The 48,250-nt window shown below is 60.7% G+C and carries 45 protein-coding genes and 1 pseudogene (1 of these 46 only partly in view); 28 read left to right on the top strand and 18 right to left on the bottom strand.

Features of this window, described 5'->3' with window-relative positions; genetic code table 11:
* Positions 1 to 419 precede the first annotated feature (419 nt).
* The gene (locus tag AC30D7_RS08315; RefSeq protein ID WP_490133701.1) at positions 420 to 1,913 is read right to left on the bottom strand and encodes a CoA-acylating methylmalonate-semialdehyde dehydrogenase; all 1,494 of its coding nucleotides are present in this window, start codon (positions 1,911 to 1,913) and stop codon (positions 420 to 422) included.
* Positions 1,914 to 1,976: 63 nt separating this feature from the next.
* Complete coding sequence (aptA, locus tag AC30D7_RS08310; protein ID WP_490133700.1) at positions 1,977 to 3,326, bottom strand: omega-aminotransferase AptA; 1,350 nt, start codon at positions 3,324 to 3,326, stop codon at positions 1,977 to 1,979.
* A gap of 125 nt (positions 3,327 to 3,451) precedes the next feature.
* On the opposite strand from aptA, the gene AC30D7_RS08305 reads away from it, so the two are divergent.
* The 3 genes from AC30D7_RS08305 (at position 3,452) to AC30D7_RS08295 (ending at position 5,723) form a co-directional block, all read left to right on the top strand.
* Positions 3,452 to 4,372 (top strand): LysR family transcriptional regulator, encoded by a 921-nt coding sequence (locus AC30D7_RS08305; protein WP_007940170.1) that lies wholly within the window; start codon positions 3,452 to 3,454, stop codon positions 4,370 to 4,372.
* A 110-nt stretch (positions 4,373 to 4,482) separates the two neighbouring features.
* Positions 4,483 to 5,133, top strand: a complete 651-nt coding sequence (locus AC30D7_RS08300) for a TetR/AcrR family transcriptional regulator (protein WP_490133699.1) — start codon at positions 4,483 to 4,485, stop codon at positions 5,131 to 5,133.
* Positions 5,134 to 5,141: 8 nt separating this feature from the next.
* Complete coding sequence (locus tag AC30D7_RS08295; protein ID WP_490133698.1) at positions 5,142 to 5,723, top strand: IMPACT family protein; 582 nt, start codon at positions 5,142 to 5,144, stop codon at positions 5,721 to 5,723.
* Positions 5,724 to 6,093: 370 nt separating this feature from the next.
* On the opposite strand, the gene AC30D7_RS08290 is transcribed toward AC30D7_RS08295, so the two are convergent.
* Entirely contained in the window at positions 6,094 to 6,270 is a 177-nt protein-coding gene (locus AC30D7_RS08290; RefSeq protein ID WP_155944815.1) for a hypothetical protein, read from the bottom strand.
* 30 nt (positions 6,271 to 6,300) lie between these two features.
* Between AC30D7_RS08290 and AC30D7_RS08285 the strand changes: the two genes are divergently transcribed.
* Genes AC30D7_RS08285 through AC30D7_RS08275 form a run of 3 tightly spaced genes read left to right on the top strand, consistent with a single transcriptional unit; the run spans position 6,301 to position 9,910 of the window.
* Positions 6,301 to 7,866 (top strand): ABC transporter ATP-binding protein, encoded by a 1,566-nt coding sequence (locus AC30D7_RS08285; RefSeq protein WP_490133697.1) that lies wholly within the window; start codon positions 6,301 to 6,303, stop codon positions 7,864 to 7,866.
* 11 nt (positions 7,867 to 7,877) lie between these two features.
* Positions 7,878 to 8,984 carry an ABC transporter permease gene (locus tag AC30D7_RS08280; protein ID WP_490133696.1) on the top strand — a complete coding sequence of 369 codons (1,107 nt, stop codon included), beginning with the start codon at positions 7,878 to 7,880 and terminating at the stop codon, positions 8,982 to 8,984.
* The gene (locus AC30D7_RS08275) at positions 8,984 to 9,910 is read left to right on the top strand and encodes an ABC transporter permease (protein ID WP_490133695.1); all 927 of its coding nucleotides are present in this window, start codon (positions 8,984 to 8,986) and stop codon (positions 9,908 to 9,910) included. Before AC30D7_RS08280 ends, AC30D7_RS08275 begins: the two co-directional genes overlap by 1 nt.
* Here the strand turns inward: AC30D7_RS08275 and AC30D7_RS08270 are convergent.
* A complete protein-coding gene (locus AC30D7_RS08270) occupies positions 9,907 to 10,320 on the bottom strand; it encodes a hypothetical protein (RefSeq protein ID WP_258613061.1) in 414 nt (137 codons plus the stop codon). The two genes, AC30D7_RS08275 and AC30D7_RS08270, sit on opposite strands and share 4 nt — an antisense overlap.
* A 92-nt stretch (positions 10,321 to 10,412) precedes the next feature.
* Here AC30D7_RS08270 and AC30D7_RS08265 point away from each other — a divergent pair, with 92 nt between their 5' ends.
* The 5 genes from AC30D7_RS08265 (at position 10,413) to AC30D7_RS08245 (ending at position 16,158) form a co-directional block, all read left to right on the top strand.
* Positions 10,413 to 11,099, top strand: a complete 687-nt coding sequence (locus tag AC30D7_RS08265) for an SDR family oxidoreductase (protein ID WP_490133694.1) — start codon at positions 10,413 to 10,415, stop codon at positions 11,097 to 11,099.
* 197 nt (positions 11,100 to 11,296) lie between these two features.
* A complete protein-coding gene (locus AC30D7_RS08260; protein ID WP_490133693.1) occupies positions 11,297 to 12,655 on the top strand; it encodes an 8-oxoguanine deaminase in 1,359 nt (452 codons plus the stop codon).
* Positions 12,656 to 12,932: 277 nt separating this feature from the next.
* Positions 12,933 to 14,015, top strand: coding sequence for a BMP family ABC transporter substrate-binding protein (locus tag AC30D7_RS08255; RefSeq protein WP_477812970.1), 1,083 nt, complete (start codon positions 12,933 to 12,935; stop codon positions 14,013 to 14,015).
* A 142-nt stretch (positions 14,016 to 14,157) separates the two neighbouring features.
* Positions 14,158 to 15,123 (top strand): isopenicillin N synthase family dioxygenase, encoded by a 966-nt coding sequence (locus AC30D7_RS08250; protein WP_490133692.1) that lies wholly within the window; start codon positions 14,158 to 14,160, stop codon positions 15,121 to 15,123.
* Between the two features lie 81 nt (positions 15,124 to 15,204).
* Positions 15,205 to 16,158, top strand: a complete 954-nt coding sequence (locus AC30D7_RS08245) for an adenosine deaminase (RefSeq protein WP_018928377.1) — start codon at positions 15,205 to 15,207, stop codon at positions 16,156 to 16,158.
* A gap of 121 nt (positions 16,159 to 16,279) precedes the next feature.
* Here AC30D7_RS08245 and AC30D7_RS08240 read toward each other — a convergent pair whose 3' ends face one another.
* The 3 genes from AC30D7_RS08240 to AC30D7_RS08230 all read right to left on the bottom strand — a co-directional run bounded on the left by AC30D7_RS08240 (position 16,280) and on the right by AC30D7_RS08230 (position 19,779).
* Complete coding sequence (locus AC30D7_RS08240; protein ID WP_490133691.1) at positions 16,280 to 17,662, bottom strand: MFS transporter; 1,383 nt, start codon at positions 17,660 to 17,662, stop codon at positions 16,280 to 16,282.
* Between the two features lie 136 nt (positions 17,663 to 17,798).
* On the bottom strand, positions 17,799 to 18,533 hold the full coding sequence (locus tag AC30D7_RS08235) for an ArsR/SmtB family transcription factor (RefSeq protein ID WP_490133690.1): 735 nt from the start codon (positions 18,531 to 18,533) through the stop codon (positions 17,799 to 17,801).
* A gap of 316 nt (positions 18,534 to 18,849) precedes the next feature.
* The gene (locus AC30D7_RS08230; RefSeq protein ID WP_490133689.1) at positions 18,850 to 19,779 is read right to left on the bottom strand and encodes a LysR family transcriptional regulator; all 930 of its coding nucleotides are present in this window, start codon (positions 19,777 to 19,779) and stop codon (positions 18,850 to 18,852) included.
* Positions 19,780 to 19,897: 118 nt separating this feature from the next.
* Here AC30D7_RS08230 and AC30D7_RS08225 point away from each other — a divergent pair, with 118 nt between their 5' ends.
* Positions 19,898 to 20,911: a zinc-binding alcohol dehydrogenase family protein gene (locus AC30D7_RS08225; protein WP_490133688.1), complete on the top strand. Its 1,014-nt coding sequence runs from the start codon at positions 19,898 to 19,900 to the stop codon at positions 20,909 to 20,911.
* A gap of 163 nt (positions 20,912 to 21,074) precedes the next feature.
* A complete protein-coding gene (locus AC30D7_RS08220; RefSeq protein ID WP_490133687.1) occupies positions 21,075 to 21,242 on the top strand; it encodes a hypothetical protein in 168 nt (55 codons plus the stop codon).
* A gap of 8 nt (positions 21,243 to 21,250) precedes the next feature.
* On the opposite strand, the gene AC30D7_RS08215 is transcribed toward AC30D7_RS08220, so the two are convergent.
* Positions 21,251 to 22,447 (bottom strand): multidrug effflux MFS transporter, encoded by a 1,197-nt coding sequence (locus AC30D7_RS08215; protein ID WP_490133686.1) that lies wholly within the window; start codon positions 22,445 to 22,447, stop codon positions 21,251 to 21,253.
* Positions 22,448 to 22,556: 109 nt separating this feature from the next.
* Complete coding sequence (locus AC30D7_RS08210) at positions 22,557 to 22,754, bottom strand: heavy-metal-associated domain-containing protein (protein ID WP_490133685.1); 198 nt, start codon at positions 22,752 to 22,754, stop codon at positions 22,557 to 22,559.
* 174 nt (positions 22,755 to 22,928) lie between these two features.
* Between AC30D7_RS08210 and AC30D7_RS08205 the strand changes: the two genes are divergently transcribed.
* From AC30D7_RS08205 to cueR, 3 genes are all read left to right on the top strand, one after another.
* Positions 22,929 to 23,312, top strand: a complete 384-nt coding sequence (locus AC30D7_RS08205; protein WP_018928385.1) for a hypothetical protein — start codon at positions 22,929 to 22,931, stop codon at positions 23,310 to 23,312.
* Between the two features lie 94 nt (positions 23,313 to 23,406).
* Positions 23,407 to 25,800: a heavy metal translocating P-type ATPase gene (locus AC30D7_RS08200; RefSeq protein WP_490133684.1), complete on the top strand. Its 2,394-nt coding sequence runs from the start codon at positions 23,407 to 23,409 to the stop codon at positions 25,798 to 25,800.
* Positions 25,797 to 26,210 carry a Cu(I)-responsive transcriptional regulator gene (gene cueR, locus AC30D7_RS08195; protein WP_007940146.1) on the top strand — a complete coding sequence of 138 codons (414 nt, stop codon included), beginning with the start codon at positions 25,797 to 25,799 and terminating at the stop codon, positions 26,208 to 26,210. The genes AC30D7_RS08200 and cueR overlap by 4 nt, the downstream gene beginning before the upstream one ends.
* Here the strand turns inward: cueR and AC30D7_RS08190 are convergent.
* Both AC30D7_RS08190 and AC30D7_RS08185 read right to left on the bottom strand, forming a co-directional pair.
* On the bottom strand, positions 26,164 to 27,381 hold the full coding sequence (locus tag AC30D7_RS08190) for an MFS transporter (protein WP_490133683.1): 1,218 nt from the start codon (positions 27,379 to 27,381) through the stop codon (positions 26,164 to 26,166). The two genes, cueR and AC30D7_RS08190, sit on opposite strands and share 47 nt — an antisense overlap.
* Before the next feature lie 72 nt (positions 27,382 to 27,453).
* Positions 27,454 to 28,347 (bottom strand): PA4780 family RIO1-like protein kinase, encoded by an 894-nt coding sequence (locus AC30D7_RS08185; RefSeq protein WP_086944028.1) that lies wholly within the window; start codon positions 28,345 to 28,347, stop codon positions 27,454 to 27,456.
* A gap of 444 nt (positions 28,348 to 28,791) precedes the next feature.
* On the opposite strand from AC30D7_RS08185, the pseudogene AC30D7_RS08180 reads away from it, so the two are divergent.
* Together AC30D7_RS08180 and AC30D7_RS08175 are read left to right on the top strand one after the other, a co-directional pair.
* Positions 28,792 to 29,880: pseudogene (locus AC30D7_RS08180) on the top strand (cache domain-containing protein); the annotation flags it as partial.
* A gap of 90 nt (positions 29,881 to 29,970) precedes the next feature.
* A complete protein-coding gene (locus AC30D7_RS08175) occupies positions 29,971 to 30,738 on the top strand; it encodes a methyl-accepting chemotaxis protein (protein WP_370694472.1) in 768 nt (255 codons plus the stop codon).
* A gap of 99 nt (positions 30,739 to 30,837) precedes the next feature.
* On the opposite strand, the gene AC30D7_RS08170 is transcribed toward AC30D7_RS08175, so the two are convergent.
* Complete coding sequence (locus AC30D7_RS08170) at positions 30,838 to 31,629, bottom strand: AraC family transcriptional regulator (protein WP_305423747.1); 792 nt, start codon at positions 31,627 to 31,629, stop codon at positions 30,838 to 30,840.
* A gap of 84 nt (positions 31,630 to 31,713) precedes the next feature.
* On the opposite strand from AC30D7_RS08170, the gene AC30D7_RS08165 reads away from it, so the two are divergent.
* The gene (locus tag AC30D7_RS08165; RefSeq protein ID WP_490133682.1) at positions 31,714 to 32,742 is read left to right on the top strand and encodes a bile acid:sodium symporter family protein; all 1,029 of its coding nucleotides are present in this window, start codon (positions 31,714 to 31,716) and stop codon (positions 32,740 to 32,742) included.
* Here the strand turns inward: AC30D7_RS08165 and AC30D7_RS08160 are convergent, their stop codons facing one another.
* On the bottom strand, positions 32,743 to 34,020 hold the full coding sequence (locus AC30D7_RS08160) for an acetyl-CoA C-acetyltransferase (protein ID WP_230175457.1): 1,278 nt from the start codon (positions 34,018 to 34,020) through the stop codon (positions 32,743 to 32,745).
* A gap of 192 nt (positions 34,021 to 34,212) precedes the next feature.
* On the opposite strand from AC30D7_RS08160, the gene AC30D7_RS08155 reads away from it, so the two are divergent.
* Together AC30D7_RS08155 and AC30D7_RS08150 are read left to right on the top strand one after the other, a co-directional pair.
* Complete coding sequence (locus AC30D7_RS08155; RefSeq protein ID WP_490133681.1) at positions 34,213 to 35,565, top strand: 3-oxoacyl-ACP reductase; 1,353 nt, start codon at positions 34,213 to 34,215, stop codon at positions 35,563 to 35,565.
* A gap of 2 nt (positions 35,566 to 35,567) precedes the next feature.
* Positions 35,568 to 36,422, top strand: coding sequence for a MaoC family dehydratase (locus AC30D7_RS08150; protein ID WP_490133680.1), 855 nt, complete (start codon positions 35,568 to 35,570; stop codon positions 36,420 to 36,422).
* Positions 36,423 to 36,617: 195 nt separating this feature from the next.
* Here AC30D7_RS08150 and AC30D7_RS08145 read toward each other — a convergent pair whose 3' ends face one another.
* Positions 36,618 to 37,004 (bottom strand): response regulator, encoded by a 387-nt coding sequence (locus AC30D7_RS08145; protein ID WP_490133679.1) that lies wholly within the window; start codon positions 37,002 to 37,004, stop codon positions 36,618 to 36,620.
* Positions 37,005 to 37,088: 84 nt separating this feature from the next.
* Positions 37,089 to 37,286 carry a Flp family type IVb pilin gene (locus AC30D7_RS08140; protein WP_490133678.1) on the bottom strand — a complete coding sequence of 66 codons (198 nt, stop codon included), beginning with the start codon at positions 37,284 to 37,286 and terminating at the stop codon, positions 37,089 to 37,091.
* Positions 37,287 to 37,606: 320 nt separating this feature from the next.
* Here AC30D7_RS08140 and cpaB point away from each other — a divergent pair, with 320 nt between their 5' ends.
* The 5 genes from cpaB to AC30D7_RS08115 all read left to right on the top strand — a co-directional run bounded on the left by cpaB (position 37,607) and on the right by AC30D7_RS08115 (position 42,893).
* Positions 37,607 to 38,539: a Flp pilus assembly protein CpaB gene (gene cpaB / locus AC30D7_RS08135; protein WP_490133677.1), complete on the top strand. Its 933-nt coding sequence runs from the start codon at positions 37,607 to 37,609 to the stop codon at positions 38,537 to 38,539.
* 89 nt (positions 38,540 to 38,628) lie between these two features.
* Positions 38,629 to 39,834, top strand: a complete 1,206-nt coding sequence (locus AC30D7_RS08130) for a CpaE/TadZ family protein (RefSeq protein WP_490133676.1) — start codon at positions 38,629 to 38,631, stop codon at positions 39,832 to 39,834.
* Positions 39,831 to 41,111 carry a TadA family conjugal transfer-associated ATPase gene (locus AC30D7_RS08125; RefSeq protein ID WP_490133675.1) on the top strand — a complete coding sequence of 427 codons (1,281 nt, stop codon included), beginning with the start codon at positions 39,831 to 39,833 and terminating at the stop codon, positions 41,109 to 41,111. Before AC30D7_RS08130 ends, AC30D7_RS08125 begins: the two co-directional genes overlap by 4 nt.
* Positions 41,112 to 41,121: 10 nt before the next feature.
* A complete protein-coding gene (locus AC30D7_RS08120; RefSeq protein WP_490133674.1) occupies positions 41,122 to 42,006 on the top strand; it encodes a type II secretion system F family protein in 885 nt (294 codons plus the stop codon).
* Positions 42,003 to 42,893, top strand: a complete 891-nt coding sequence (locus tag AC30D7_RS08115; RefSeq protein ID WP_490133673.1) for a type II secretion system F family protein — start codon at positions 42,003 to 42,005, stop codon at positions 42,891 to 42,893. Before AC30D7_RS08120 ends, AC30D7_RS08115 begins: the two co-directional genes overlap by 4 nt.
* A 202-nt stretch (positions 42,894 to 43,095) precedes the next feature.
* Here AC30D7_RS08115 and AC30D7_RS08110 read toward each other — a convergent pair whose 3' ends face one another.
* The 3 genes from AC30D7_RS08110 to AC30D7_RS08100 form a co-directional block, all read right to left on the bottom strand.
* Positions 43,096 to 43,470 (bottom strand): DUF6124 family protein, encoded by a 375-nt coding sequence (locus AC30D7_RS08110; protein WP_490133672.1) that lies wholly within the window; start codon positions 43,468 to 43,470, stop codon positions 43,096 to 43,098.
* Between the two features lie 841 nt (positions 43,471 to 44,311).
* Positions 44,312 to 45,112, bottom strand: a complete 801-nt coding sequence (locus tag AC30D7_RS08105; RefSeq protein ID WP_490133704.1) for a response regulator — start codon at positions 45,110 to 45,112, stop codon at positions 44,312 to 44,314.
* Positions 45,113 to 45,221: 109 nt separating this feature from the next.
* On the bottom strand, positions 45,222 to 45,692 hold the full coding sequence (locus AC30D7_RS08100; protein WP_490133671.1) for a prepilin peptidase: 471 nt from the start codon (positions 45,690 to 45,692) through the stop codon (positions 45,222 to 45,224).
* A 75-nt stretch (positions 45,693 to 45,767) separates the two neighbouring features.
* On the opposite strand from AC30D7_RS08100, the gene AC30D7_RS08095 reads away from it, so the two are divergent.
* Positions 45,768 to 46,208, top strand: a complete 441-nt coding sequence (locus tag AC30D7_RS08095) for a TadE/TadG family type IV pilus assembly protein (protein WP_490133670.1) — start codon at positions 45,768 to 45,770, stop codon at positions 46,206 to 46,208.
* Positions 46,205 to 48,250, top strand: partial view of a PAS domain-containing sensor histidine kinase gene (locus AC30D7_RS08090; protein ID WP_490133669.1) — the 5' portion only. The gene runs 723 nt beyond the window's last position; the window shows 2,046 of its 2,769 coding nt (coding positions 1-2,046); the start codon lies at positions 46,205 to 46,207; the stop codon falls past the right edge of the window. Before AC30D7_RS08095 ends, AC30D7_RS08090 begins: the two co-directional genes overlap by 4 nt.

Below are 48,250 nucleotides of genomic sequence, written 5' to 3'. Positions count from 1 at the left end.
ACTGTCAAGCGGTTATTTTCAGAAGTTTTCAAAGTTTCCCGTAAGAAACATCAGCAACTTCAACCACTTGCGCTTCCGATCTCTCGTTAGCGGGAGGCGAATTCTACAGCGTTAGTCGCTGCTGTCAACACCTCTTTTTCTCCGCTTTCGATCGAGAAGATCGAACCGTCAATAAGGCGACTACACCCTGCCTTACCAACTCCTTCTGGCTTCGATGAACTGAAGCATAACCGCTGTCGAAAACCGCGTAACTCGTTGTTTATCAAGGAGTTTTCCGTTTCGACTGCGCCGGAAGTGGGGCGAATTATAGACGTCCAGAATCTGCCGTCAACCTCTAATTTCACATTTCTGTCATATCGGTCAAAACAACCCGAAAACACAAAGGCCGACCTCAAGAGGTCGGCCTTCTGCCCTTCTACTTACAAGCTAGGGAATGCGAATTGCGAAGCTTCATGGCTTGCCCGTTGCGGCCAGCGCTGGGTAATAGCCTTGCGACGGGTATAGAACCGCACGCCATCCGGACCATAAGCATGCAGATCGCCGAACAGCGAACGCTTCCAGCCGCCAAAGCTGTGATACGCCACTGGCACCGGCAACGGTACGTTGACGCCGACCATACCCACTTCGATCTCATCGCAGAACAACCGCGCCGCTTCCCCATCACGGGTAAAGATGCAGGTGCCATTGCCATACTCGTGATCATTGATCAGTTGCATCGCCTCTTCCAGGCTGTTGACCCGGACGACGCACAGCACCGGCCCGAAGATCTCTTCTTTATAGATGCGCATCTCTGGCGTGACGTTATCGAACAGGCAGCCACCCAGGAAGAAGCCGTCCTCATGACCGGCCACGCTCAGACCACGACCGTCCACCACCAGCGTCGCACCGGCGGCTACGCCGTCTTCAACATAACCGCTGACTTTGTCCCGCGCCTGACCGGTGACCAGCGGCCCCATGTCCAGGCCACAAGTTGTACCAGCGCCGATTTTCAGTGCCTTGATCTGCGGTGTCAGTTTGGCCACCAACGCATCCGCCACCTGGTCACCGACACACACGGCCACCGAAATCGCCATGCAGCGCTCACCGCACGAACCGTAAGCGGCGCCCATCAACGCGCTGACTGCGTTATCCAGATCCGCATCCGGCATCAATACCGCATGGTTCTTCGCCCCGCCCAGCGCTTGGACACGCTTGCCGCGCTTGGTGCCTTCGGCGTAGATGTATTCGGCAATAGGCGTCGAACCGACGAAGCTCAACGCTTTGACTTCCGGCGCTTCAATCAGCGCGTCCACTGCGGCCTTGTCGCCATGCACCACACTCAGCACGCCTTTCGGCAGGCCGGCTTCCAGTAATAATTGAGCGATCAGCAGCGTCGAGCTTGGATCGCGCTCCGACGGTTTGAGAATGAAGCAGTTGCCGCAGACGATCGCCAACGGATACATCCACAGCGGCACCATGGCCGGGAAGTTGAACGGGGTAATGCCAGCCACCACGCCCAATGGCTGGAAATCCGACCAGGCATCGATGTTCGGCCCGACATTACGGCTGTACTCACCCTTGAGGATTTCTGGTGCCGCGCACGCGAACTCAACGTTCTCGATCCCGCGTTTCAATTCACCTGCTGCATCTTCCAGGGTCTTGCCGTGTTCTTCGCTGATCAATTGCGCGATACGGGCTTCGTTCTGTTCCAGCAGTTGCTTGAAACGGAACATCACCTGAGCGCGCTTGGCCGCTGGCGTATTACGCCAGGCCGGGAACGCAGCCTTGGCCGAATCAATGGCTTTCTGAATGGTTTCGCGGCTGGCCAATGGCAGCTTGTGGATAACCTGACCGGTGGACGGGTTGAACACATCGGCCGTGCGACCGTCTTCGGTCACCAGTTCGCCATTGATCAAATGCGGGATGAGGCTCATGCGGGGCTCCTGAAATTGTCCACAGGCGTCCTTTGAAAGGACGCCTTTATATAGAAGAGGGAATCAGTCGATCTTGTTCAGCACTTCACCGACCGCATCGAACAGACGATCAAGGTCTTGCGGCTTGCTGTTGAAGGTTGGGCCGAACTGCAGGGTGTCGCCGCCGAAGCGCACGTAGAACCCGGCTTTCCACAGCGCCATGCCAGCTTCGAACGGACGCACGATGGCATCGCCGTCGCGAGGTGCAATCTGGATCGCACCGGCCAACCCGTAGTTGCGAATGTCGATGACGTTCTTGCTGCCCTTCACACCGTGCAGCGCGTTTTCGAAATGTGGCGCGACTTCGGCCACGCTCTGCACCAAGTTTTCCTTTTGCAGCAGGTCGAGTGCCGCCAGGCCTGCGGCGCAAGCCACCGGGTGCGCGGAGTAGGTGTAGCCGTGCGGGAATTCCACCGCGTACTCAGGCGTCGCCTGGTTCATGAAGGTCTGGTAGATCTCGGAGCTGGCAATCACCGCGCCCATCGGGATCGCGCCGTTGGTAACTTGCTTGGCAATGCACATCAGGTCCGGAGTGACACCAAAGCTGTCGGCACCGAACATCGAACCGGTACGACCGAAACCGGTGATCACTTCGTCGAACACCAGCAGGATGTTGTGCTGATCGCAGATCTCGCGCAGACGCTTGAGGTAACCCTGCGGCGGAACCAGCACGCCAGCGGAACCGGCCAATGGCTCGACGAATACCGCTGCGATGTTCGAGGCATCGTGCAGCTCGATCAGCTTGAGCAATTCATCCGCCAGCGCGATACCACCCTGCTCCGGCATGCCACGAGTGAAAGCATTGCTCGCCAACAAGGTGTGCGGCAGATGATCGACGTCCATCATTGCCTGACCGAACAGCTTGCGGTTGCCGTTCACGCCGCCGAGGCTGGTGCCGGCGATGTTCACGCCGTGATAACCACGAGCGCGGCCGATCATCTTGGTCTTGGTCGCCTGGCCCTTCAGGCGCCAGTAGGCACGCACCATCTTCACCGCCGTGTCCGCACACTCGGAACCCGAGTCGGTGAAGAACACGTGATTCAGATTGCCCGGAGTCAGGTCGGTGATTTTCTCCGCCAGTTGGAACGACAGCGGGTGACCGTACTGGAAGCCCGGCGAGTAATCGAGGGTGCTCAATTGCTTGGCTACCGCCTCCTGGATTTCCTTGCGGGTGTGCCCGGCGCCGCAGGTCCACAGACCCGAGAGCGAATCGTAGATCTTGCGCCCCTTGTCGTCTGTCAGCCAACTGCCCTCGGCCGCCACGATCAGGCGCGGGTCACGCTGGAAATTGCGGTTCGCGGTGTAGGGCATCCAGTGAGCGTCAAGCTTGAGCTGGCTGGCCAGGGAAGTCGGGGCGTTTTCAGGCACGTTCATGGGCAAAACCTCGCAGAGCAAATAAGCGGCGTGGAGATCAAAAGCGTTCTTGCAGCTAAATTGCCACGGGGATAAAGTCGGTGAAATCCAACTTTTCTAACCTTCAGTCAGGTCAAGACTAAACTATGAGTACCCGTCGCCCCGATCCACTGGCGCAAGTCAGCGACTTTGATATCCGCCTGTTGCGGATTTTTCGAAGCGTGGTGGAGTGCGGGGGATTCTCCGCGGCGGAATCGGTGCTGGGTATCGGTCGCTCGGCCATCAGCCAGCAGATGAGCGATCTTGAGCAGCGCCTGGGCTTGCGCCTGTGCCAACGCGGTCGCGCAGGGTTTTCCCTGACCGAAGAAGGCCGCGAGGTCTACCAATCAGCGTTGCAGCTATTAAGTGCGCTGGAAAGTTTCCGCACCGAAGTCAACGGCCTGCACCAACACTTGCGCGGCGAATTAACCATCGGTCTGACCGACAACCTGGTCACCCTGCCCCACATGCGCATCACCCACGCCCTGGCCCAACTGAAGGAACGCGGCCCCGACGTGCAGATCCAGATCCGCATGATCGCACCCAATGAAGTCGAACAAGGCGTGCTCGACGGTCGCTTGCATGTCGGCGTGGTGCCGCAAGCCAGCGCGTTGTCGGGGCTGGAGTATCAGCCGCTCTACAGCGAACGCTCGCTGCTGTATTGCGCGGTCGGCCATCCGCTGTTCTACGTCGACGACAAACAACTGGACGATGAGCGCCTCAACAGCCAGGACGCCATCGCCCCGACCTTCCGTCTGCCCGCCGAGATTCAGGCTCATTACCAGGCGCTCAATTGCACCGCCAGCGCGTCGGATCGCGAGGGCATGGCCTTTCTGATCCTGACCGGGCGCTACATTGGTTACCTGCCGGATCACTACGCCAGCCTCTGGGTCCAGCAAGGCCGTTTGCGTGCACTGAAACCCAAGGCACGTTTCTATGACCTGAGCCTGGCATCGGTTACACGCAAGGGCCGTCGCCCGCATCTGGTTCTGGAGAGTTTTTTGGAGAGTCTGGCGGCGACGCGCTGAAAACTTGTGGGAGTGGTGGCCAAGGTTTTATCGCAACAGGACTTGTCTGAGGCCCGCGTGTGCGCTATCAACGCATCTGGTTGCACCCATCTACCTGTTCGGAAGTGCCTATGACCTTTGAAGTCCCAGCCCACGGCGGCAAACCCGCCAGCCGCATTCGTCAGAAGAACGAAGAGACCATCATCAAAGCCGCCGAAGACGAGTTCGCCCGTCACGGGTTCAAAGGCACCAGCATGAACACCATCGCGCAGAAAGCCGGGTTGCCCAAAGCGAATCTGCATTACTACTTCACCAACAAACTCGGTTTGTACGTGGCAGTGCTGAGTAACATTCTTGAGTTGTGGGACAGCACCTTCAATACCCTGACCGTCGAGGACGATCCGGCTGAAGCCCTGACCCGATACATCCGCGCCAAGATGGAATTCTCCCGGCGTCAGCCACAAGCTTCACGGGTCTTCGCCATGGAGGTCATCAGCGGCGGTGAATGCCTGACCGAGCATTTCAACCAGGACTACCGCAACTGGTTTCAGGGGCGGGCGGCGGTGTTTCAGGCGTGGATCGACGCCGGCAAAATGGACCCGATCGACCCGGTGCACCTGATCTTCCTGCTGTGGGGCAGCACCCAGCATTACGCCGACTTTGCCACGCAGATCTGCCGTGTCACCGGGCGCACCAAGTTGACCAAGCAAGACATGGAAGACGCCGGCAGCAACCTGATTCGCATCATTCTCAAAGGCTGCGGCCTGACGCCGGCTATTTAAGACACCCCATGCCTTTTACCCTCAGCGGTTTATGCGAATACCGCGAAGAGATTCGCAAAAGCCGCTTCATCGCTCTCGCCGCGCCGATCACCATCGCAGCCGATGCCCAGGCGTTCATTGAGCAGCACAGTGATTTGAATGCCTCGCACAATTGCTGGGCCTGGAAGATCGGCGATCAATACCGCAGCAGTGACGATGGCGAACCCGGTGGCACCGCTGGCCGGCCGATCCTGGCGGCGATTGAAGCGCAGGATTGCGATCAGGTCGCGGTCGTGGTGATCCGCTGGTATGGCGGCATCCAGTTGGGCACCGGCGGCCTCGCCCGAGCGTATGGCGGCAGTGCCAACAAATGCCTGCAAGGGGCACCGAAAGTCGAGTTGATCAGTCGGGTGCCGGTCAGTTGTGCCTGTGCATTTGGCGAGCTCGCGCTGGTGAAGCTTCGGGTGGCGGAGCTGGGTGGTTTGGTGGTGGAGGAAACCTTCACGGCCAATGGTGTGGAACTGCAATTGGCGATTGGCGACGGGCAGATAAGTACGCTGCAAACGCAGCTGGCGGACTTAAGTCGCGGGCGTATTTTGTTGCAGCGTTAAGATCAAAAGATCGCAATCTTCGGCAGCTCTACGCGCCTATGGGCGCTGCGATCTTTTGGGGCACCCCGATTTTCTTTGCTCTCGACACTTGCCCACATCTGCTGTGCACCCGGCTGTGGATAACCTGAGCACATTCTGCTGTAACCCTTCTGTCATGCGGCTTTGCGGGCTTTGCTCATTTTTCGTCCAACTCGCCATCCGCGACGTTTATTCCACGTAAAAACAATCAGTTAGAGTGGTTTATCGCCATTAGAAGAAAGCCCCTCGGTGCTTATGCCCACACGGTCGGCTTGCGCACAGATACTGTGGAACAAGCTGTGGATAACCCGTTCATGGCTGGCGCAGCCCCATGCCTGACAATGCCTGCAGCTTATTGCTCGTTTTTTGACCAATTGATCGCGCGCAAAACCGGAGCCTGATCCAAAACCTTGCCCTCAAGTGGTGCCTCTCCAGGAGTTGGTAGAGGTCGAGGCAGCGTCCGCAACGGCTGCGCCAACAGGCTTTTGCCGATTTCCTGACTCAATGGCCAGGAAATTGCTTTATCCATAGGCATATCCTTTTGCGACCCGAGCCTGTCATGTCCAACCCTGCGCCTCCCCCCGATCAAACACCCCGCCTGCAATTGCGCAGAATCAGCAAACGTTACCCCGGTTGCCTGGCCAACGATGCCATCGACTTGAGCATTGCGCCCGGTGAAATCCACGCCCTGCTCGGCGAAAACGGTGCGGGCAAAAGTACCCTGATGAAGATCATCTACGGCGTCACACACGCCGACTCAGGGGAGATGATCTGGCAGGGCCAGCGCGTGACCATGCGCAATCCGGCCCAGGCCCGCAGCCTCGGGATCGGCATGGTGTTCCAGCATTTCTCGCTGTTCGAAACCCTGAGCGTGGCGCAGAACATCGCCTTGGCGATGGGCGCTGCGGCCGGTACGCCGAAGCAGCTTGAACCGAAAATCCGCGAGGTGTCCCAACGCTATGGCATGGCGCTGGAACCGGAGCGACTGGTCCACAGCCTGTCCATCGGCGAGCGTCAGCGGGTGGAAATCATTCGCTGCCTGATGCAGGACATCCGCCTGCTGATTCTCGATGAACCGACGTCGGTACTGACCCCGCAAGAGGCCGACGAATTGTTCATCACGTTGCGTCGACTGGCCGCCGAGGGCTGCAGCATTCTGTTCATCAGCCACAAGCTCGGCGAAGTGCGCGCGCTGTGCCACAGCGCCACGGTGTTGCGCGGCGGACGAGTGGCCGGGCATTGCGTGCCGGCCGAGTGTTCGGACCGGCAACTGGCACAGTTGATGGTCGGTGAAGCCGCCGAGTTGATTACCGACTATCCGAAGGTCACGGGTGCCGATGCTTTTCTGAACGTGACCGGATTGTCCTGGCACAACCCGGACCCGTTCGGCTGCTCGCTCAAGGGCGTTGATCTCGAGGTGCGCAGCGGCGAAATCGTCGGTGTCGCCGGGGTGGCCGGCAATGGCCAGGATGAGTTGCTGGCCTTGCTTAGCGGTGAAGAACGGCTGCCGGGAAATGACAGGGCGAAAATCAGTTTCGGCGGGCAACCGGTGGCGCACCTGCGGCCGGATGCACGACGCAAACTCGGCCTGGCCTTCGTCCCCGCCGAGCGTCTGGGCCATGGCGCGGTACCGGAACTGAGCCTGGCGGATAACGCCCTGCTCACCGCCTTTCAACAGGGGCTGGTCGGCAACGGGCTGATCCAGCGCGGCAAGGTCGAGGCACTGGCCGAAGAGATCATCCGCCGCTTCGGGGTCAAGACACCCGATGCCCAGGCACCGGCTCGCAGCCTGTCCGGCGGCAACTTGCAGAAATTCATCCTCGGCCGAGAAATCCTGCAGCAGCCAAGACTGTTAGTGGCCGCGCACCCGACCTGGGGCGTGGACGTCGGCGCCGCCGCGACCATTCACCGGGCGCTGATCGCCTTGCGCGACGCTGGGGCGGCGATCCTGGTGATCTCCGAAGACCTCGACGAACTGTTCCAGATCAGCGATCGCCTCGGCGCCCTGTGCGGCGGCCGGCTGTCGGCACTGCAAGCCACCGTCGACACCCGCCTGATCGATGTCGGTGGCTGGATGGCCGGCCAGTTCGATGCAGCTCAATCACCTGCACCCGTAACGCTTTAACGGAGTTTCACATGCTGCTTTCTCTCGAACCCCGTGGCCAGCAATCGCGCCTGATGTTGTGGTGCTCGCCGTTGCTGGCGGCTGTGTTGACCCTGGGCTGTGGCTCATTGTTGTTTATCGCGCTGGGCCACGACCCGTTGCTGACTTTGCACACCTTGCTGATCGCACCAATCAGCGACCTGTACGGCGTCTCCGAACTGTTGGTCAAAGCGTTGCCGATTCTGCTCTGTGCGTTGGGCCTGGCAGTGGCGTATCAGGCACGGATCTGGAACATCGGCGCCGAAGGTCAGTTGCTGCTCGGCGCCCTGGCCGGCAGTGCGTTGGCGGTGAACATCATCGGCCTGCAAAGCCGTTGGGCGCTGGTGCTGATCCTGCTCACCGGCACCCTGGCCGGTGCCGCGTGGGCCGGGCTGACCGCATGGTTGCGCACACGCTTCAACGCCAATGAAATCCTGACCAGCATCATGCTCAATTACATCGCTTTGAACCTGCTGCTGTTCTGTGTCCACGGACCGCTGAAGGACCCGGCCGGGTTCAACTTTCCGGAGTCGGCGATGTTTGGCGATGCCAGTCGTTTGCCGTTGTTGATGGAGGACGGTCGGGTTCATGCGGGCGTGTATTTCGCCTTGCTCGCGCTGGTCGCGGTATGGGTGTTGTTGCAAAAGAGCTTTGTCGGTTTCCAGATCAAAGTGCTCGGGCTGGACAAGCGCGCGGCGGGTTTCGTCGGCTTTCGCGAGAAGCGGTTGATCTGGCTGGCGCTGTTGATCAGCGGTGGCCTGGCGGGGCTGGCCGGGGTTTGCGAAGTCACCGGGCCCATCGGCCAACTGGTGCCGCAGGTTTCGCCGGGTTATGGCTATGCGGCGATCACCGTGGCGTTTCTCGGACGGCTGAATCCCATTGGCATTCTGTTTTCCAGCCTGTTGATGGCGCTGCTGTACATCGGTGGCGAAAACGCGCAGATGAGCATGAACCTGCCGCAAGCCATCACTCAATTGTTTCAGGGGATGATGCTGTTTTTCCTGCTGGCCAGTGACGTGCTGATTCTCTACCGACCACGTTTGAACCTGCGCTGGGTACGGCGCACCTCGACCACCGCCGTACAAGCTGGAGCCTTGTGATGGATATCGATCTGCTGAGCAATATTTTCTATGCCATGGTTCGCTGTGGCACACCGCTGCTGCTGGTGGCGTTGGGCGAGTTGATCTGCGAGAAGAGCGGTGTTCTGAATCTCGGCCAGGAAGGCATGATGCTGTTTGGGGCGGTGATCGGTTTTATCGTCGCCCTGAACAGCGGCAATCTCTGGCTCGGCGTGTTGCTGGCAATGTGCGCGGGGATGCTGTTGTCGTCACTGTTCGCCCTGGTAGCGCTGGTGTTCAACGCCAACCAGGTGGCAACAGGGTTGGCGTTGACGATCTTCGGCGTGGGCCTGTCAACCTTCGTTGGCGCTGCGTGGGTTGGCAAACCGCTGGCGGGTTTCGAGCCGCTGACGATTCCTTATCTGAGTGAAATTCCGCTGATCGGGCGGATGCTGTTTGCCCAGGACCTGCTGGTGTATCTGTCGTTTGCCCTGTTTGCGCTGGTGGCCTGGGTGATTGTGAAAAGTCGCGTCGGGTTGATTATTCAGGCGGTCGGCGAAAGCCCGGACGCCGCCAGTGCAATGGGCTTGCCGGTGTTGCGCGTGCGTACGCTGGCGGTGCTGTTTGGCGGGGCGATGGCGGGGTTGGCTGGGGCATATTTGTCCTTGGCCTATACGCCGATGTGGGCAGAGAACATGAGCGCCGGTCGCGGCTGGATTGCCCTGGCGCTGGTGGTGTTTGCCAGTTGGCGAGTGTGGCGGTTGCTGCTTGGAGCGTATCTGTTTGGTCTCGCCAGCATCCTGCACTTGGTGGCGCAGGGGTTGGGGCTGGCAATTGCGTCGAGTCTGCTGGCGATGCTGCCGTATGTCGCGACCATTGTGGTGTTGGTGCTGCTGTCCCGGGATGCCGTGCGCACACGATTGTATGCGCCGGTGTCGTTGGGGCAGCCGTGGCGGGCGGGGCATTAAATGGTGGCCCGTGAAGGCGTCCGAACAGGCAACGCTTGGGCCACACCCCACATCAGTTCAAAGAACAGGAAAATCACCAATAGCGAACTCGCCCCATGGGCCAGCGCATAAGCCTGCCAGGCCGAAAACAGAAACCTCCCCACCGCGTCATATCGCCCAAACATCTGCTGCGGATCGCGAATCCGCAGCACGGCCCATACGCACACAATCGAGCCCAACAGATTCGCCATCAACATGTGCACCGGCTCGAACGGCGGTAGCTCGCCGGGCAGATTGAAAGTCTGACTCAGGTTTAACAGCACGCCATGCAACGCCGCAAAACTCCACGGCGTGGCAAATGCCGCCGTGACGATCAGGTCGTACCACCCGCTGCCACGCACCAGTTGACGATATTGCGTTGAAGTCCACATTGGCATTGCTCCATACATTCAGGGAGCAACAAGGCTAAAGCCTGGAGTATGCTCCAGGGTCAAGCCCTCTCAAGACATCAAGGAAGCCATTCATGTCCACGGCAAAAACCGCACTCATCATCGGCGCCTCCCGGGGACTGGGCCTCGGTCTGGTGAAAACCCTGCTGGCCGACGGCTGGCAAGTCACCGCCACCGTGCGCAACCCACAGGGTGCCGAAGCCTTGCAGGCGTTGGGCAAGGTACGGATCGAAAAACTCGACATGGACGACCAGCAAGCGGTCATCGCCCTCAGCCAGCAGCTCAAGGGCGAGGTGTTTGACCTGTTGTTCGTGAATGCCGGGGTCAAGGGGCCGGAGGTCCAGACGCCGGGTGGCGCGACCCTGGCCGAGGTCGGTCAACTGTTCTTCACCAACGCCGTGGCGCCGATCAACCTGGCCCAGCGTTTCGTCGCGCAGATTCGTGAAGGCAGTGGCGTGCTGGCGTTCATGAGTTCGGTGCTGGGCAGCGTGACCATGCCCGACGCGCCGGAGCTGGCGCTGTACAAGGCCAGCAAAGCGGCGCTGAACTCGATGACCAACAGCTTCGTCACGCAATTGGGCGAACAGAAACTCACCGTGCTGTCGCTGCACCCGGGCTGGGTAAAGACCGACATGGGTGGCGAAGGTGCCGACATCGATGTGGAAACCAGCACTCGCGGGTTGATCGACCAGGTGAATGCGTATTCCGGCAAGGGCGGGCATCATTTTGTGAACTACCGGGGCGAGACCATTCCCTGGTAATCGGGTGTTGGATTTGACGCCTTCGCGGGCAAGCCTCGCTCCTACAGGTCCGACGCATGACTCTGAGGAGCGAGGCTTGCCCGCGAAGCTTTTTTGATTGAAACTCCGCACCTCGCCCCCGCGGCGACCCTGGATCAGCAGACAGGGCAACACTGAGCTGGCAACCCTGAACCCAACTTTCAGAGGAGCCGGCCACTATGCCTGCGACCCGTACCTGGTTAAAAAACCCCCTCGCCATTTTCACGGCCAACGCGCTCGATGCCCGTGGCGGCCTGGTGCTGCAAGACGGTTTGATCGTCGAAGTGCTCGGCGTCGGCCAGCAACCGTCAGCACCCTGTGGACAAGTCTTTGATGCCCGCGAACATGTGATCTTGCCGGGGCTGATCAACACCCATCACCACTTCTATCAAACCCTGACCCGCGCCTGGGCGCCGGTGGTCAATCAGCCATTGTTCCCGTGGTTGAAAACCCTCTATCCGGTCTGGGCGCGACTCACGCCGGAAAAACTCGCCCTCGCCACCAAAGTCGCCTTGGCCGAGTTGCTGCTGTCCGGTTGCACCACCGCGGCCGATCACCATTACCTGTTTCCTGAAGGCTTGGAAAATGCGATCGACGTGCAGGTCGAGAGCGTTCGTGAACTGGGCATGCGCGCCATGCTCACTCGCGGTTCGATGAGCCTTGGTGAAAAAGACGGGGGGCTGCCGCCGCAGCAGACCGTGCAGCAGGGCGAAGTGATTCTCGCCGACAGCCAACGCTTGATTGCCGAGTACCACGAGCGTGGTGACGGCGCGCAAATCCAGATCGCTTTGGCGCCCTGCTCGCCGTTTTCAGTCACCCCGCAAATCATGTCCGCCAGCGCCGAACTGGCGAATACCCTCGACGTGCGCCTGCACACTCACCTGGCCGAAACCCTCGACGAAGAAGAGTTCTGCCTGCAACGCTTCGGCCTGCGCACCGTGGATTATCTGGACAGCGTCGGCTGGCTCGGCCCACGCACCTGGCTGGCCCACGGCATTCATTTCAATCCCGACGAAATCGCCCGCCTCGGCGCAGCCGGTACCGGTATTTGTCATTGCCCGAGTTCGAACATGCGCCTGGCTTCAGGGATTTGCCCAACCATCGAGTTGACCGACGCTGGCGCGTTGCTGGGCCTGGGCGTGGACGGTTCGGCGTCCAACGACGCCTCGAACATGATGCTCGAAACCCGGCAGGCGCTGTACATCCAGCGTCTGCGTTATGGCGCGCAGAAGATCACCCCGGAACGCGTATTGGGCTGGGCCACCAAGGGTTCGGCACAGTTGCTCGGGCGCAGCGACATTGGCGAACTGGCGGTGGGCAAGCAAGCGGATCTGGCGCTGTTCAAACTGGATGAACTGCGCTTCTCCGGCAGCCATGATCCGGTGTCGGCGCTGCTGCTGTGCGGTGCGGATCGGGCGGACCGGGTGATGATCGGCGGCAAGTGGCGGGTGATCGATGGGCAAGTCGAGGGGCTGGATCTGAAAGGGTTGATCGCCGATCACAGCCTGGCGGCTCGGCAGTTGATCGCCGGCGTCTAAGTCGACGCAGACCTATTGCGGGAGACACTCGCACCAGCGGATGGCGTGAATTCGCGAGGGTGCACCGGGATGGTTCTGTGGTGGTCGTTAGGGCCCCTTCGCGGGCAAGCCTCGCTCCTACAGGAATTGTGCCTATCGCGGGATTGGGTGCAACGCAAAACCTGTAGGAGCGAGGCTTGCCCGCGAAGGCCGCTATGCGGCCTCGTAATTTGTTGTCCTGTTGGTCAGCAATTTGCATTGACCTGGCACACCTCACAACAAAATGGAGTTCCAGTTCATGCATAAACGTCCGTTGAAGCAGCTGCTTTGCGCTGTTGCCGCAGCCATCGGTCTGAGCGCCAGCCTGACCGCCAGTGCTGCCGCCCCGCTGAAAGTCGGCTTCGTCTATATCGGCCCGATCGGTGATCACGGCTGGACGTATCAGCATGAACAGGGACGCAAGGCACTGGCAGAGAAGTTCGGTGACCAGATCACCACCAACTACGTGGAGAACGTCGCCGAAGGCGCCGATGCCGAGCGGGTGATCCGCAACATGGCCAAGGACCAGTACGACCTGATCTTCACCACGTCTTTCGGCTACATGAACCCGACCCTGAAAGTTGCCAGGCAATTTCCCAAGGTGACCTTCGAACACGCCACCGGCTACAAGCAGGACAAGAACCTCGGCACTTACCTGGCACGCACTTACGAGGGCCGCTACGTCGGCGGTTTCCTTGCGGCGAAGATGACCAAGACCAAGAAAATCGGCTACGTCGCTTCCTTCCCGATTCCAGAAGTGATCCGCGACATCAACGCCATCCAGCTGGCGCTGAACAAGTACAACCCGGGCACCGAGATCAAAGTGGTGTGGGTCAATTCCTGGTTCGATCCGGGCAAGGAAGCCGACGCCGCCAATGCGCTGATCGATCAGGGCGTGGACGTGGTGTTCCAGCACACCGACAGCCCGGCGCCGATCCAGGCCGCCGAACGGCGTGGCGTGTATGCCGTCGGCTATGCATCGGACATGGCGCACTTCGGGCCGAAAGCGGTGTTGACGTCTATCGTCAACGACTGGGGTCCGCACTACATTCAGGCGACCCAAAGTGTGCTCGACCATGCATGGAAATCCCAGGATTACTGGGGCGGTTTGCAGGAAGGCACGGTTGAGCTGCCAATCAGCGACCTGGTGCCGGCCGCTGTGAAAACCGAAGCCGAGCAGATCATTGCCGACATCAAGAGCGGCGCGTTGCATCCGTTCACCGGGCCGATCAAGGATCAGGCCGGCGTGGAGAAAATCCCGGCGGGCGTGAGCGCGACCAATGCGCAACTGGCGTCGATGAACTACTACGTGGAAGGCATGAAGGCCGAGATGCCGAAGTAATTCCGGTCAGGAACACAAAACCCTGTGGGAGCGGGCTTGCTCGCGAAGAGGGAGTGTCAGTCAACATTTATGTATCTGACACACCGCCTTCGCGAGCAAGCCCGCTCCCACAATTGATCTTCAGCGTTCTTGAGGACTGCGCATGAACCAACTCCCCATCATCGACATCGCCCCACTCTATAGCGATGACGCTCAAGCCTGGCAATCGGTCGCCACAGACATCGACCGCGCCTGCCGCGAATGGGGCTTTTTCTATATCAAGGGCCACCCGATCGCCCCGTCGCGCATCGAGGCGGTGCTCGAACATGCCCAACGCTTCTTCGCCCTGCCCGCCGCCGAAAAACTCAAGATCGACATCACCCGGACCCGCCACCACCGCGGCTATGGCGCCATCGCCACCGAACAACTCGACCCGAGCAAACCCAGCGATCTGAAAGAAACCTTCGACATGGGCCTGCACCTGCCAGCCGATCATCCGGAGGTGCTGGCGGACAAACCCTTGCGCGGACCCAACCGTCATCCGTCGATGCCCGGTTGGGAATCGCTGATGGAGCAGCACTACGTCGACATGCAAGCACTCGCACAAACCCTGCTGCGAGCCATGACCCTGGCATTGGGCATCGAGCGTGACTTCTTCGATAGCCGTTTCAAAGAACCGGTCAGCGTGCTGCGGATGATCCATTACCCGCCGCGCCACACTGCCAGCTCCATCGATCAGCAAGGTGCCGGCGCTCACACCGATTACGGTTGCATCACCCTGCTCTATCAGGATGCTGCTGGCGGACTGCAAGTGCGCAACGTGCGGGGCGAATGGATCGATGCGCCGCCGATCGAAGGCACATTCGTGGTCAACCTCGGCGACATGATGGCGCGCTGGAGCAACGACCGTTACCTGTCGACGCCGCATCGGGTAATCAGCCCGATGGGAGTGGACCGGTACTCGATGCCGTTCTTTGCCGAGCCACACCCCGACACCCCCATCGAATGCCTGCCCGGTTGCCAGAACGAACAGCATCCGGCGAAGTATCCAGCCACCACTTGCGCCGAATTCCTGCTCTCGCGCTTTGCCGACACCTACGCTTATCGACGGGAACAGGAAGCCGTGTAATGAACCGGCTGGTCAGGTTTTACTCATTGTTTCGACGGGCATCTGTAGAATGCCCTCATTGCACCTGATGAGATTTCAAAAATGTACGACTGGCTGAACGCTCTGCCCAAGGCAGAATTGCACTTGCACCTGGAAGGTTCGCTGGAGCCTGAGCTGCTGTTCGCCCTGGCCGAACGCAACAAGATCGCCCTGCCGTGGAACGACGTCGACACCCTGCGCAAGGCCTACGCCTTCAACAACCTGCAAGAGTTTCTCGACCTGTATTACCAGGGCGCCGATGTGCTGCGCACCTCCCAGGATTTCTACGACCTGACCTGGGCCTACCTGTTGCGCTGCAAGGAACAGAACGTGATTCACACCGAACCGTTCTTCGACCCGCAAACCCACACCGACCGTGGCATCCCGTTCGAAGTGGTGCTCAATGGCATCGCCGCCGCATTGAAAGATGGCGAGCAGCAACTGGGGATCACCAGCGGTTTGATCCTTAGCTTCCTGCGCCACTTGAGCGAAGACGAAGCGCAGAAAACCCTCGACCAAGCGCTGCCGTTCCGCGATGCGTTCGTCGCCGTGGGCCTGGACAGTTCGGAGATGGGCCACCCGCCGAGCAAGTTCCAGCGCGTATTTGACCGTGCCCGCCACGAAGGCTTCCTGACCGTGGCCCACGCCGGTGAAGAAGGCCCGCCCGAGTACATCTGGGAAGCCCTCGACCTGCTGAAAATCCAGCGCATCGACCACGGCGTGCGCGCCATCGAAGACGAGCGTTTGATGCAGCGGATCATCGACGAGCAGATCCCGCTGACGGTGTGCCCGTTGTCGAACACCAAGCTCTGCGTGTTCGATCACATGTCCCAGCACAACATCCTCGACATGCTCGAACGCGGCGTGAAGGTCACGGTGAACTCCGATGACCCGGCGTACTTCGGTGGCTATGTCACCGAGAACTTCCACGCACTGTACACCGATCTGGGCATGACCCAGGATCAGGCCAAGCGTCTGGCGCAGAACAGCCTGGACGCGCGGTTGGTGAAACCATAAGGTTCACCGCAGAACCAAATGTGGGAGCGGGCTTGCTCGCGAAGGCGGCGTGTCAGTCAACGATGATGTCGACTGGCATACCGCTTTCGCGAGCAAGCCCGCTCCCACATTTAATCGGTGATTAATTGATAATCACCGGCTCGCTCAATTCTTCCAAGGTCTTGCCCCGGGTTTCCATCCCGAAGATCCACACCACTGCCGCCGCAATCGCAAAGCACATCGCCCCCAGCGCAAACACCCCGCCCTGCCCCGTCATCGGGAACACCAGCCCGGTCACCATTGGCCCGAGCAGCGAACCCACGCGGCCGATGGCCGAAGCGAACCCCGAGCCCGTGGCCCGTGCCGACGTCGGGTACAACTCCGGGGTGTAGGTGTAGAGCACCGCCCACATGCCGAACAGGAAGAACTGCATCAGCAGTCCCGAGGTGATCAACAGGCTGACGTTGCCGCCGAACACCGCGCTCTGACCATAAAGAAACGCCATCACCCCGCCGCCGAGCAAGGTCACGACGCACACCGGTTTGCGCCCCCAACGCTCCACCAGCCAGGCGGCCATGAGGAAACCGGGAATCCCGCCAAGGGAAATCAGCACCGTGTAATACACCGATTGGGTCACGGCGAAGCCCGACTGTTGCAGCAGCGCACTGAGCCAGGACGTCAGGCCATAGAAACCCAGCAAGGCGAAAAACCACACGCTCCAGATCATCATCGTGCGCCGGCGATACTGCACCGACCAGATTTCCCGCAGTGCGGAGAAGAAGTTGCCCGGTTGACTCGCCACCCGTGGCAGGCGAATCGGCTCAGGCAGATCCGAACGGCCCAATGAAGCCCGAACCCGTTCTTCGATGCGGTGTAAAACCGTGTCCGCCGCATCATGATGCCCGGCCTGCTCCAGCCAGCGCGGCGACTCGGGAATGAAAAAACGAATTGCCAGGACGAACACCGCCGGCACCGCCAACACCAGAAAGATGTCGCGCCAGCCAATCACCGGCAACAGGAAGTACGACAGCACCCCGGCCGCGACGAAACCGAGTGGCCAAAAGCCGTCCATCAATGCGATGTAACGCCCACGCCGCTTGGCCGGAATCAGCTCCGACAGCATCGACTGCGCAATTGGAAACTCCATGCCCATGCCGATCCCCAAGAGGATTCGGAACAATGTCAGCGTTTCGACGCTCTGCGCCGTGGAGCACAGATAGCTGGCGATGCCCCACAACACAATGCTCCACTGGAACACCGGTTTGCGCCCGAAGCGGTCGGCCAGCATGCCGGACAGCGAGGCACCCACCACCATGCCGAAGAAACTCGAACTGGCCAGCAGCCCGGCCTGCGCCGTACTCAGGCCGAACTCGGTTTTGATCGAGCCGAGCAGGAAGGTCATCATCGCCAGGTCCATGGAGTCGAAGAAAAACGCCAGGGCAATGATGATGAAAATGATGCGGTGATAACCACTGATGGGCAGCCGTTCCAGTCGTTCTGCCGCGCTGAAGCTTCGTGTTTCCATGCCACGTTCCCCCAATCCGAAAGTCCCCGGATCGAGTGTGCGCGATAGCGGTGGGGGGTTATTGCTGAATACGACCTGCCCACACCTCTGAACGACGCCTGAAACCAAAGATCCCGGACGTCGCACCGCAGAGGCTCTAAAGTGCCATTTCCAGCTCGGTTTCCTTGGCGAAACGATGGATTTCACGCTGCCCCGTGGCCGTGATCTGCAAGGCTCGCGAATCGCTTGGCAGGCTCAACCAGCCCGACTGCATGAACAACTGCAACAAAGCCGCGCCCAATGAGCCGCCCATGTGCGGGCGTCGTTCGCTCCAGTCCGGACAAGCACAGGCAACTCTGCCGTTGCGATGGGCCAGCGCCTGGATGAACACACCGCGTGTTGCCAATTGTGTGGCCCCCTTATGAGTGATCATGACCCGCTGATCGAGCTGCTCGATCCAGCCTGCCTCCAGCAGACGCTGGTAAAGATCGGCGGCCAGGGTACCGCCCAGATGGTCTTCACAAAGCCTGGCCCGCAGCAGTGACGAAGGCGCCGCCTGAGGTTTGGCGATAGGGCTCGTGCGTTTGAACACCTCTGGAATGTCCCGAGGCGCACTGGCCAGGGTAGCGCTGGCCAAGGCTTCTATCGCGGCGCCGACTTCGGGTGCGGCAAGCCGGAAAAACCGCTTGCGTCCACGGTTTTCGACCTTCAACAGACCGCCGGTGGACAAGCGCCCCAAATGCGCACTGGCCGAAGACGGCGACAGGCCAGCCAGCAACGCCAGCTCCTCGGTGTGCCGTGCCGTGCCGTCCATCAAGGCCCACATCATTGCGCTGCGCTTCGGGTCAGCCAGCAACGTGGCGATCTGGCTGATGCAAGGTGCATGTTCCATGTATTCACTCCCTGTTGAATCGTTTCGTCTACTGCTCAGAGACATCTTGACCAGTAATGTGTCTTCGGCCAAGACGCGAAAACCGCCATAAGCCGGGCAAAGCCACCCACTCACCCAGGCCATTGCTTCGCGGGTGCAGCGAAGGCCCGGTGATGACCGCGGGGTCTGACCGACTCGAACGTGGACCCGCCACTGCGAGATCGACCGTGCGTACATGAGGCGGGCGCTAGTATAAGCGGGTTAACCGCCGGTTCCTGCCCTCGGGAATCCCTTGGTGGTGATAGTTCCTGACAGAAATTTCGCTATTTGCCTGCGACTAATGATCGACACCCGATATCGTCGGAAATTGACTGCTTATCCGAGCGCATCGGCTGGCAAGCATTTCCCGCAAAAGGTTCACCGGCTTACTCAATTGTGCGCGATGGGCGCACAGTAAATTCAGCGGTGCGCGCTCACAGAGCAGCTCAGGCATCAGCACTTTCAAGCGACCGGCGAGCACATCGGCGGCGACATCGAGCCAGGACTTATACGCAATCCCCGCTCCCGCCACGGCCCACAGCCGCACCACATCGGCATCGTCACTGAAACGATCGCCGCTGACGGTCAGGCTTACCTCGCGTTTGCCGTCGTGAAAGCTCCAGTGATCGTGGACCCGGCTACCGAGCATAAACAGCAGGCAATTGTGCTGCGCCAATTGCTCCAGCTGCCGTGGTTCGCCATGTCGGGCCAGATAACTCGGCGCAGCACAAAGCACGCGACGGTTCTGCGGGGCGATGGGCAACGCCACCAGGCTCGAATCCTCCGGCTCGCCGTAACGCAGGGCGATATCCACCGGTTGGCGGAACAGGTCGGCGATGCGGTCGCCCAGCAGCAACCGCACGGTGAGTTTCGGATGCTCGCGCTGAAACTCGTCGAGCCATGGCAACAGCAGGTTGCGCCCGAAATCCGAAGGCGCCGACAGCTGCAAAATCCCACTGACCTGATCCTGCCCACTGGCCAGCAAACGGCGCCCCTCATCGAGATTGCTCAAGGCGGCCCGGGCGTATTCCAGAAAGCCCTCGCCTTCGGCCGTCAAGCGCAGGCTGCGGGTGGAACGGGCGAGCAAGCGCGCGCCGAGTTGCTGTTCGATGCGCTTCAACGCCGCGCTGGCCACCGCCGCCGACATATCCATCACCCGTGCCGCCGCCGACAGACTGCCCAGGTCCGCCGCCCGAACGAACAACTGCAAGTCATCGAAACGCAACATCTTCAGCCCCGATTATCAAAAAAATATTGAAAGAGACTGCTCTTTTAGCGGGTTTTATCCTGCAGAGAAATAACCAATCATCTGTGCCATCGAAATCATCCCTCTTCCAGGACCCACCATGAAAGCCATTGCCTACTACGCCTCCCTGCCGATCAGCGACGAAAAGTCCCTGCAAGACATCGAACTGCCAGAACCGGTCGCCGGCCCGCGCGACCTGTTGGTGGAGGTCAAAGCCATCTCGGTCAACCCGGTGGACACCAAGGTGCGTCAGAACGTCCAGCCGGAAGGTGGCGCAGCCAAAGTGCTGGGCTGGGACGTGGCCGGTGTGGTCAAGGCTGTCGGCAGCGAAGTGACCTTGTTCAAGACCGGCGACAAGGTGTTCTATGCCGGCTCTATCGCCCGTGCCGGTGGTAATAGCGAGTTGCATGTGGTGGATGAGCGGATCGTCGGCCATATGCCGAAGACCCTCGGGTTTGCCGAAGCCGCCGCGCTGCCGCTGACCGCCATCACCGCGTGGGAACTGCTGTTCGAACGCCTGCAAGTGCGCGAAGGCAACACCGATGAAGGCCAGAGCCTGCTGATCGTCGGTGCCGCCGGCGGTGTGGGCTCGATTCTCACGCAATTGGCCAGCCAACTCACCGGGTTGAAAGTCATCGGCACCGCGTCCCGTGCCCAAACCCAGAGTTGGGTGCGTGACATGGGCGCCGATCAGGTGATCGATCACAGTCAGCCGCTGAGTGAAGCACTCAAACGTGCCGGGTTCGAGCATGTGACCCACGTTGCCAGCCTGACCCAGACTGACCAACACCTGGATCAATTGGTGGAGGCATTGGCGCCACAAGGCAAACTGGCGCTGATCGATGATCCGAAGGCGCTGGACGTGACCAAGCTCAAACGCAAGAGCCTGTCGCTGCATTGGGAGTTCATGTACACCCGCTCGCTGTTCGAAACCGCCGACATGATCGAGCAGCACAAACTGCTCAACCGCGTCGCCGGGCTGATCGATGCCGGCACACTGAAAACCACGGTCGGTGCTCACTTCGGAACCATCAACGCCGCCAACCTGCGTCGCGCCCATGAACTGCTGGAAAGCGGCAAGTCCAAGGGCAAGATTGTGCTTGAAGGGTTCTGACCCGAAGATCAAAAGATCGCTGCGCCAGCGATCTTTTGCCGTCAGTCAGAGAGTTGATCGTTGTCACAATTGCGATCGTATTCAGGTCTACAATCGAAAGCTCTGCGAACAATCTTTTACGTGATGTCTTTTGCAAGACGTCTTTCACAAGAGGAACTCAGCAATGAAGATCCTGATAAAAGAATTGGCAACATCCCGCTGGCAGGTTCGCCTGGATCAACATGCTGTGACGTTCCGCAGTGAAGCCGAAGCCCTGGCCTTCACTAAAACGCTTGAAGCGCGCTTGCACGCGCCCCATCAGATTCCCGGCCGTCAGCAGCGTGCTGGCTGAGTCCGCCCTCAGGCCTGGGCTTGTTCCAGCGCCCGGGCATTCTGCAAACGCCGGGTGAGCATCGCCACGCTCACCACCAGTATTGCGCACAGGCTGATGACCATGGCCATCGGCATGGCACTGCCATCGTGCAAAACCCCCACCAACGCTGCGGCCCCGGCGGCAACACTGAATTGCAGGCAACCGAGCATCGCCGAGGCACTGCCCGCCCGCGCGCCCTGCCCGTTCATCGCGCAGGCCGAGGCGTTGGGCACGATGCAACCCAGGCTGGCGATGCAGACAAAAAGCGGAATCAGCAATGGCCACAAGTGCGCAGTGTGCAACGAGCTGACGGCCAACAAGGCCAGGCCGCCCGCAAGATAGAGCCAGACAGTGCGCGCCAGTAAGAACGCCGGACCGCGCCTCGCCAGCAACCGGGCATTGACCTGGGCTACCAGAATGAACCCCGCGGCGTTGATCCCGAACAACCAGCCGAAATGCTCGGCCGGCACACCATAGAGTTTGATGAAGACGAACGGCGAGCCCGCGATATAGGCAAACATCCCGGCGATGGCAACGCCACCGGTCAGGGCGTGGCCCAGAAATATCGGGTCCGCCAGCAACCGACCGTACTGGCGCAGCGCGCCCGACAACGGTTGGCGCGGCACATGGGCCGGCAGACTTTCCGGCAGCCCGAGGGCCACGGCCAACCCGGCCAGCGCACTGAAACCGGTCAGCGCGAGAAAGATCGACTGCCAGCCCGTCGTGTTGACCAACAACCCGCCCAGCATCGGCGCAAGAATCGGCGCCAGGCCCATCACCAGCATCAGTTGCGAAAAGACTTTCGCCGAACCCACCGCATCGCATTTATCGCTGACCACCGCCCGGGCAATCACCATGCCCGCGCAACCGCCCAGCGCCTGGACAAAGCGGGCGCCGATCAGCCACTCAAGACTCGGCGCGTAAGCACAGGCCAATGAGGCCACGGTGAATAAACCGACACCGGCCAGCAAGGGAAGCCGTCGCCCAAAGCGATCCGCCACCGGGCCGTACGCCAGTTGGCCAATGGACAGCCCGAGAAAATAGGCCGCCAAGGTCAGTTGAACGTGTTTTTCGTCGGTGCCGAAAGCGAGCGCCATTGCCGGGAAGGCCGGCAGGTAGAAATCGATCGCCAGCGGACCGAAAGCGCTCAAGGCGCCAAGAATCAGGATTGTGCGCAGGTTCATCAGGCGTCCAGGTTGGGCAGACAGGTTAGCCATGGATCGGCAGGCTGACAGTCTAACCGGCGGTGGACGCCTTGAACATTCCGTTAGGTCGCTAACTATTAAAAATAGCTCAGACCTGTTTTACCCCGTAACCCTCTTCAGTGATGGCGGCGATCACCTGATCGGCTGTCAGCGCACTTTCTACGCCGACTTCTTTTGCCGCCAGGTCGATACGCACGCTGGCTGCCGGATCCTTGGCTTGCAGCGCCTGAGTAATGGCCTTGACGCAGTGACCGCAGGACATGCCTTCAACATTGAACACTTGCATGGGACGTCTCCTTTAATGAAGCCCTTTCATGAAGCCCTTAATTAAGGCTTGCGCGCAGTCTCGAGCTTGCCACCATGGCAAGGTCAAGTTCTGAAACAAGCTGCCGGGCTGGCAATCGGCGTCGCGCTCGGCCAAGCTGCGCCCATCAATGACTCGACATCAGGAGATTCAGCCATGCGCTGGTCAGCTCTCAGCCTGTTTGGCTTCCTCAGCCTCTTTGCCGCGACACCTTCGGTTCAAGCCGCCGGGGAGGACTACGGCGTGCTGATCATTTCCCGCGAGCGTCTGGAAGTGTCGACTTCCTGCGAGATCGGCGTGTACATCCAGGATCAGTTGGCCGGGCGGCTGTTCCAGGAACAGAGCACCTCGTTCAACCTGCCGCCGGGCAATGTGTCCCTGCGCCTCAAACTGCTGCCGGGCCAGGCGCCGGGCTGCAACCCGGGCATGCTCGCGCCGGGGTCGCAGGACATCAAACTCAAGGCTGGGGATGTGTTGAAGTTCCGGATTGCGATGACGCAGGAAGGGATGTATCTCAAGCCTGCGGCTTTGGAATACTGAGTCGGCTGCGATCTTTTGATCTGAGACATGGCACTTGACCTTGCCAGCATGGCAAGGTTGATCCTGTAGGCAATTTCTACAGGGAGCGTGACCGATGTCCGAATCCACCACTTTCGATCTGCCGATTGCCGGCATGACCTGCGCCAGTTGCGCCGGGCGTGTCGAGCGTGCCTTGAGCAAAGTCATCGGCGCCACGGCCGTCAGCGTCAACCTGGCCACCGAACAGGCCCGGGTGCAAGCGCCCAGCGACAGCCTGCCGGCCTTGATGGACGCCGTGCAGCAAGCTGGTTACAGCGTGCCACAGCAGACTCTCGAATTGAGCATCGACGGCATGACCTGTGCGTCTTGCGTAGGCCGCGTCGAACGGGCACTGACCAAGGTGCCGGGGGTGAAAAGTGTCAGCGTCAACCTGGCCAACGAACGGGCGCACCTTGAGCTGCTCGGCCAGGTCGATCCGCAAACCTTGATCGGTGCCGTGACCAAGGCCGGTTACTCCGCCCGCGTCTGGGAAGTCGAACACCCGCAAACCGACAATCAGCAACAACGCCTGAACCGTGAACGCTGGGCCTTGCTGGCGGCCATCGCCCTCGCCTTGCCGCTGGTGCTGCCAATGCTGCTGCAACCTTTGGGCGTGCACTGGATGCTCCCGGCGTGGGTGCAGTTCGCGCTGGCAACGCCCGTGCAATTCGTCTTCGGCGCCCGCTTCTATGTCGCTGCGTGGAAAGCCGTGCGCGCCGGTGCCGGCAACATGGATTTGCTGGTGGCTCTGGGCACCAGCGCCGGCTACGGCTTGAGCGTTTACGAATGGGCCACCGCTGCCGGTCGCATGCCACACCTGTATTTCGAAGCCTCGGCGGTGGTGATTGCCTTGGTATTACTGGGCAAATACCTGGAAAGCCGCGCCAAGCGCCAGACCGCCAGCGCCATCCGCGCCCTCGAAGCCTTGCGTCCGGAGCGAGCCATTCAAGTGATCGATGGCTGCGAGCTAGAGGTTGCCATCAGCGCTTTGCGTCTCAACGATCTGGTCATGGTCAAACCCGGCGAGCGCTTCCCGGTGGATGGCGAAGTGGTGGAAGGCCAGAGCCACGCCGATGAAGCGTTGATCAGCGGCGAAAGCCTGCCGGTGCCAAAACAACCGGGCGACAAGGTCACCGGCGGTGCGATCAACGGTGAAGGTCGGCTGCTGGTGCGGACCTTGGCGCTCGGCGCAGAAACCGTGCTGGCGCGGATCATCCGCCTGGTCGAAGACGCGCAGGCGGCGAAAGCGCCGATCCAGAAACTGGTGGATAAAGTCAGCCAGGTGTTCGTGCCCGTGGTGCTGCTGATTGCACTGGCGACCCTGGTTGGTTGGTGGCTGTACGGTGCGCCGCTGGAAACTGCATTGATCAACGCCGTTGCAGTGTTGGTGATCGCCTGTCCTTGCGCGCTCGGGTTGGCCACTCCGACCGCAATCATGGCAGGCACCGGTGTGGCGGCGCACCACGGAATTCTGATCAAGGACGCCGAAGCCCTGGAGCGCGCCCACGAAGTCAGCGCCGTGGTGTTCGACAAGACCGGCACACTGACCTCGGGCACGCCGCGCATCGCGCATTTGAGTGCCATCGAGGGTGACGAAGCCGCCTTGCTGCAAATGGCCGGCGCGCTGCAACGCGGCAGTGAGCACCCGCTGGCCAAGGCGGTGCTGGATGCCTGCGCCGAACGCGGCTTGACCGTGGCCGATGTCAGCGACAGTCAATCGCTGACCGGGCGCGGCATTGCCGGCAGCCTCGACGGTCGGCGACTGGCCCTGGGCAATCGGCGTCTGCTGGAAGAAAGTGGCTTGGATGCCGGACCATTGGCCGACTCCGCAACCGATTGGGAAACCGAAGGTCGGACCCTGTCCTGGCTGATCGAACAAAGCCCCGAACCTCGGGTGCTGGGCCTGTTCGCTTTCGGCGACACGCTCAAACCCGGTGCCCTGCAAGCAGTGCAACGCTTAAGCGCACGCAACATCAGCAGCCATTTGCTGACCGGCGATAACCGCGGCAGCGCCAAAGTCGTCGCCCAAGCGCTGGGCATCAAGGATGTTCACGCCGAAGTACTCCCGGCGGACAAAGCCGCCACCGTCGCCGCCCTGAAAAAGACCGGCGTGGTGGCGATGGTCGGCGACGGCATCAACGACGCCCCGGCCCTGGCTGCTGCTGACATCGGCATTGCCATGGGCGGCGGCACGGATGTCGCCATGCACGCTGCCGGCATCACTCTGATGCGCGGTGACCCACGGCTGGTGCCGGCGGCGCTGGAGATCAGCCGCAAGACCTACGCGAAAATTCGCCAGAACCTGTTCTGGGCCTTCGTCTATAACCTGATCGGCCTGCCACTGGCGGCATTCGGCTTCCTCAACCCGGTGCTGGCCGGCGCGGCCATGGCGCTGTCGAGCGTCAGCGTGGTCAGCAATGCGTTACTGTTGAAAACCTGGAAACCCAAAGACCCGGAGGACAACCGATGAACATTGGCCAAGCGGCCCGCCAGAGCGGTCTGAGCGCGAAGATGATCCGCTATTACGAATCCATCGGCCTGCTCAAGGCGGCCCATCGCACCGACAGTGGCTACCGGGTCTATGGCGACGACGACCTGCACACCCTGGCGTTCATCAAGCGCTCTCGGGACTTGGGTTTTTCACTGGAAGAAGTCGGCAAACTACTGACCCTCTGGCAGGATCGCCAGCGCGCCAGTGCCGATGTGAAGGCCTTGGCCCGTCAGCACATCGATGAGCTGAACCAGAAGATTCGCGAACTTGGTCAGTTGCGCGACACCCTGCAAGACCTCGTAGAACACTGCCACGGCGACCACCGCCCGGACTGCCCGATTCTCAAGGAGCTGGCCTCGGGCTGCTGCGTCGAACCCGCTCATTCTTGAGCGCCAACCCCTTTACCACCAGCAACAGCGTGAGGGGAATGCCGTGGAACAACAGCACCACCGCGCCGGGTGTCCACCAGGAATAGAACGGCGCAGCGATCAACATGCCGACGCCGAACCCGGTCATTTGCAGCAGCGTCAGAAAACTGAAAATCGGCAGGCGCAGGCTGTCCGGTTCACGTTGCAGGCGCGACATCAGGCCAACCTCCGAGAACCCGTCGCCTATCCCGGCGGGCAACGAAAACAGCAGCAACCCGTACAGGGTCTGCTGCTGAAACGTCAGGATGAATCCGCAGGACATCAGCAACACGCCAAAGAAAAATCGCCGCTCAAGGTGCGCGTTGTCCGTGCCTTTCAGGCGACTGGCGATTCGCGCACCGATGAACTTGCCGCAGGCCCACACCGCCAGCATCAGGCCCAGGGTGGTGCTGGCCGACTCGGGTGTGAGCAGTTTTGAAATGATCGGAAGACCGACGTTGTGCGCGGCGCTGCCCAAGGTGTCGGCCATGGCGACGGCCAACATCGCCGCCAGTACCGGCGCCGTGCGCAAACCCTGGCGCAAGGCCTGCCATTCGCCCTGTTTGTGAAGAGGTTCATCACAGCTGGGGGCCGGTCCGCAAAACCGCAGTGGCACAATCAGCAGCGCTGCCAGCAGGTACGTGACCACGTTCAATGCAAATACTGTTTCAAAGCCAAATCCCGCCACCAACAACCCAGCCACCAGACTCCCGCTGACCATCGCCGCAGACGACGCTGAGGTTATCCAGGCGTTGGTCTTGAGTAATTGCGCCTCTTCGATCAGGTGCGGCAACTGGCTGTTGAGGCCGATGGCGAACATCGAATTACCAAACCCCAGGCCAAACGCGATCAGCGGTAATAGCAACGCTTGTTGGCTGACCGGCAGCACCAGCAGCAGACCCAGCAAACCGGCGCGCAGCAGATCGAAGGCAATCAGCGGCAGGCGCCCGGCCCAGCGGCGATAGAACCGGGTGCCGATCAGGCTGGCCAGGATACCCCCGGCGACACGGCTGGCGAGGAAGATGCCGACGCTCATGGCGCTATTGCTGAGCAGGTAGACGTAGGTAGCCAGGGCGACCATGTTGAGGAAGGCGCCGAAGTCCGAAATCAGCCGGGCGGCGATGATCAACTGAGCATTGCGGATGGAGTTCACATTCAGTCCTTGAGTGTGCGGGGTATTGCTGGTGTAAAAAACCCGGCCAAAGCCGGGTTTTGGGTCAACCGATCACTGCATCCACGGTGGAGGCGGTTCTTCGGCTTTGCTCGGTGGGGCATCGTCCGCCGCCCGAATCGCTTGGCGACGCTCTTCATCGAGACGAGCCGCCTCGATCTCGCGCATGATCCCGCCAACGTCCGCCAGCTCTTCCGGCTCGTCGAACTCGCCGGTCAATACACTGGCCGGATGCAAGGTGCCGGCTTCGTACAATGCCCACATTTCCTTGGCGTACCGGGTGCGTTTCAACTCCGGTGCAAAGCGACCGAAGTACGACGCCATGTTGCCCACGTCCCGCTCCAGCATGCTGAACGCGTGGTTGTTGCCCGCCGCATCCACCGCTTGCGGGAGGTCGATGATGACCGGCCCGGTCGGCGTCAGCAGCACGTTGAACTCCGACAGGTCACCGTGCACCAGACCGGTGCACAGCATCAGCACGATTTGCGAAATCAGGTAAGCGTGATATTCGCGTGCCTGGTCCGGCTCCAGCACCACATCGTTCAGGCGAGGCGCGGCATCGCCGTACTCGTCGGCCACCAGCTCCATCAGCAGCACGCCTTCGAGGAAGTCATACGGCTTGGGCACCCGTACCCCGGCACTGGCCAGGCGGAACAGTGCCGCCACTTCGGCGTTCTGCCAGGCGTCTTCGGTTTCCTTGCGGCCAAACTTGGAACCCTTGGCCATCGCGCGAGCCTGCCGGCTGTTGCGCACCTTGCGGCCTTCCTGATACTCGGCCGCTTGACGAAAACTGCGTTTGTTCGCCTCCTTGTAGACCTTGGCACAACGCAGCTCGTTGCCGCAGCGCACCACATAAACAGCTGCTTCTTTACCACTCATGAGTGGGCGCAGCACCTCGTCGACCAGACCGTCCTCGATCAGGGGTTCAATGCGTTTTGGAGTCTTCATCAGCTTTTATTGTGGGTCCTTTATTACCAAACACGCGAAAGTCATTCGTTATACGGCAATCCTCTCATTCGGGGGAGGGGTTGCCGACCTATGAACGTTCCCATGAACATCAAGAAGCACACAATGTGCCGGATTAATCAGGCAATACTCATCGATCGCCCCGGATCATAGCTGAGCCTGCACCACTTGTTGTCGAAGGATTGCCAAGGTATTTGCGACAGAATCTAACGTCGCCCCCTGGCGCTCGCAGGATTTTTCTCAACAAGCCTCAATTTCCCCGTTCACCGGCCGAAGTCATTAGAGAGAAAAGGAATTGTCTGACAATCGTCTCGATAAAAATCAAAAGTCGCGCTCAGGGATCGGGGGCATATCAAACGTTTTCGGCTGCCAATAATCCGCGAGTCATCAGTACTGCGTGGGCCTACAAGAAAAACTGGAGCGCGGATGAACATCAAACAGAAGTTGACCTGGGCGTTTGCAATCATCGCCTGCTTGCCCGTGGTGCTGGTCGCCACCCTCGTCGTGCTGAACTTGCGCAGTGATGCCAAGGACAATTTTGTCGACGGCAGTGGCCGCGAGATTCGTCAGGTCAGCAATGCCATGCAACTGTTCTTTGATGGCATCAGCCAGAACGTTGACTACCTGGCCACCCAACCGCTGATCAAGAACTCCGACGACAGCCTCAAAACCTACATGAGCGCCAACGCCGAGAGCATTCCCCAAGGCGAAATGGACAAGAGGGTCTTCGCCCTCCTCCAGGACCTTGGCAACAGCCACCCGGCCTACGCCTATGCGATTCTCGGGACGGCGGCGGGCGGTTACGTGTCCTGGCCGGACGATGCGAAGCTGAGCAATTACGACCCGCGCCAGCGCCCTTGGTACAAGGCGGCCCAGGCCAAGCCGGGCAAGCCGCTTCGCACCGAGGCCTATTACTGGGCTCAGGATGACGCGACCTACGTCAGCACCGTGCGCACCATCGATAACAAACTGGGCAGCAATGGCGGCGTGGTCAGCATCGACGTGACGCTCAAGCAGCTCACCGAAATCGTCAAGCAAATCAAACTCGGCGAAACCGGCTACCTGATGCTGGTGGAAAACACCGGCACCATACTGGTCGATCCCAAGCAGCCGGAACACAACTTCAAAGCCCTGAGCAGCCTCGGCGACGGCTACGCGCAACTCGGCAAGGCCGGCAAAGGGCTGGTAGAGGTTGAGCTCAATGGCGAGCGCTACATGGCCAACGTCTGGCCGTCGGAGCAACTGGGCTGGACCTTTATCGGCCTGATCAAGCAGACCGACGTGATGAGCTCGGCCACTCAACTGACCTGGCTGATCGCGATCATCGCAGCAGTACTGGCGGTGTTCTTCGCCATCGTCGGCGCCAGTTTCGCCAGCCTGATCGTGCGGCCGATCCGCAGCGTGGCCAGCGGTCTGGAAGGCATCGCCCAGGGCGAAGGCGACCTGACCAAGAACCTGCACATCCGTGGCAGCGACGAAACCGCGCAACTGGCCAACTGGTTCAACCAGTTTCTGGCGGCGATCCGCAACCTGATTCAAAGCATCGGCGGCGCCGCGACCAAGATCCTCGCCACCTCCAAGAGTTCGACCCAAGTGTCCAGCGACATGGCCGAAGCCGCCGGGCGTCAGCGTGAAGCGGTGGACATGGTGTCCACGGCGTTCCACGAAATGGTCGCCACCGCCAACGAAGTCGCGCGCTCTTGCAGCCAGGCCGCCGAGTCGGCCGACAGCGGTCAGCGCCAGGCCCGTGAAGGTCAGCAGCAGATCGATGCGGCGGTGAGCAGTGTCGATCGCTTGAGCCAGGAAATCGAACAGTCGGCGCAATCGATGCAACAGCTTGAGCGCGACAGCAACGACATTCAGTCGATCCTCGGGACCATCCGCTCCATCGCCGAACAGACCAACCTGCTGGCCCTGAACGCTGCCATCGAAGCAGCCCGGGCCGGTGAACAGGGTCGTGGCTTTGCGGTGGTGGCGGATGAAGTTCGCGCCCTGGCCAAACGAACTGCCGATTCCACGGCGGAAATCGACGGCCTGCTGGGCAACCTGGCCAAGCGCACCAGCCAGGTGACGCAACAGATGCATGCGAGCCTGGAAGTGTCTCAGCAATCGGTGACCCGCATCGGTGAAGCGCGCAGCAGCTTCGGGCAGATCCGTGAGTCGGTGGATGTGATTCGCGACATGAATACTCAAATCGCCACGGCGGCTGAGGAACAGCATCAGGTGGCCGAGGACATCAATCGGCATATCAGCCAGATTCATGGCGATGCGCAGTTGGTGGCGGAATTGGCAAACTCGGCGCGGCTGGATTCTCAGAGCCTGGCAGGGTTGTCGAATGAGCTGGACGGGTTGGTTCGCCGCTTCAGAACCTGACCGGATACGGGTGGCCGCTACGCGGCCAATCGCGGGCAAGCCCGCTCCCACAGGGTTTGTGTTGTCCTTGTGGGAGCGGGCTTGCCCGCGAAGGCGTCATTACTGCCTAAACAATTCCCCCGGGGTAAACCCGAACAATCCCTTGAACGCCACAATAAACGCCGACGTCGAGTCATACCCGCAAGACAGCGCGGCATGGGTCACGCTGTTCCCCTCCTCCAGCAAACTCAATGACGACAGCAGCCGCATGCGCTGCCGCCAGCTGCGGAAGCTCAAGCCGGTTTCACGCTGGAACAAGCGCATCAGGGTTTTCTGCGACGTGCCCAAACGCTCGGCCCATTCCTGCAAGGTCGCATTGCGCTCCGGGCTATCGATCAGCTCGTTGCACAAGCCCAACAAACGTTCATGCCGGGGCAACGGCAGGGAAAACCCCACCTCCGGCAGACTCGCCAATTGATCCAGCAACACGCCCACCAATCGCGCCTCCTGGCTGTCGCCCTGTGGATATTCCACGGGAAGCAGGCAAAAACGCTTGATCAGCTCCCGGGCCAATGGCGTGACTTCCAGAACCCGGCAACGCCCGTCCGCCCATTGGCAGTCCTCGCGGCGCACGTACAGGCTGCGCATCTCGGCACGCATTGAGGTCACGACCTGATGCTCGAGATCCGCCGGAATCCAGATGCCCCACTGCGGCGGCGCAAAGAAACTGCCCTCGGCGGTATGCACACCGAGAACGCCGCTAATGGCGTAGGAAAACTGCACCCAATCGTGACGATGCGGCGGCGTCCACGAACCGGCATTCAGACTTTCCGCGCGCGCATACAACGGTCGCGGCAACACGGTGAGCGTAGGAATGATTCGTTCGAGGGAAAGTTGTCCGTTAGTCGGCATTGATTGGCCTTATGTCGCAAGACGGCTGGTAGAGCCGACGTTAGGCTAAGTCATCAATTCTTACAAACGTATTCGGTGCCGGTCATGCATGCCTTCAAACACCTCAAACGCGTGGTCACCGACTGGTTTTTGTGCGGCATGCTGCTCGCCACGCTGCTGGCGTATTTTTTCCCGACCTTCGGCGCCACCGGCGGCGGGATGCACGCGGAGTACGTGATCAACATCGGCGTGTTTCTGGTGTTCTTCCTCCATGGGGTCAACCTCTCCAGCGAGCAGATCCGCCATGGGCTGAAAAACTGGAAGCTGCATGTGATGGTTCAAACTTTCACCTTTGCGGTGTTTCCGTTGATCTGGCTGCTGAGCGACACACTGCTGGGCTCACACATTCCATCGTTGCTGATGCTCGGTTTCCTCTACCTCTGCGCCCTGCCCTCGACCATCTCTTCGTCCGTGGCCCTGACCGGCAGCGCGGGCGGCAACGTACCGGCGGCGATTCTCAACGCGAGCCTGTCCAGTGTGCTGGGGATTTTCCTGACACCGTTGCTGGTGAGTTTCGTGGTCGGCAGCGGCGCTGGCGGCATCGACCTGGGTTCAACCCTGCTCGACCTCTGCGCGATGCTGTTGTTGCCGCTGGTGCTTGGGCAATTATTGCGGCCGTTGCTGGGAAAAATTTTCGCCCGGTACAAGCGCTACACCAACATCGCCGACAAACTGGTGATCCTGCTGCTGGTGTACTCGGCGTTCTGCAACTCGATGGTCTCGGGGATGTGGCAGCAACAGGGCAACAGCGTGATTCTCACGGCGCTGATCGGCAGTGCGATTCTGCTGGCGATCATCCTGTGGATGACCACCCGCACCGCCCGCACGCTGAAGTTCAGCCCCGCCGATGAGATTGCCGCAGTGTTCTGTGCCAGCAAAAAATCCCTGGCGGCCGGGGCACCGATGGCGGCGCTGATCTTCGGCGCCAACCCCGGCCTTGGGTTGATCCTGCTGCCAATCATGATCTACCACCCGTTGCAGCTGATCGTGTGCTCGGTGATGGCCGAGGGGTACGCCAACCGCAACCGGGAACTGGCCGCGCAGCAAAACGCGGCAGTGCTTAGCCCTCAATAATCAGCGCTCGATAATCGCCGTCACACCCTGACCGCCGGCGGCGCAGATCGAGATCAACCCTCGGCCCTTGCCCGCCGCGTCCAGCAGTTTCGCCAGGTTGGCGACGATGCGCGCACCGGTGGCGGCAAACGGATGCCCGACGGCCAGTGAGCTGCCTTTGACATTAAGGCGACTGCGGTCGATGGAGCCCAGCGGCGCGTCGAGACCGAGACGGGTTTTGCAGTACTCCGGATCTTCCCAGGCCTTCAACGTGCACAGCACCTGCGCGGCAAACGCTTCGTGGATTTCGTAGTAATCGAAATCCTGCAAGGTCAGGCCGTTGCGCGCCAGCAATCGCGGCACCGCATACACCGGCGCCATCAGCAGCCCTTCGGCACCGTTGACGAAATCCACCGCCGCCGCCTCGCCATCGCGCCAATAGGCAAGCACCGGCAAACCGCGCTCCTTCGCCCATTCCTCACTGCCCAGCAGCACCACCGACGCGCCATCGGTGAGTGGCGTGGAGTTGCCCGCGGTCAGGGTGCCCTTGGCACTTTTCTCGAAGGCCGGTTTCAGTGACGCGAGTTTTTCCAGGGTCAGCTCCGGGCGCAGGTTGTTGTCCCGGGTCAGGCCGAGGAACGGCGTCATCAGATCGTTGTGCCAGCCTTCGGCGTAGGACGCCGCCAGTTTCTGATGGCTTTCGAGGGTCAGCCGATCCTGCTCGTCACGCGGGATGCCCCAGGTCTGGGCCATCAATTCACAGTGTTCGCCCATCGACCGGCCGGTGCGCGGCTCGCCGATACTTGGAAAGTCCGGGATCAGGTGTCGGGGACGCAATTGCAGGAAGGTTTTCAGTTTGTCAGCGGTGCTTTTGGCACGGTTGGCTTGCAAGAGAATCTTGCGCAAGTCTTCGTTGACGCCGATCGGCACGTCCGAGGCCGTGTCGACACCACCGGCAATGCCACATTCAATCTGCCCCAGGGCGATTTTGTTCGCCACCAACAACGTCGCCTCCAGCCCCGTACCGCAGGCCTGCTGGATGTCGTAGGCCGGCGTCGTCGGCGACAACCGCGAGCCCAATACGCATTCACGGGTCAGGCCGTAGTCGCGCAAATACTTGAGCAAGGCCCCGGCCGCCACTTCGCCCATGCGCACACCGTGCAGGTTATAGCGCTCGATCAGGCCTTCCAGCGCTGCGGTGAACATCGCCTGGTTACTGGCAGTGGCGTACGGCCCGTTGGAACGGGCAAAAGGAATACGGTTACCACCGATAATCGCGACGCGGCGCAGCTGAGTCATGAAAAAAGCTCCTTCTGATAGTCAATGGTGAACACACATCCCTGTGGGAGCGGGCTGCAATTCCTGAAAGACCTGCTAAACCCAAGCTCAAACCAACCTGCAATGTTCAAGCGTAGGCCTTATCTCGTGGATCGAACGACTAATTGCCATTCCTGGTCCACACTTTTAACCCCGGCTTCTGGAGCGTGATTCATGTCTGACCGCTATATCGACTTCGCCAATTCGTCCATCGGCCATCGTGTGGTCGGTGCCCTGGGTCTGCCGTCGCCGGTACGGCTGGAACGCTGGCAAGCAGGCCGATTGCGGCCTGTCGAGGGGGCGCTGTTGATTGGCGGTGGCCCGCTGACGGAAAAAGTCAGCACCCTCGCCAACCGCCTGACCGACACGATTTACAGCTACGGCACCGACCCGACCCTGGCCACCGCGTGGATTCCCGGCCTCGGCCAGAAACTCAAAGCCGTGGTGTTCGACGCCAGTGACCTGGTGCAGGTCGATCAGCTGAAACAGCTGCGCGAATTCTTCCAACCACTGATGAAAAACCTCGATCACCATGCGCACCTGGTAATTCTTGGCCGGGCGCCAGAGACCTTGAGCGACCCGTTCGCCGCCAGCACCCAACGGGCTCTGGAAGGGTTCAGCCGTTCGCTGGCCAAGGAACTGCGCAACGGCGGCACCTTGCAGCTGATCTATGTCGGCGAAGGGGCCGAAGATCAACTCGAAGGCCCGTTGCGGTTTTTCCTCTCGCCCAAAAGTGCGTTCATTTCCGGACAAGTCATACGTTTGAAGGCGTGTGCGACGCAGGTGATGGACTGGACGCGCCCGTTGTCGGGGCGCAAGGCACTGGTAACCGGGGCAGCCCGGGGCATCGGCGCCTCGATCGCCGAAACCCTGGCCCGGGACGGCGCCGAGGTGATCCTGCTTGATGTGGCGCCGGCCAAAACCGACCTCGACGCCCTGGCCGCGCGCCTCGGCGGGCGTAGCATCACCCTGGACATCTGTGCCGAAGATGCTGCCACGCAACTGATCGAACACTTGCCCGACGGCGTCGACATCGTGGTGCACAACGCGGGCATCACCCGGGATAAAACCCTGGCCAACATGACCCCGGAATTCTGGGACGCGGTGCTCGCAGTCAACCTCAATGCGCCGCAAGTGCTGACCAAGGCACTGCTCGACAGCGGCACCCTGCGCGATAACGGCCGAGTGATCCTGCTGGCGTCCATCAGCGGCATCGCCGGCAATCGCGGGCAAACCAATTACGCCGCGAGCAAGGCCGGGCTGATCGGCCTGGCCCAGGCCTGGGCGCCGCTGCTGGCCGGGCGCGGCATCAGCATCAACGCGGTGGCGCCAGGGTTTATCGAAACCCAGATGACCGCGCACCTGCCCTTCGGCGTGCGCGAAGCCGGACGGCGCTTGAGTTCGCTGGGCCAGGGCGGCCTGCCGCAAGACGTCGCCGAAGCCGTGGCCTGGATGGCGCAACCGGGCACCGGAGCGTTTACCGGGCAAGCACTGCGCGTGTGCGGGCAAAGCGTGCTGGGGGCCTGACCATGACCACCGACTGGCACACACTCTCTCGCGAACCCAATCTGCAGGCGTTGTATGTGAAGGCGGCGATGCGCCGTAAAATCACTGGCACCGCGCTGCCTGAGCTGGGTTATCACTGCTGGGTCAACGTCGATCCGAACCGCCTGGAGGCTTATCGCAAGGTATGTGGTTTCGCCGATAACGGGCTTCTGCCACCGACGTATCCCCACATCCTGGCGTTTGCCCTGCAGATGCAACTGCTCACCGCCAAAGAATTCCCCTTCCCTCTGCTGGGGCTGATTCATTTGAGCAATCGCATCCGTATCTTGCGCCCCATGGGTGGCGTGAGCCGCGTGCGGGTCAGCGTGAAGGTGCAGAACCTGCAACCCCATGCCAAGGGCGCGACGTTCGAGTTGCTGACGACGCTCGACGACCAATTGGGGCTGCTGTGGGAAGCTGAAAGCCAGATGCTCTGTCGTGGGGTCAAACTGGCAGGCGAGCCTGTCGAGCAAGCGTTTGCATCAACGTTGTCGCTGACCGAAGTAGCCCACTGGAAAGCGCCGGCGGACATTGGTCGCCGATATGCCAAAGTGTCTGGAGACTACAACCCGATTCACCTGAGTGCGATCAGCGCCAGACTCTTCGGTTTCCCCAGCGCCATCGCCCATGGCCTGTGGAACAAGGCGCGCACCCTGGCAGCCCTGAGCGATCATCTACCGACGGCCAACGTCGAAATTGCGGTGCAGTTCAGAAAACCGGTGCGCTTGCCCAGCGAGGTGACGCTGTTGTCCAGCGCGGCGGGGGCCAGCGGGGATTTCCAGTTGATGGGGGCCGGGGAGATCGAGCATATGGCGGGGCAGTGGCGACCGGTTGCCTGATTGCTCGGCATTGCAATCGCCAGCGCCTGCGAGATCGCATTCGCGAGCAAGCCCGCTCCCACATTTGAACTAAGGTGTTCACATATTTTGTGTTCGCAGGAGTTCCAGTGTGGGAGCGGGCTTGCTCGCGAAGTACGATAACGCGGTCATCCTGCCGGAACACCGCCAAGATCAGGAACCCACCAAACCCCGAGACTAAGGAAACAAATTGTTCAACGTCTCCAACAACCGCACGTGATAGATCGGCTTGCGAAACAGATCCAGCACCTGCAACCGCAACATGTCACTCACATCCTCCATATCCGCATGCCCCGACGTCACAATCACCGGCAAATGCTGACGAGCCGTGTGCTCACGCAGACGCTTGATCAACGAGATGCCGCTTTCCTCCGGCATCCGCAAATCAGTAATCACCAGCGCAATATCAGGATGACGAGTCAAATGGTGCAGGGCGAGTTTGACCGACGTTGCCGTAAAACAAGTAAAACCCTCGCCCTCCAGCAACTCCGCCAGTTCCAGTAACGCTTCCTCCTCGTCATCAACCAGAAGAAGCTGTTGTCGAGGGAGCGCTGGAGCGTTCATGGGGTAACACCTGCAATGGACTAAGCCTTGACGTTAGAAGCCCTTTGCAGGATTGGCAAATGACTGCCCGTGCCGGTCTTCAAATCAAAGCGCGGCTGAAATCGTGGTGAACATTGTGGTGACCGCCGTGGAGATGGGTGCCACAAACGTTGCCAGCACCACGGCCACCATGCCTGCAATGATCGCGTACTCGATGCCCGAAGCGCCTTCGGTTTCTTTAGCAAGGCCTTTGTAAAAAGCGATGTGGGATTTGATCTTCAGAACCGTTTTAGTGAAGGACATGGCATGTCTCCTGAGTGACAGCGGATGTTGCATGGCTGCAACATGATTCCTCTATGCCAGCATCAGCATTGTCGGCAAACCCATGACCAACAACTGTAAGAACGCATTAATACTTAAGCAGTAACCGGTTCATTAACGTCACAAAACAGCACTTTGGGCTGTTATTTTTTGTCAGATATTTACGCCCAATGATGGCATTTTGCTTTACCTGCGCTACCTTCAAATAGCGAAACAGTCCCACGCTCATAACTGCCTGATTGCGCAGTCATCTCGTTAGTAGGCATGGGGGCGTTACGCCGCAGGAAAGGGGGAGAGCCTTCATGAACAGCCGCGTCACCCTGGGCCTGGCCGGGCTGTTTCTGGCAGGCGCCATCATTGCCGGTTACTGGGGGCTGACGCTGAGTCGCCAACCGGCCCCCGAGCCTGTCGCGCAAATCGGCACATCAACGCCCTCGATACTGGCCTCGGTGGATGACCCGACTCGCCAACCGGTGGTGGTGCTGCTGCGTGATATCGCGCCGTTCGAACAGATCACCGCCGCCGACGTGACCCTGGAAAAACTACGTACCGCCCCCGTCGGCAGCCTGACCCGTCTCGATCAAGCCATTGGCCGTACACCCTGGCACGCGCTCACCGCCGGCAGCTGGCTCAATGATCAGAGTTTCCAAGCCGGCGGTACGCTGGCGCGGATGATCCGCACCGATGAACGCGCCCTCGCCGTGGCGGCGGATGATGTGATCAATGTCGGCGGCCAATTGAGCCCCGGCGATTATGTCGATGTGCTGCTGTTTCTTCGCATGGACACCAACAACCTCCAGCAGTCGGCCCAGGTCGTGGTCCCGGCGTTGCGCGTACTCGGGGTCGGCGAGCAGTTGGGGTTGATGAACGATGGCAAGCCTGCCAACCCGGCACTCAGCCATGAAGAGAAACTCAAGCAGGAACAACTGCGCACCAGCGCCCGCACCGTGTTACTCGCCGTCCCGGAATCCCTCTTGAGCCGCCTGATGCTCGCAGCGCAGGTCGGGGTTTTGCGCCTGGCCGTGCGCAGCGCCGAAGAACAACGCCTGAGCCAATACTGGGCCGGCCGTGGTGACTCATCGGCGAGCCTGGCCAATGCCAACCGCGAGCTGGTGCAGTTCAGTCAACTGGCCCTGGCCGGCACTCCACAGTCCCCCGCCCCCAGAGGCGCAGCACCGCGCAAGCCGAGCGTGGAAGTCATCCGCGGCAATGCCGTCACCCAACAAACGCCCTGAATCGAGCGAGGACGCTTCTCCATGCGTAGATGTTTCACGCAGCACTTCCTCGAAAACGGCCACGTCGATAAACACGGCGGATTATCGCAATGAGCCAAAGCCAGAACCTGAGCCAGACCTTCCTCGCGATCACACGCAACAACACCGACTTGGAGTGGCTGCAAGGGGCGCTCGCCCCTTTGGGCCGAGTGATCAGCGCCGGTGGCGGCAACCTCGACGAGCTCTTGACGCTGGTGGACGTGACCTTCGCCAGCCTGGTGTTCGTGGGCCTGGACCATGAGCATGTGGTGGCCCAGAGCGCGTTGATCGAAGGTGCCCTGGAAGCCAAACCGATGCTGGCGATCGTGGCCCTGGGCGATGGCATGGACAACCAACTGGTGCTCAATGCCATGCGCGCCGGCGCGCGGGATTTTGTCTCTTATGGCTCACGGTCCAGCGAAGTCGCCGGCCTGGTGCGACGCCTGAGTAAACGCCTGCCGACCGTGGCGCCGAACACACAACAGGTTTCACAAGGTGGCCTGACCGTACTTTACGGCGCGCAGAGCAATGGCGACGGCGCGTTGCTCGCCAGCCACCTGGCGCACGTGGTGCAAAAGAGCGGCCAGCAAACACTGTTGCTGGATCTGGGATTGCCCCGTGGCGACAGCCTGGCCTTGCTGGGCCTGGAGAGCTCGTTTCATTTCGGCGATGCATTGCGTCACCTCAGGCGCCTCGACGCAACGCTGATCGACAGCGCCTTCACCACCTGCGACGCCGGGCTGCGAATCCTCGCCTACGCCAGCAACGATGAACCGCTCGAACAGACCAGCGCCGCCGAGCTGTACATGCTGCTCAGTGCCTTGCGCCAACATTTCCAGCACATCGTGGTGAACCTCACCGGCCAGTCGGACAGCGAAGCATTGCGCACCTTCGTCAGCCATTGCGACAAGTTGCTGTGGTACACCGATCAAAACGTGCTCGACTGCCGACGCAACCTTGAGGTGCTCAGCCGCTGGCGCGAAAAAGGCCTGAAACTCAACCACGCCAGATTGCTGGTGGACCGCTACCTGCGCAGCGTCGCGCCGGACTCCGACACCTTGGGCAAAACCTTCGGCATGGAGGTGATCGCGGTGTTTGCCTACAGCCCGGAAGTGCGGCTCAACGCCAAGAATCAGGGGCTGAGCCTGTTCGAACTGGCCCCACGCGAGGGCCTGACCCAAAGCCTGCGTGCCCTCGGCGAATGGCTGGCCAAACGCTCCGAAAGCCTGGATAAACCCAAGGCCGGCTGGTTCAACCGGTTGAGAGGCGTGCAATGAGCGGGGAAAAACTCTTCGGCGCGCCCTCGCACGGACCGACCGGCAATACCGACCACGAAGGCCTGAAGCTGGTGCTGCACCGCTACATCATCGACGCCATCGAAGAGTCCGGGAAAAACCTGCTGGAAGGGTCGCGGCCCATGCTGTCGCAGTTCGTCACCGACAAAGTCGCCGAGTACATCGCCCGTCTGCACCTGGCAATTTCCCGCTACGAGATGGAACGGCTAGCGGAAGAAATCGTCGACGAACTCACCGGTTTCGGTCCGCTGGAAGTGCTGCTGCGCGACTCGGCGGTGACCGAGATATTGGTCAACGGCCCGCACCGGGTGTTCGTCGAACGTGAGGGAGTGTTGCACCTCAGTGACCTGCGGTTCATCGACGACCACCACGTCGAACGGGTCATGCAACGAATTCTCGCGCCCCTCGGCCGACGGCTCGATGAGTCTTCGCCGATGGTCGATGCGCGCCTGCCCGATGGCAGTCGGGTCAACGCGATCATTCCACCGATCGCCCTCGACGGCCCATGCCTGTCGATTCGGAAGTTCCGCAAGGACATGCTCAAAAGCACCGACCTGATGGCGATGCAAACCATCGACCAGGCGATTTTCGAGTTCATTCAGGAGGCCGTGGGCAAGCGTTGCAATATCCTGGTCAGCGGCGGTACCGGCACCGGCAAGACCACACTGCTGAACATTCTCAGCCAATTGATCGCCCCTCACGAACGGCTGGTCACCATCGAAGACGTCGCCGAGCTGCAACTCGGCCATCCTCACGTGGTGCGCCTGGAAACCCGGCCGCCGAATGCCGAAGGCCACGGCGAAGTGAAGGCCAGCGACCTGATTCGCAACGCGCTGCGGATGCGCCCGGACAGGATCATCCTCGGCGAGATTCGCGGCGTCGAAGTGGTCGACGTGCTCACCGCCATGAACACCGGGCACGACGGTTCCATGAGCACCGTGCACGCCAACAACGCCCAGGATGCACTGTTGCGCCTGGAGACACTGGTGGGCCTGACCGGACGGCTCATCGCCGAACGCACCCTGCGGCAAATGATTTGCGCGGCGCTGGACGTAGTGATCCAACTGACGCGCCTGCCCGATGGCCGCCGCTGCGTCAGCGAAGTGGTGGAGGTCGTCGGTATTCGTGACGACGTCTACGTGACCAACACCCTGTTCCGCCTCGACCGACACACCGGCCGCGGCTTTCTGCGCGAGGCGGCCAACCCCGCCGGCGACAAACTGCGTCGCGAGTCGGCGCTCTCTCCCCTGGCGAATTGAAGGTCACGGCATGCTCAAACCGGCGCTGCTCATCCTGCTTTGTCTGACGCTGTTGGGGGTGTCGATCCGTTTGTTCTACAACAGTCTGCGCCAGGCCGGCATCGACCGAACCCTCGGCCGCCTGACCCAGGGACAACCGCAACTGACGGTGGCGAAATCATCCTGGTCTGGCCTGGAACGAGCCTTTCTACGCGCCGGCCTCGGTCGCCCCACCGAGCGTATCGGGTCGTGGCTGCTGCTCTGGGCCTTGGGCGTCTTGCTGGGGTTTGCCCTCGCGGGCTGGATCGGTTTGTTGATGTTGCTGCTGGTACCGCCCCTGGCTCTGCGGCTGTACATCAGTTGGCGTTATCAGCGCCGGCTCAAGCGCATGATCGAACAACTGCCGACGCTGCTCGATCACACCGTGCGCAGCCTGAAGTCCGGACGTACCCTGGCCGATGCAGTGCTGGGCGCCATCAACGCCGCCGAAGCGCCACTCAAAGACGCCATGGGTCGGGTTCAGCGCAACGTGCACTTGGGCGTCAGCCTGCCGGACGCCATCTCGGACCTCGCCGAGCTGTATGAGAAAGACGAGTTTCGCCTGTTCGCCCTGGGCCTGAAGGTCAATCACCGCTACGGCGGCAATGCCAGTGAGCTGTTCGAAAACCTGATCAAAATGATCCGCGAACGAGACCAGGCGGCGCGCCAACTGCGCGCCATGACCGGCGAAACCCGCGTCACGGCCGTGGTGCTGGGGCTGATGCCTGTGGGGCTTGCCGGTTACTTTTTGGTGTCCAATCCGAAATACCTGTTGGCCATGTGGAACAGCGGCTCGGGACAAATGATGCTGGCGACCGCGTTCGGCTTGCAGGTCGTGGGCTGCCTGGCGCTGTGGCGCATGTTGCGAAGCGTATGAAAATCGCCCTGCTGCTGAGCGCACTGCTGTTTCTGGCGGCCACGCTGTTGCTGCTCAGTGGCCTGCTGGACCAGCACCGGCGTGCGCGCCAGGTAGCCCAACGGCTGGACGGCAAACCGCTGAGCGACCATCGCGTCAGTCACTGGCTACAACTGCTGGGCGACAGCCGCATCGGTCAGCGTTCGATCCAACTGGACAACGAAACCCAGACCCTGCTCAACCGCCTCGGCTGGCGCAGCGCCCGACAACGCTCGCTGTTCGCCGCCTTCCAGATCGGCACACCGGTGCTGGCGTTGGCCCTGTGCCTGTTGATCCAGGGCCTGTTCTTCCCGCAGGTGAACAACCACTGGATCACTCCAACCCTCGCCACAGCCCTCGGCTACCTGCTGCCCAAACGCTTACTGGCCGCCGCCGCGCAGCAGCGGCAAAAACAACTGGCGATCGAGGTATCAACCTTCATTCCACTGCTGCGCATCCTGTTCGAATCCGGCATGGCGGTGGAACAGTCGCTGCGAGTGTTGAGCGTCGAAGGCAAACAACTGCTGCCTGTGCTGACCCACGAACTGCGCCTGATACTGGCGCGGGTCGATTCCGGCCTGGAACTGGGCGACGAACTGAACAAGGCCACCCAATTGCTCGCGGTGGACGAATTCACCGACACCTGCGTGATCCTTCAACAACTGATTCACCAAGGCGGCGGCGCGATGAAATCACTGCTGGCGCTCAAGCTGCTGCTCGATGACCGACGCCTGACACGCTTGCAGGAATACATCTCCAAGATGTCCGCAAAAATGTCCGTGGTGATGATGTTGTTCCTCTTCCCGGCGCTGCTGATCGTGCTGGCCGGACCAAGCTTCACCGCGCTGGCGCGGGCGTTTGGTTCTTGAAAGACCGACACCCCTGCAAGGATAACGACGATCCTGTGGGAGCTGGCTTGCTCGCGAAGACAGTCTGACAGCCAACCTACCCCTTGCAGATGTACACCGTTCAAAACTGTGGGAGCGGGCTTGCTCGCGAAGGCGATGTCACATTCAGCATTGATGTTGACTGGCATTCCGCTTTCGCGAGCAAGCCCGCTCCCACAGTGGATCAGCTGTGTGGCACAGGTTTTGGTACGTCGACGTTATCCAGCACCCGATTCACCGCCAGCTCGGCCAGCATGATCACCTGCTGAATCGCCAGGAGCGTATGCCGCTGCGGGGCGTCGACATAGGCTGCAATGTCGCTGGTCATGACGCTGGCCGAGGCCAGGGATTCGCAGACATGGGCCAACAGGCTTTCGTTGTCCATGTCCGGGGCGACCTGAAACATCCTGCTTGGTTTGCGGCCTTCGGGTTGTTTGGGTGGTGGCTTGAGGTAGTGGTCGAGCGCACGTTCGGCGGCTTCGTTGAGTTTTTTGGAATCAGGGGATTCGTAGGGGGAAACGTCGTCAGTTTCAGGGGGATTCGGGGTTGCTTTGAACATGGTGACACCTCTCAGATTTGAAATGGAGCCACATCCAATTGCCGCGACGCAATTTTAGGTGGCAACTGTACGCGGGTTCGCGGACCGAGATCTGAGTAACTCGACATACCCGAAGGTATCCCGCGCACAGTCGCCATAACACGAAACGACAGACACAAAAGTGCTGTTGCTAGGTGGAGATTATGCATCAGATCAAAGGGCCGCGACGCCCAGACGCTGAATTGTCAGCGACGGACAAAGGCTAGAGAGCCCGCTTCCGACGGACAACCTGAAAAACATGTGGGAAGGTTCTGACGTTTTTACCGACCAATAAACATCGTTGCCTGTAAGGCCGTCTTCGCGGGCAAGTCGGATCGCCGCACCGCTCGCTCCTACAAGTGGGTCGGTGTATGTCTGGGAGAGATTGGTCGGCTGTCAGGCCGCCAGGATCAAAAGATCGCAGCCTTCGGCAGCTCACAGGGGAGCGGCATACACCCGCCAAACTACAGGCCGAGCGTTAGCTCGCCTGCCGCTTTTGATCTTGATTTGCCCGCCCCTTCGGGAGGCTGAGTGGAGGTGTTCATCTGGGGATTGGCGCGCAGCGCCGTTCGACGCAGTCGAACCCATCGCATGTAGGTCGTAGCGAAGCAGACCGTAGGGCGATGCCCCCAGATGGATACCGGAGCGAAGGAACCCCGAGCCTTAGCGAGGGGCCGTACGCTCGGGGCGAGACCTTTTGGTTACTTTTGGGGCGTTTGCCAAAAGTGACCCGCTGTAAGAGCGGAACCCTAAGCAGCCGTTACCGCAGAAATGGATATGTACCCGGTCAACAAGAACATGGTCGGCCCAAAGGCCGCCAAGATCAATGCGCAGAAACCCGCCGCCCCCCGGCATTCCCGGGCGACAACGCCAACGCCACCTGCGTACGATTATGCATATGCGTCAACCGCAACACCTGCGACACATAAAGCTTCACCGTGTTCTCGGTAATCCCCAACTCACAGGCAATCTGATAATTGGTCTGCCCCTTGCCCACCAACTGCGCCACCTCCAACTGCCGCGGCGATAGCTGATGGAACACCGCGGGCATCTCCACCCGCTCCACCTCACTGAGCGCACCGTCAGCCAAATCAGAAGAAGACTCCGAAGACGCCCCCCGACGAACCTTGTCCAGATCCTGATAAAGCTCATCGATCGATTCACAAAGGTACTGCAACTTCTGACTCAAATGCCCCAACTGCAGGTTTCTCTGCCGCTCCTGCAAGGCCGCCTCCTGACGCTGCAAACCTTCGAGCAACTCAGCCAGATCAATCGGCTTCTGATAGTAATCGGCGAACCCGATACGCAACGCCTTGATCACATCCTGCTTGTCCGCATGCCCGGTGAGCATGATCGCCTCGAACGCCCGGTGCTTGCCCGACAACCGCTGCAGCGCCTGGACAAGCTGGATGCCATCCATGTCAGGCATCTGCAAATCACACAGCACCAAGCCGATATTCACGTCTTCGCTGAAACGCTCGATCGCCTGATGGCCGGAGACACAAGGCACACAGCGATAACCATTGAGCTCGATGAACTCGCAAAGCTCTTCGACAATCAACGGCTCATCATCAACCACAAGAACTTTTACTGCCGAGGTAAGCTTGTTCACGTGCCACTCCATGCCAAGTCTGGCTTGGCTGCTCCTGCACCGACACCACAGGCTGTACAACAACAATTTTGAAAGTAGACGCACTTTCCAACTATGTACATAGAACAGGGGACGCCTGCGATTAATGCATCCAGGCCAGTGTGAGCAGCACACCCACCAGCACGAACGGCGCAAAGGGCTGCTTTTTTGACGTCCCGGGCTCCAGGTAACGAAGACGCGCCCTAAGCCCCTGACCCATATGCAGCCAGAGTCTTGGCGCCAGCAGCAACCAGAGCGCACTGGCCACCCCGGCACCGATGAAACCGCCGAGCAGGTGCGTACCGTCCGTCGCAAGGCCCAGCGTCGCCATCAGTTTCACGTCGCCTGCCCCCATGCGTCGCAAGGCATAACCGGGCAAGGTGAAGGCCAATGCCAACAACAAAGCCCCGCCGCCCTGCATTGCCTCGGCCCCCAGCCAAGTAGTCCCTGTCCACAACAGATAGATAAGCGCCAGCACACCTGCGCCAACGGTCAGGCCATTGGCGATGTGGCGCTCTCGGGCATCCTGTGCTGCGCAAAGCGTCAGCCAGATGAGTAGGACAAGGCTCTGCATCCGGTAAAAAACGTCCGTTTTGGCTGAATGATTCTATGCTGACACTACGCAGTAATTGTCAGGGTAGACGCACTCATGAAAACAGGCCTCCCCCGCCAACAAAAAGGTGCCGTGGCGATTGAGTTCGCCTTGGTGTTCGTGATTTTTTTCGCCGTGTTTTATGGGTTGGTCAGTTACAGCCTGCCGCTGTTACTGATGCAATCGTTCAATAAATCCACGGCTGAAGCGGTGCGCCGCAGCGTGGCGCTGGACCCAGGCACCGCCAATTACGACACCGCCGTACGAACCGTTGCCACCACCGAACTGACCCGGCAGCTGGCCTGGATTCCCGCCGCGCTGAACTTCAACGTGGCCACCGACGCCAGCGCCACCTACACCGGCGGCGTGCTGACGGTCAGCATCAACTACCCCACCAGTAAACTGAATCAAGTGCTGCCGTTTCTGGTACTGCCGGGGATCGGCTCAGTGCCCAATCTGCCGGCGACCCTCACGGCCCGGTCGAGCCTGCAGTTTTGAGCTCCGGGGACAAACTCTTCGGGCGTCTGCTTAATCGTCACCCGCCACAGACCCCGAACGCGCCAGACCCTGCGAGCGTGCAGCGTGTCGGCTTGCAGCTGCATCTGAATGATGAAGGTCGAGTGATTCAGCTGAGCGGTCCGTTGCGGCATCTGCTGGCGCAACAGATACCCGACGCGCAGCCACCGCACCTGCTCGATTACCTCATGCCCCAAAGCGCCCTGTCGGTCGAAGGCACGCCGGCCGAGTGGCAGGGACAAAACCTGGACCTGGATTTTTTCAGCCTCACCGGACAACCGCTGCACCTGCGCGGCTGGGTACAGCCGTTGGGCGAAGAATGGTTGTTGCAGCTGATCGACATCGGCGATCTGTTGCTCGAACGTCGACAAGCGCGCAGTCGTGAACAGTGCCAGTTGCTCGCGGCGCAGGTCAGCGAGCAGTTGCGCCTGTGCAGCCTGACGCGTCTGCCCGAGGTGCTGGCGGAGCAACTGCAAGGCCTGGCTCAGCGTTTTCAGATCCCGTGCATGGCCATGGCCTTGCTCGACGAACAGGCCGAGGGTTGGTTGATTCACCAGCATTACGCAGCCTTCGATGCGCCAAGGTTGTGGGAAACCCATCAACGCCTGGGCACCGGCCTCGACAGTTTGAATGGCTCCGTCCCCCAACAACTGACACCCAGCGAGCACCCACGCCTGCAAAACATTTTCGGTAATGCCGAAGGATTCGCGGTGCCCTATCGCAATGCCCAGGGCGTGGTTGCGTGGTTGCTGTGTGGTTTCTACCCGGTGCAAGAGCGTGCCCCCGACTTGAGCGAGCGCGACTGGCTGCAACTCACCGCCGCCCTGGCCGGCCCGCTGCTGGAGCGCTTGCGCGAGCATCAGCACCACCTGCAACTGGAGCGACTGGAATCTCTGCAAGCCTTGCTTGGCACCGGTTGGTGGGAGGTCTTCAGCGACCATGACGAGGTGCAATTGGCGCCGTCGCTCGCCAGTACGCTGAACCTGACAAGCGCTCGTTTGCCGCTGCATGACTGGCTCGAACAGATTCACCCCGCCGACCGTGAGGAGTTGGCGAGTCGCCTGCAAAGTTTGCAGGACGAAGGCACGCCGTTACTGTTGTGCGTGCGTCTGCATCACCCCGACTCGGCGCAAACGCCGATCTGGTATCGACTGCAAGGCCAGGCGTTGGGCATCGGCAACAACCGTCGGCTGGTGGGTTTCATGCTCGACATCAGCGACATCAAAAACCAGCAGCAGAACGCCGCTGCCGCCCATGCCCGGCTGGACAACCTGATCGCCAGTTCACCGGCGGTGATCTACGTACAGCGCTATGTCGAAGGAGCGCTACAACCGACATTTTTCAGCGACAGCCTGTTGCCGCTGCTCGGTTGGTCGCTCGCCGATTGCGCCGCAGGCTCGCTGGTGGAGCGGGTCCATCCCGAGGACCGCGACGGCTATTTCGAGCGTACCCGGCAGCTGCTGCGCGAGGGTTCGGTGAGCGCCCGATATCGACTGCGCGACAGTCGCGGCGATTACCACTGGCTGCTCGACGAAGCCAAACTGCTGCGCGATGACCTCGGGTTGCCGGTGGAAGCCGTGGGCCTGTGGCTGGATGTCACCGAGGCGACCCTGGCCACCGAGAAAGTCAAACAGAGTGAAGAGCGCTACCGGATCCTGGTGGAAGATTCCCCGGCGATGATCTGCCGCTACCGCCCCGACCTGACGCTGACCTTCGGCAACCGGCCTCTGGCGAGCTATCTGGAATGCCAACCCGAGCAGCTGCCGGGGGTGAACCTGGGCAGCTGGATGTCGTCGGAGCAGCGCGAAGCGTTCCTCCAGCGCCTCAGTCGACTGAGCCCGGAGTTCCCGGTCAGCACTGCGGAGATCAACCTGCAGCTGCCGGGACGGGAACATGCCTGGTGGGTCTGGTCGGATCGCGGCGTGTTCGACGACCAGGGTCGTTTGCTGGAAATTCAGGCCGTGGGCCGCGACAACACTGAGGTCAGGCGCGCCCAGCAGCAGCTTACCCAGAGCGCGAAAATG

It is taken from the genome of Pseudomonas sp. DF5 (assembly GCF_058148225.1).
This window is presented reverse-complemented; position numbering and strand designations above follow the sequence as displayed.

Excerpts from the sequence above, each read along its gene's own strand:
- AC30D7_RS08315 (WP_490133701.1), bottom strand. The coding sequence starts at position 1,913 with ATGAGCCTCATCCCGCATTTGATCAATGGCGAACTGGTGACCGAAGAC.
- aptA (WP_490133700.1), bottom strand. The coding sequence starts at position 3,326 with ATGAACGTGCCTGAAAACGCCCCGACTTCCCTGGCCAGCCAGCTCAAG.
- AC30D7_RS08305 (WP_007940170.1), top strand. The coding sequence starts at position 3,452 with ATGAGTACCCGTCGCCCCGATCCACTGGCGCAAGTCAGCGACTTTGAT.
- AC30D7_RS08300 (WP_490133699.1), top strand. The coding sequence starts at position 4,483 with ATGACCTTTGAAGTCCCAGCCCACGGCGGCAAACCCGCCAGCCGCATT.
- AC30D7_RS08295 (WP_490133698.1), top strand. The coding sequence starts at position 5,142 with ATGCCTTTTACCCTCAGCGGTTTATGCGAATACCGCGAAGAGATTCGC.
- AC30D7_RS08290 (WP_155944815.1), bottom strand. The coding sequence starts at position 6,270 with ATGGATAAAGCAATTTCCTGGCCATTGAGTCAGGAAATCGGCAAAAGC.
- AC30D7_RS08285 (WP_490133697.1), top strand. The coding sequence starts at position 6,301 with ATGTCCAACCCTGCGCCTCCCCCCGATCAAACACCCCGCCTGCAATTG.
- AC30D7_RS08280 (WP_490133696.1), top strand. The coding sequence starts at position 7,878 with ATGCTGCTTTCTCTCGAACCCCGTGGCCAGCAATCGCGCCTGATGTTG.
- AC30D7_RS08275 (WP_490133695.1), top strand. The coding sequence starts at position 8,984 with ATGGATATCGATCTGCTGAGCAATATTTTCTATGCCATGGTTCGCTGT.
- AC30D7_RS08270 (WP_258613061.1), bottom strand. The coding sequence starts at position 10,320 with ATGTGGACTTCAACGCAATATCGTCAACTGGTGCGTGGCAGCGGGTGG.
- AC30D7_RS08265 (WP_490133694.1), top strand. The coding sequence starts at position 10,413 with ATGTCCACGGCAAAAACCGCACTCATCATCGGCGCCTCCCGGGGACTG.
- AC30D7_RS08260 (WP_490133693.1), top strand. The coding sequence starts at position 11,297 with ATGCCTGCGACCCGTACCTGGTTAAAAAACCCCCTCGCCATTTTCACG.
- AC30D7_RS08255 (WP_477812970.1), top strand. The coding sequence starts at position 12,933 with ATGCATAAACGTCCGTTGAAGCAGCTGCTTTGCGCTGTTGCCGCAGCC.
- AC30D7_RS08250 (WP_490133692.1), top strand. The coding sequence starts at position 14,158 with ATGAACCAACTCCCCATCATCGACATCGCCCCACTCTATAGCGATGAC.
- AC30D7_RS08245 (WP_018928377.1), top strand. The coding sequence starts at position 15,205 with ATGTACGACTGGCTGAACGCTCTGCCCAAGGCAGAATTGCACTTGCAC.
- AC30D7_RS08240 (WP_490133691.1), bottom strand. The coding sequence starts at position 17,662 with ATGGAAACACGAAGCTTCAGCGCGGCAGAACGACTGGAACGGCTGCCC.
- AC30D7_RS08235 (WP_490133690.1), bottom strand. The coding sequence starts at position 18,533 with ATGGAACATGCACCTTGCATCAGCCAGATCGCCACGTTGCTGGCTGAC.
- AC30D7_RS08230 (WP_490133689.1), bottom strand. The coding sequence starts at position 19,779 with ATGTTGCGTTTCGATGACTTGCAGTTGTTCGTTCGGGCGGCGGACCTG.
- AC30D7_RS08225 (WP_490133688.1), top strand. The coding sequence starts at position 19,898 with ATGAAAGCCATTGCCTACTACGCCTCCCTGCCGATCAGCGACGAAAAG.
- AC30D7_RS08220 (WP_490133687.1), top strand. The coding sequence starts at position 21,075 with ATGAAGATCCTGATAAAAGAATTGGCAACATCCCGCTGGCAGGTTCGC.
- AC30D7_RS08215 (WP_490133686.1), bottom strand. The coding sequence starts at position 22,447 with ATGAACCTGCGCACAATCCTGATTCTTGGCGCCTTGAGCGCTTTCGGT.
- AC30D7_RS08210 (WP_490133685.1), bottom strand. The coding sequence starts at position 22,754 with ATGCAAGTGTTCAATGTTGAAGGCATGTCCTGCGGTCACTGCGTCAAG.
- AC30D7_RS08205 (WP_018928385.1), top strand. The coding sequence starts at position 22,929 with ATGCGCTGGTCAGCTCTCAGCCTGTTTGGCTTCCTCAGCCTCTTTGCC.
- AC30D7_RS08200 (WP_490133684.1), top strand. The coding sequence starts at position 23,407 with ATGTCCGAATCCACCACTTTCGATCTGCCGATTGCCGGCATGACCTGC.
- cueR (WP_007940146.1), top strand. The coding sequence starts at position 25,797 with ATGAACATTGGCCAAGCGGCCCGCCAGAGCGGTCTGAGCGCGAAGATG.
- AC30D7_RS08185 (WP_086944028.1), bottom strand. The coding sequence starts at position 28,347 with ATGAAGACTCCAAAACGCATTGAACCCCTGATCGAGGACGGTCTGGTC.
- AC30D7_RS08175 (WP_370694472.1), top strand. The coding sequence starts at position 29,971 with ATGGCCGAAGCCGCCGGGCGTCAGCGTGAAGCGGTGGACATGGTGTCC.
- AC30D7_RS08170 (WP_305423747.1), bottom strand. The coding sequence starts at position 31,629 with ATGCCGACTAACGGACAACTTTCCCTCGAACGAATCATTCCTACGCTC.
- AC30D7_RS08165 (WP_490133682.1), top strand. The coding sequence starts at position 31,714 with ATGCATGCCTTCAAACACCTCAAACGCGTGGTCACCGACTGGTTTTTG.
- AC30D7_RS08160 (WP_230175457.1), bottom strand. The coding sequence starts at position 34,020 with ATGACTCAGCTGCGCCGCGTCGCGATTATCGGTGGTAACCGTATTCCT.
- AC30D7_RS08155 (WP_490133681.1), top strand. The coding sequence starts at position 34,213 with ATGTCTGACCGCTATATCGACTTCGCCAATTCGTCCATCGGCCATCGT.
- AC30D7_RS08150 (WP_490133680.1), top strand. The coding sequence starts at position 35,568 with ATGACCACCGACTGGCACACACTCTCTCGCGAACCCAATCTGCAGGCG.
- AC30D7_RS08145 (WP_490133679.1), bottom strand. The coding sequence starts at position 37,004 with ATGAACGCTCCAGCGCTCCCTCGACAACAGCTTCTTCTGGTTGATGAC.
- AC30D7_RS08140 (WP_490133678.1), bottom strand. The coding sequence starts at position 37,286 with ATGTCCTTCACTAAAACGGTTCTGAAGATCAAATCCCACATCGCTTTT.
- cpaB (WP_490133677.1), top strand. The coding sequence starts at position 37,607 with ATGAACAGCCGCGTCACCCTGGGCCTGGCCGGGCTGTTTCTGGCAGGC.
- AC30D7_RS08130 (WP_490133676.1), top strand. The coding sequence starts at position 38,629 with ATGAGCCAAAGCCAGAACCTGAGCCAGACCTTCCTCGCGATCACACGC.
- AC30D7_RS08125 (WP_490133675.1), top strand. The coding sequence starts at position 39,831 with ATGAGCGGGGAAAAACTCTTCGGCGCGCCCTCGCACGGACCGACCGGC.
- AC30D7_RS08120 (WP_490133674.1), top strand. The coding sequence starts at position 41,122 with ATGCTCAAACCGGCGCTGCTCATCCTGCTTTGTCTGACGCTGTTGGGG.
- AC30D7_RS08115 (WP_490133673.1), top strand. The coding sequence starts at position 42,003 with ATGAAAATCGCCCTGCTGCTGAGCGCACTGCTGTTTCTGGCGGCCACG.
- AC30D7_RS08110 (WP_490133672.1), bottom strand. The coding sequence starts at position 43,470 with ATGTTCAAAGCAACCCCGAATCCCCCTGAAACTGACGACGTTTCCCCC.
- AC30D7_RS08105 (WP_490133704.1), bottom strand. The coding sequence starts at position 45,112 with ATGGAGTGGCACGTGAACAAGCTTACCTCGGCAGTAAAAGTTCTTGTG.
- AC30D7_RS08100 (WP_490133671.1), bottom strand. The coding sequence starts at position 45,692 with ATGCAGAGCCTTGTCCTACTCATCTGGCTGACGCTTTGCGCAGCACAG.
- AC30D7_RS08095 (WP_490133670.1), top strand. The coding sequence starts at position 45,768 with ATGAAAACAGGCCTCCCCCGCCAACAAAAAGGTGCCGTGGCGATTGAG.